Annotated in this window: 48 protein-coding genes and 1 other RNA gene (1 of these 49 cut by a window edge); 7 read left to right on the forward strand and 42 right to left on the reverse strand. The window is 63.3% G+C overall.

From position 1 onward, the window contains the following. The 4 genes in view from infB to rimP are tightly spaced (at most 45 nt apart) and all read right to left on the reverse strand, a layout consistent with a single transcriptional unit that may run on beyond the window. Nucleotides 1-259 carry the beginning of a translation initiation factor IF-2 gene (infB, locus tag NKJ46_RS09355; protein ID WP_352664270.1) on the reverse strand. Its footprint begins 2,309 nt before the window's first position, so 259 of the gene's 2,568 nt are visible here — the first part of the coding sequence; it begins with the start codon at nucleotides 257-259; its stop codon lies beyond the left edge, outside the window. Continuing rightward, a complete protein-coding gene (locus NKJ46_RS09360; RefSeq protein WP_352488163.1) occupies nucleotides 256-906 on the reverse strand; it encodes an RNA-binding protein in 651 nt (216 codons plus the stop codon). The genes infB and NKJ46_RS09360 overlap by 4 nt, the downstream gene beginning before the upstream one ends. Before the next feature lie 38 nt (nucleotides 907-944). Next, a complete protein-coding gene (nusA, locus tag NKJ46_RS09365) occupies nucleotides 945-2,540 on the reverse strand; it encodes a transcription termination factor NusA (protein WP_352566252.1) in 1,596 nt (531 codons plus the stop codon). A gap of 45 nt (nucleotides 2,541-2,585) precedes the next feature. After that, nucleotides 2,586-3,218 carry a ribosome maturation factor RimP gene (gene rimP, locus NKJ46_RS09370; protein WP_352488160.1) on the reverse strand — a complete coding sequence of 211 codons (633 nt, stop codon included), beginning with the start codon at nucleotides 3,216-3,218 and terminating at the stop codon, nucleotides 2,586-2,588. A gap of 283 nt (nucleotides 3,219-3,501) precedes the next feature. Here rimP and NKJ46_RS09375 point away from each other — a divergent pair, with 283 nt between their 5' ends. Further along, entirely contained in the window at nucleotides 3,502-3,666 is a 165-nt protein-coding gene (locus tag NKJ46_RS09375) for a hypothetical protein (RefSeq protein ID WP_352664273.1), read from the forward strand. Nucleotides 3,667-3,726: 60 nt separating this feature from the next. Here NKJ46_RS09375 and trmB read toward each other — a convergent pair whose 3' ends face one another. From trmB to NKJ46_RS09465, 18 genes are all read right to left on the reverse strand, one after another. Beyond that, nucleotides 3,727-4,428, reverse strand: a complete 702-nt coding sequence (trmB, locus tag NKJ46_RS09380; RefSeq protein WP_352664275.1) for a tRNA (guanine(46)-N(7))-methyltransferase TrmB — start codon at nucleotides 4,426-4,428, stop codon at nucleotides 3,727-3,729. An 11-nt stretch (nucleotides 4,429-4,439) separates the two neighbouring features. Beyond that, a complete protein-coding gene (gene metK, locus NKJ46_RS09385; protein ID WP_023719567.1) occupies nucleotides 4,440-5,729 on the reverse strand; it encodes a methionine adenosyltransferase in 1,290 nt (429 codons plus the stop codon). Nucleotides 5,730-6,058: 329 nt separating this feature from the next. Beyond that, complete coding sequence (locus NKJ46_RS09390) at nucleotides 6,059-6,478, reverse strand: helix-turn-helix domain-containing protein (protein WP_352664277.1); 420 nt, start codon at nucleotides 6,476-6,478, stop codon at nucleotides 6,059-6,061. A gap of 138 nt (nucleotides 6,479-6,616) precedes the next feature. After that, nucleotides 6,617-8,203, reverse strand: coding sequence for an apolipoprotein N-acyltransferase (lnt, locus tag NKJ46_RS09395; protein ID WP_352664279.1), 1,587 nt, complete (start codon nucleotides 8,201-8,203; stop codon nucleotides 6,617-6,619). Between the two features lie 87 nt (nucleotides 8,204-8,290). Continuing rightward, nucleotides 8,291-8,761: a VOC family protein gene (locus NKJ46_RS09400; RefSeq protein WP_352664281.1), complete on the reverse strand. Its 471-nt coding sequence runs from the start codon at nucleotides 8,759-8,761 to the stop codon at nucleotides 8,291-8,293. Between the two features lie 17 nt (nucleotides 8,762-8,778). Further along, entirely contained in the window at nucleotides 8,779-9,852 is a 1,074-nt protein-coding gene (locus NKJ46_RS09405) for a hemolysin family protein (RefSeq protein WP_352664283.1), read from the reverse strand. Between the two features lie 28 nt (nucleotides 9,853-9,880). Then, nucleotides 9,881-10,378 (reverse strand): rRNA maturation RNase YbeY, encoded by a 498-nt coding sequence (ybeY, locus tag NKJ46_RS09410; protein WP_352664285.1) that lies wholly within the window; start codon nucleotides 10,376-10,378, stop codon nucleotides 9,881-9,883. A gap of 17 nt (nucleotides 10,379-10,395) precedes the next feature. Continuing rightward, the gene (locus NKJ46_RS09415) at nucleotides 10,396-11,388 is read right to left on the reverse strand and encodes a PhoH family protein (protein WP_473556448.1); all 993 of its coding nucleotides are present in this window, start codon (nucleotides 11,386-11,388) and stop codon (nucleotides 10,396-10,398) included. Nucleotides 11,389-11,471: 83 nt separating this feature from the next. Beyond that, nucleotides 11,472-12,881 (reverse strand): tRNA (N6-isopentenyl adenosine(37)-C2)-methylthiotransferase MiaB, encoded by a 1,410-nt coding sequence (gene miaB, locus NKJ46_RS09420; protein ID WP_352664287.1) that lies wholly within the window; start codon nucleotides 12,879-12,881, stop codon nucleotides 11,472-11,474. A 63-nt stretch (nucleotides 12,882-12,944) separates the two neighbouring features. Beyond that, on the reverse strand, nucleotides 12,945-13,745 hold the full coding sequence (olsA, locus tag NKJ46_RS09425) for a lyso-ornithine lipid O-acyltransferase (protein WP_352664289.1): 801 nt from the start codon (nucleotides 13,743-13,745) through the stop codon (nucleotides 12,945-12,947). Between the two features lie 21 nt (nucleotides 13,746-13,766). After that, a complete protein-coding gene (rimI, locus tag NKJ46_RS09430) occupies nucleotides 13,767-14,261 on the reverse strand; it encodes a ribosomal protein S18-alanine N-acetyltransferase (protein ID WP_352664291.1) in 495 nt (164 codons plus the stop codon). Continuing rightward, nucleotides 14,261-14,953 carry a tRNA (adenosine(37)-N6)-threonylcarbamoyltransferase complex dimerization subunit type 1 TsaB gene (tsaB, locus tag NKJ46_RS09435; protein WP_352664293.1) on the reverse strand — a complete coding sequence of 231 codons (693 nt, stop codon included), beginning with the start codon at nucleotides 14,951-14,953 and terminating at the stop codon, nucleotides 14,261-14,263. Before tsaB ends, rimI begins: the two co-directional genes overlap by 1 nt. A gap of 159 nt (nucleotides 14,954-15,112) precedes the next feature. Next, nucleotides 15,113-16,219 carry a DUF1513 domain-containing protein gene (locus NKJ46_RS09440; protein ID WP_352664295.1) on the reverse strand — a complete coding sequence of 369 codons (1,107 nt, stop codon included), beginning with the start codon at nucleotides 16,217-16,219 and terminating at the stop codon, nucleotides 15,113-15,115. A gap of 2 nt (nucleotides 16,220-16,221) precedes the next feature. Then, a complete protein-coding gene (locus tag NKJ46_RS09445; RefSeq protein WP_352664297.1) occupies nucleotides 16,222-17,295 on the reverse strand; it encodes an imelysin family protein in 1,074 nt (357 codons plus the stop codon). Continuing rightward, a complete protein-coding gene (locus tag NKJ46_RS09450) occupies nucleotides 17,295-18,902 on the reverse strand; it encodes a di-heme oxidoreductase family protein (protein ID WP_352664299.1) in 1,608 nt (535 codons plus the stop codon). The genes NKJ46_RS09445 and NKJ46_RS09450 overlap by 1 nt, the downstream gene beginning before the upstream one ends. A gap of 12 nt (nucleotides 18,903-18,914) precedes the next feature. Then, entirely contained in the window at nucleotides 18,915-19,400 is a 486-nt protein-coding gene (bfr, locus tag NKJ46_RS09455; RefSeq protein WP_023676883.1) for a bacterioferritin, read from the reverse strand. Beyond that, nucleotides 19,366-19,677, reverse strand: a complete 312-nt coding sequence (locus tag NKJ46_RS09460; protein ID WP_023676882.1) for a (2Fe-2S)-binding protein — start codon at nucleotides 19,675-19,677, stop codon at nucleotides 19,366-19,368. Before NKJ46_RS09460 ends, bfr begins: the two co-directional genes overlap by 35 nt. Before the next feature lie 56 nt (nucleotides 19,678-19,733). Beyond that, entirely contained in the window at nucleotides 19,734-21,023 is a 1,290-nt protein-coding gene (locus tag NKJ46_RS09465; protein WP_352664359.1) for an imelysin family protein, read from the reverse strand. A 424-nt stretch (nucleotides 21,024-21,447) separates the two neighbouring features. On the opposite strand from NKJ46_RS09465, the gene NKJ46_RS09470 reads away from it, so the two are divergent. Further along, a complete protein-coding gene (locus NKJ46_RS09470) occupies nucleotides 21,448-22,701 on the forward strand; it encodes an NAD(P)/FAD-dependent oxidoreductase (RefSeq protein WP_352664301.1) in 1,254 nt (417 codons plus the stop codon). A gap of 1 nt (nucleotide 22,702) precedes the next feature. Here the strand turns inward: NKJ46_RS09470 and NKJ46_RS09475 are convergent, their stop codons facing one another. The 12 genes from NKJ46_RS09475 to ffs all read right to left on the reverse strand — a co-directional run bounded on the left by NKJ46_RS09475 (nucleotide 22,703) and on the right by ffs (nucleotide 35,822). Then, the gene (locus tag NKJ46_RS09475) at nucleotides 22,703-23,980 is read right to left on the reverse strand and encodes a 4-aminobutyrate--2-oxoglutarate transaminase (RefSeq protein WP_352664303.1); all 1,278 of its coding nucleotides are present in this window, start codon (nucleotides 23,978-23,980) and stop codon (nucleotides 22,703-22,705) included. 144 nt (nucleotides 23,981-24,124) lie between these two features. After that, entirely contained in the window at nucleotides 24,125-24,874 is a 750-nt protein-coding gene (locus NKJ46_RS09480; RefSeq protein WP_352664305.1) for an ABC transporter ATP-binding protein, read from the reverse strand. Further along, nucleotides 24,871-25,704: an ABC transporter ATP-binding protein gene (locus NKJ46_RS09485; protein WP_352664307.1), complete on the reverse strand. Its 834-nt coding sequence runs from the start codon at nucleotides 25,702-25,704 to the stop codon at nucleotides 24,871-24,873. Before NKJ46_RS09485 ends, NKJ46_RS09480 begins: the two co-directional genes overlap by 4 nt. Beyond that, nucleotides 25,701-26,627 carry a nickel transporter permease gene (gene nikC / locus NKJ46_RS09490; protein WP_352664309.1) on the reverse strand — a complete coding sequence of 309 codons (927 nt, stop codon included), beginning with the start codon at nucleotides 26,625-26,627 and terminating at the stop codon, nucleotides 25,701-25,703. Before nikC ends, NKJ46_RS09485 begins: the two co-directional genes overlap by 4 nt. 196 nt (nucleotides 26,628-26,823) lie before the next feature. Then, nucleotides 26,824-27,891, reverse strand: coding sequence for an ABC transporter permease (locus NKJ46_RS09495; protein ID WP_352664311.1), 1,068 nt, complete (start codon nucleotides 27,889-27,891; stop codon nucleotides 26,824-26,826). Between the two features lie 18 nt (nucleotides 27,892-27,909). Next, nucleotides 27,910-29,553 carry an ABC transporter substrate-binding protein gene (locus tag NKJ46_RS09500; protein WP_352664313.1) on the reverse strand — a complete coding sequence of 548 codons (1,644 nt, stop codon included), beginning with the start codon at nucleotides 29,551-29,553 and terminating at the stop codon, nucleotides 27,910-27,912. Nucleotides 29,554-29,754: 201 nt separating this feature from the next. Beyond that, nucleotides 29,755-31,032, reverse strand: a complete 1,278-nt coding sequence (locus tag NKJ46_RS09505; protein ID WP_352664315.1) for a lytic murein transglycosylase — start codon at nucleotides 31,030-31,032, stop codon at nucleotides 29,755-29,757. 185 nt (nucleotides 31,033-31,217) lie between these two features. Continuing rightward, a complete protein-coding gene (gene recR / locus NKJ46_RS09510) occupies nucleotides 31,218-31,823 on the reverse strand; it encodes a recombination mediator RecR (RefSeq protein WP_352664317.1) in 606 nt (201 codons plus the stop codon). Between the two features lie 387 nt (nucleotides 31,824-32,210). Then, complete coding sequence (locus NKJ46_RS09515) at nucleotides 32,211-33,146, reverse strand: cell wall hydrolase (protein WP_352664319.1); 936 nt, start codon at nucleotides 33,144-33,146, stop codon at nucleotides 32,211-32,213. Between the two features lie 292 nt (nucleotides 33,147-33,438). Then, nucleotides 33,439-33,762: a YbaB/EbfC family nucleoid-associated protein gene (locus tag NKJ46_RS09520; RefSeq protein WP_023719593.1), complete on the reverse strand. Its 324-nt coding sequence runs from the start codon at nucleotides 33,760-33,762 to the stop codon at nucleotides 33,439-33,441. Nucleotides 33,763-33,794: 32 nt separating this feature from the next. Beyond that, nucleotides 33,795-35,621 carry a DNA polymerase III subunit gamma/tau gene (locus tag NKJ46_RS09525; protein WP_352664321.1) on the reverse strand — a complete coding sequence of 609 codons (1,827 nt, stop codon included), beginning with the start codon at nucleotides 35,619-35,621 and terminating at the stop codon, nucleotides 33,795-33,797. A 104-nt stretch (nucleotides 35,622-35,725) separates the two neighbouring features. Further along, nucleotides 35,726-35,822: signal recognition particle sRNA small type (gene ffs, locus NKJ46_RS09530), an RNA gene on the reverse strand. A gap of 358 nt (nucleotides 35,823-36,180) precedes the next feature. Here ffs and NKJ46_RS09535 point away from each other — a divergent pair. From NKJ46_RS09535 to NKJ46_RS09545, 3 genes are read left to right on the forward strand one after another with little or no spacing between them, the layout of a single operon-like run. After that, entirely contained in the window at nucleotides 36,181-36,600 is a 420-nt protein-coding gene (locus NKJ46_RS09535) for an HIT family protein (protein WP_352664323.1), read from the forward strand. A 38-nt stretch (nucleotides 36,601-36,638) separates the two neighbouring features. Continuing rightward, nucleotides 36,639-37,580: an NAD(+) diphosphatase gene (gene nudC / locus NKJ46_RS09540; RefSeq protein ID WP_352664325.1), complete on the forward strand. Its 942-nt coding sequence runs from the start codon at nucleotides 36,639-36,641 to the stop codon at nucleotides 37,578-37,580. A gap of 26 nt (nucleotides 37,581-37,606) precedes the next feature. Then, entirely contained in the window at nucleotides 37,607-37,909 is a 303-nt protein-coding gene (locus tag NKJ46_RS09545) for a Dabb family protein (RefSeq protein ID WP_352664327.1), read from the forward strand. A gap of 25 nt (nucleotides 37,910-37,934) precedes the next feature. Here NKJ46_RS09545 and NKJ46_RS09550 read toward each other — a convergent pair whose 3' ends face one another. The 7 genes from NKJ46_RS09550 to NKJ46_RS09580 form a co-directional block, all read right to left on the reverse strand. Next, the gene (locus NKJ46_RS09550) at nucleotides 37,935-38,876 is read right to left on the reverse strand and encodes a 2-hydroxyacid dehydrogenase (RefSeq protein WP_352664329.1); all 942 of its coding nucleotides are present in this window, start codon (nucleotides 38,874-38,876) and stop codon (nucleotides 37,935-37,937) included. Nucleotides 38,877-38,972: 96 nt separating this feature from the next. Further along, a complete protein-coding gene (locus tag NKJ46_RS09555; protein WP_352664331.1) occupies nucleotides 38,973-40,604 on the reverse strand; it encodes an ABC transporter ATP-binding protein in 1,632 nt (543 codons plus the stop codon). Next, entirely contained in the window at nucleotides 40,601-41,740 is a 1,140-nt protein-coding gene (locus NKJ46_RS09560) for an ABC transporter permease (protein WP_352664333.1), read from the reverse strand. Before NKJ46_RS09560 ends, NKJ46_RS09555 begins: the two co-directional genes overlap by 4 nt. After that, a complete protein-coding gene (locus NKJ46_RS09565) occupies nucleotides 41,740-42,834 on the reverse strand; it encodes a microcin C ABC transporter permease YejB (protein ID WP_352664335.1) in 1,095 nt (364 codons plus the stop codon). The genes NKJ46_RS09560 and NKJ46_RS09565 overlap by 1 nt, the downstream gene beginning before the upstream one ends. A gap of 30 nt (nucleotides 42,835-42,864) precedes the next feature. Then, nucleotides 42,865-44,733 (reverse strand): extracellular solute-binding protein, encoded by a 1,869-nt coding sequence (locus tag NKJ46_RS09570; protein WP_352664337.1) that lies wholly within the window; start codon nucleotides 44,731-44,733, stop codon nucleotides 42,865-42,867. Further along, on the reverse strand, nucleotides 44,733-46,619 hold the full coding sequence (locus NKJ46_RS09575; RefSeq protein ID WP_352664339.1) for an extracellular solute-binding protein: 1,887 nt from the start codon (nucleotides 46,617-46,619) through the stop codon (nucleotides 44,733-44,735). The genes NKJ46_RS09570 and NKJ46_RS09575 overlap by 1 nt, the downstream gene beginning before the upstream one ends. 173 nt (nucleotides 46,620-46,792) lie before the next feature. Beyond that, nucleotides 46,793-47,446: a c-type cytochrome gene (locus NKJ46_RS09580; protein ID WP_352664341.1), complete on the reverse strand. Its 654-nt coding sequence runs from the start codon at nucleotides 47,444-47,446 to the stop codon at nucleotides 46,793-46,795. 190 nt (nucleotides 47,447-47,636) lie between these two features. Here NKJ46_RS09580 and NKJ46_RS09585 point away from each other — a divergent pair, with 190 nt between their 5' ends. Together NKJ46_RS09585 and NKJ46_RS09590 are read left to right on the forward strand one after the other, a co-directional pair. Next, a complete protein-coding gene (locus NKJ46_RS09585) occupies nucleotides 47,637-48,365 on the forward strand; it encodes a 3-deoxy-manno-octulosonate cytidylyltransferase (protein WP_352664343.1) in 729 nt (242 codons plus the stop codon). A 33-nt stretch (nucleotides 48,366-48,398) separates the two neighbouring features. Further along, a complete protein-coding gene (locus tag NKJ46_RS09590; protein WP_292662275.1) occupies nucleotides 48,399-49,262 on the forward strand; it encodes a prephenate dehydratase in 864 nt (287 codons plus the stop codon). Nucleotides 49,263-49,269: 7 nt separating this feature from the next. Here NKJ46_RS09590 and NKJ46_RS09595 read toward each other — a convergent pair whose 3' ends face one another. Then, nucleotides 49,270-49,626 carry a hypothetical protein gene (locus NKJ46_RS09595; protein WP_352664345.1) on the reverse strand — a complete coding sequence of 119 codons (357 nt, stop codon included), beginning with the start codon at nucleotides 49,624-49,626 and terminating at the stop codon, nucleotides 49,270-49,272. Nucleotides 49,627-49,937: the final 311 nt, after the last annotated feature.

Consider the following 49,937-nt stretch of genomic DNA (forward strand, 5'->3'; position numbering starts at 1 on the left):
CCTTGGGAGCTTCCTGCACGGCAGGCGCTGCCGCGACCGGCTTCGGCGTGAAGACGGACACAGGCGCTGCCGCCGGCTCCGGCTTGTCGCCGGGCAGCGAGAACTTGCGCTTCTTGGTCTCGACGACCACCGACTTGGTGCGGCCGTGCGAGAAGTTCTGGCGCACCGTGCCCTGCTCCATGCCGGGGCGCTTCAGCGTCAAGGTCTTCTTCGGCGTAACACTCAGCGTCTTGTCGTCGCCCGATTTCGTATCGCTCATTCCATATCCTCTGCGGCATCATCTTCGTCAGCAACGGCCGCAAGCATTGCCAGATCGTCCGGGGAACCGCCCCGATATCGGTCGAGCGCAACCATGCGCTTCTGGACCGCCCTGCCCGCGTCTCCCGCGAGAACGGCAGCATGTATCACATTTGTACCCCCCAATGCCAAGCTCAACTCGGCCTCGGAAAAAAGTTTGTAAGCGCGGATCGCAGGCCCGCCGAGGTGGACGGTTGCCCGTCGCGCCTGGCTTATCTTGCGGACGCCATCGTCGGAAGCCTCGGTCGCGTGGAGCACGAAAAGTGCAAGTCCGCCGCGCACGGCGCTCTCGACCTTGGTCGCTCCGAGCGCTATGGCGCCCGCCTTGCGGGCCAGGCCAAGCATGCCCAGAGCGGACCTGGAAAGCAGCGCGTCGACCATACCACCAAGATCGGCCGGCACGGTCACCTGCGCCTTAAAGGCACGGGCAAACAGGTTTTTGGCCGCTGCCTTTTCTATATGTAGGCGGTCGGCCGTCACCCAGCAACCGCGGCCGGGCAGGTTTCTCTTGATGTCCGGAACGACGGCCGAATCCGGGCCGACGACGAAACGGATCAGCTCATCCGGTTCGGCTTGCCTGCGGGTGACGATGCAGGTGCGATCGTTCATCTCGTCCAAGGGCGGGTTCGGTGCGATGCGGTTTCACCTCACGCACCGACGGTTTCGTCAGCCGGCGCGCCCTCGGCGGCAAGCTCGTCTTCGGTGATCCAGCCAGCCTTCAGGCGAGCGGCCAAGACCATTTGCTCGGCATCGGCGCGCGACACGCCGTGGTTGGCGAGCACACCCGGGAATACCTTCGTCTCGCCGTCCTTGCGTTCCTTCCAACCGGTCAGGTCGTCGGCGGCGTAGCCGGCGAAATCCTCGATCGTCTTCACGCCGTCCTCGCCGAGCGTCACCATCATGGCGGTGGTGATGCCGGGAATCTCGCGCAATTCGTCCTTGACGCCGAGCGCCTTGCGCTTCTCGTCATGCTCGGCTTCGATCTTTTCCAGATATTCGCGGGCGCGGGTCTGGATTTCCGAAGCCGTGTCCTCGTCGAAGCCGTCGATCGACGCGATTTCACCGGAGTCGACATACGCGACCTCCTCGACGCTGGTGAAGCCTTCGGAAGCGAGCACTTGGCCGACCATCTCGTCGACGTCGAGGGCTTCCATGAACAGCGACGACCGTTCGACGAATTCCTTCTGGCGGCGTTCGCTCTCTTCCTGCTCGGTCAGGATGTCGATGTCCCAGCCGGTGAGCTGCGAGGCAAGACGGACGTTTTGGCCACGGCGGCCGATGGCCAGCGACAGCTGATCGTCGGGGACGACGACCTCGATGCGCTCGGCATCCTCATCGAGCACGACCTTGGCGACTTCCGCCGGCTGCAACGCATTGACGATGAAGGACGCCGCCGAAGGCGACCACGGAATGATGTCGATCTTCTCGCCCTGCAATTCACCGACGACCGCCTGGACGCGGCTGCCGCGCATGCCGACGCAGGCGCCGACCGGATCGATGGAGCTGTCGCGCGAGATGACAGCGATCTTGGCGCGCGAACCCGGATCGCGGGCGACCGACTTGATCTCGATGATGCCGTCGTAGATTTCCGGCACTTCCATGGTGAACAACTTCGCCATGAACTGCGGATGGGTGCGCGACAGGAAGATCTGCGGGCCGCGCTGTTCGCGGCGCACGTCATAGACATAGGCGCGGACGCGATCGCCATATTTGTAGTTCTCGCGCGGGATCAGCTCGTCGCGGCGGATGATCGCTTCGCCACGGCCGAGATCGACGATGACGTTGCCGTATTCGACGCGCTTGACGGTACCGTTGACGATCTCGCCGATACGGTCCTTGTATTCGTCATATTGCCGGTCCCGCTCGGCCTCGCGCACCTTCTGCACGATGACCTGCTTGGCCGATTGGGCGGCGATGCGACCGAAATCCATCGGCGGCAGCTGTTCGGCGATGAAATCGCCGAGCTGGGCGTCCGGATTGCGCTCGCGCGCCGAGGAAATGGCAATCTGCGTCGCGTAGTCATCGACCTTCTCGACCACTTCCATCAGCCGCTGCAGCTTCATCTCGCCGGTGTTGGCGTTGATGTCGGCGCGGATATTGGTTTCCTGGCCGTAGCGCGAGCGCGCGGCCTTCTGGATCGCATCGGCCATGGCGGCGATGACGATCGACTTGTCGATCGACTTTTCACGCGCGACCGCATCGGCGATCTGCAGCAGTTCAAGCCTGTTGGCGCTTACAACCATCTTCTTCTCCCGAGCTTGTTGCCGACCTTACGGCCGGCAGCCCAATCACATTTCCTGTTCGGTTTCGTCTTCCGCACCCTCTGGTGCGTCTTCGGGTTCGCCGCGGCGTTTCCTGGCTTCCTTGCGCGCCCGATTGTCCTTCGAAAGCGCATCGCGGATAAGATCGTCGGTCAGGACCAGCCGCGCTTCGGCAATCGCATCGTAGGGAACGCGCACCGTCGGCTCCTCGCCGTAAGCGGCCTTGTCACGCTCGATCAGCACACCGTCCGCGTCGCTTTCGGCAATCTTGCCCTTGAAGCGCTTGCGGTCGGCGACGAGAACCGACGTTTCCATCTTCACCAGATGGCCGGTCCAGGCTGCAAAGTCCGATTTGCGGACCAGCGGCCGGTCGATGCCCGGCGACGATACTTCGAGATGATAAGCCTTCTCAATCGGATCATCGACATCGAGAGCCGGCGACACCGCCCGGCTGACCTCTTCACAATCCTCGACCGTCATGGTGCCGTCCTCGCGCTCGGCCATGATCTGCAGCGTCAGCCCGTTCTGGCCCGACAGGTGCACACGTACCAAGCGGAAGCCAATGGCGCGCAGTACCGGCTGAACGATCAGCGCGATGCGCGCATCGATGCCGCTTTCGCGGATGATGCGGTCGTCGCCTTCGCTTGACGTCATTGTCATTCGGTCTCTGTCGCTCGATTCCTGTTTGGTCGGCAGGTAATAAAAAAGAGCGGGACCGGGTGGACCCACTCTTCGTCATACCGACCAAGAATTTGAAGCTGATATAGACGATCATGGTCCTCGTTTCAAGCCCGTCCTGCATGACGGCAAGGCTCCGAGTCCGCAGCGCTGCGCCAAATGCATGGCGCCCATGCAGTGATCCCCCTTTGAGCACCGGCCACGCACGACTATCTATGTTGCATTGCACAATTGGAGCGCTCGCTGCGCTCGAAAGGGTACCATCATGAACGATCGTCGATTTTTTTCAGCCATAGGCAATGTCTTTAGCGTGTTCGGCAGCGCCGTAGCAGCGTCGCGGGCTGTGGAAAGCGGTCGCAAGCCGCGTGCGCATGATTTGCGCAATCTCGGCATGGGCCCGGCAGCCTTCGACAAGATCCGTCGCTTCTGAGCCAGGTGAGCGCCGAGGGCCTTCGGCCCGCTCGCCTTGTGCCCAGCTCGGATTTCCCGTTTATTTCCGCACGAAGGTGAGATAGGCGGGCCGTCGGCCTTCGCGAATGGCTTTGGCCTCATAGCGCGTCCCCGGCCAGCCATCATAGGGCCGATGCCAGTCGGCTGCTTCGCTTGCCTGCCACGTGAAGGCGCCGTGCGCCCGGCAATGCAGGAGCGTCCAGTTCACATAGTTGTCGATGTCGGACGCAAAGTGGAACTTTCCGCCGTGCTTCAGGACGCGCGCGAAGCGGTCGAGATTGACCGGGCTGACGAAGCGCCGCTTCCAGTGCTTCTTCTTCGGCCATGGATCCGGATAGAGAAGATCAATGCCATCAAGGGAAGCCTGCGGCAGCCAGTCCAGCAGGCGTGTGGCGTCGTCGTCATAGACACGCAGATTGGCAAGCGGCCGCTCCCGGACCGCCATCATCATCTTGGCCATGCCGTTGACGAAGGGCTCGACGCCGATAAAGCCGGTCGCCTGGCTGGCCGTGGCACGGTGCAGAAGATGTTCGCCGCCGCCAAAACCGATTTCGAGCTGGACAGCCGAAACTTCGGCTTCGAAAAGGCTGCGCAGATCGGCCGGCGGCTCGACCGTCAGATCGAGCCTGTAAACGGCGAAGCCGCTCTCCAGTGCCGCCGCCTGCTGCGGTCGAATGGTCTTGCCGCGCCGGCGACCGAAAAATGCCTCGGTCGCACGGCTCGGCCGGTCCTTCGGGTCCATAGGCGCCGCGGTTAGGCGGCGACTGCTTCGGCGACCGGTTCGGCGAGAGCGTCCTTGAGCGCCTTGGCGAGATCGGTCTTCTCCCAGGAGAAGGATCCGTCGCGGCCGGCCTTGCGGCCAAAATGGCCGTAGGACGACGTCTTGGCATAGATCGGCTTGTTGAGATCGAGGTGGCGGCGGATGCCGGACGGCGACAGGTCCATCACGGTGCGCAGCGCACGCTCGAGCTTTGCCTCGTCGACCTTGCCGGTGCCGTGCAGATCGACATAGATCGACAGCGGCTGGGCAACACCGATTGCATAGGAAAGCTGGATGGTGCAGCGATCGGCGAGCTTTGCGGCAACCACGTTCTTGGCGAGATAGCGCGCCGCATAGGCCGCCGAGCGGTCGACCTTGGTGGTGTCCTTGCCGGAGAAGGCGCCGCCGCCATGGGGCGCAGCCCCACCATAGGTGTCGACGATGATCTTGCGGCCGGTCAGGCCGGCGTCGCCGTCGGGCCCGCCGATGACGAACTTGCCGGTCGGGTTGATGTACCAGTTGCAATTGTCGGCGATCTTCAGGTCGCCCAGTGCTTCGCGAATATAGGGCTCGACGACGTTGCGCACCTTCTTCGAATCCCACGTCTCATCGAGATGCTGGGTCGACAGCACGATCTGCGTCACTTCCGCGGCTTTACCGTCGACATAACGGACGGTGACCTGGCTCTTGGCATCCGGCCCGAGCCTGCCGGCATCACCGCTGCCTTCATGGCGCGCAGCCGCCAGCAATTCGAGGATCTTGTGGCTGTAATAGATCGGCGCCGGCATCAGGTCCGGCGTTTCGCGGCAGGCATAGCCAAACATGATGCCCTGGTCGCCGGCTCCCTCCTCGCCTTGCCGGTCGGAGGCGTTGTCGACGCCTTGGCCGATATCCGGCGACTGGCCGTGCAGCAGGACCTCGATCTTGGCTGTCTTCCAGTGGAAGCCGGCCTGCTCGTAACCGATTTCGCGGATCGCCTTGCGGGCGACCGACTTGAACTTGGCCGGGTTGACAATCGGATGGCCGGCCGCATCCTTCAGGACGTTGCCCTCCTTGTCCTTCTTGAGCAGCGTCTCGGGGACGCGCACCTCGCCGGCGATGACAACGCGATTGGTCGTCGCAAGCGTCTCGCAGGCAACGCGGACCTTCCACGGGTCCATGCCGGTCTTTCTGGCTTCGCGATAGACGAGATCGACAATCTCGTCGGAGATGCGGTCGCAGACCTTGTCGGGATGGCCCTCGGCAACGGATTCCGAGGTGAAGAAATAATTGTGCCGCGTCACGGGTGTCCCCTCTTGAAAAAAATATCGGCAGGCCGCCGATTTTGGCGCGCCAGTTGTTAACGGTGCCGGGCGCCGCTCGTCAAGCCATGCAGCCGTTCTGGCATGAATTTTGACGTTATTATCTTTGCATCCCGAGACGGCGGCAGGGCGGACTGCGATCAGCCCTCGCACCAACAGACTGAGGAAAACGGCTTCGAGGAAGTGTGTCGAGCGAAATCGATCCGCGCTTTAGCGTATCTGCGGAATACACATCCCTCGATACGCGCAGCGGCGAGAAATTACATCCCAGCTACGACGACCTCTTCCTCTTTGAACTCTTCACGGGCCAGTCAATCGACCTCGCCGGCGGAGAGCGACTTCACAAGCTCGATGATCTTGCGGCGCACTTTCACGTCGGCGATCTTGACGAAGGCGCGGTTCAGCTGGAGCCCTTCCGGGCTGCCGCAGAATTCGACGGCGGAGGTCATCGACGCATCCTCGGCAAATCCACGGGTGCCCACGGACTCCTGACCGGGCGCATCCTCGAAGAAGAAGGCGACGGGCACGCCGAGTATGGAGGCGATTGCCTGCAGACGGCTGGCGCCGACGCGATTGGTGCCCTTTTCGTACTTTTGGATCTGCTGGAACGTTATGCCGAGGTTTTCGCCCAGTTTTTCCTGGCTCATTCCCAGCATATTGCGGCGAAGCCGGATGCGGCTTCCGACGTGGATGTCGATCGGATTCGGCTTTTTCTTGTTTTCTTCTGTCATTTTTTCCTCGCCGAATTTTTCCGGCTTTTTCTATTTTGCTGCCCAAACGAAGACGGCGGCCCGTGCCCCAACAGAACGACCTATCGACTTCGATAATTTTTCAGGCGCTTACAGTATGAGTTTCTAATGTGTCGGCTGTCAATTCGCCCGTAGCCTTTGCCTTACGTTCAAAATGCATGCCGCAACGGCAAGCAAAAACATGATCAGCATTCCGTTAATGCGTCGTTGGCTGGAGGAAACGATGGCTTGGTTGGAGATCGGCACACGCACATCGATGGCGCCGCGTGCATCGATTGCCAGCGCGTCGACGATGCGACCGCGCGGGTCGACAACGGCCGAAATGCCGTTATTAGCCGCGCGCAACAGGGGTACCCCATTCTCCACCGCCCGGATCTGCGCCTGCCGGAAGTGCTGGTACGGCCCCGGCGTGTCGCCGAACCAAGCGTCATTGGTGACGTTCACAATAAGCTCGGCTGCCGTTGCGTCAACCGCGACCAGATCGGGAAAGATGACCTCATAGCAAATAAACGGCAGCGCCCGGATACCGCCGGGCAGCGCGATTGGGTGCCGCTCATTGCCGGCCGCGAAGGTCATCGGACCGGCAACAAGCTGCTCAAGCCCGAAGCGGCCGAGCAGATCGGCGAAAGGCAGGTATTCGCCGAAGGGTACCAGGTGGACCTTGTCGACGGCATCGACGATTTCTCCCCTCTCGTCGATCGCCACTACAGAGTTGTAGTAACGGCTGCCGGCCGCCGAGCCGCCTTCCTCGCGAACGACGCCGGCGACCAGCATCTGGCCATCGCCAAGCATCTCTCCGATCGCAGGCAGGGCATCCGGACGTTCGGTGAACAGAAACGGCACGGACGTCTCCGGCCACAGGATCAATTGCGGCCTGTCATGGCCGGGTTCCGGCGCCTTGGCCGAAAGCCCCATCATGGTGGCGAAGATGCGGTCACGCACCGAGGTATCCCATTTTTCCGTAAGGTCGACGGCAGGCTGCACGATACGGACGTCGAGGCTGCGGGCAGCCGGCTTTTCGGGGGCGGCGAGCCGGATATACCCGAAGCCGGCATGGGCGGCGACGAGAACGACAAGCAATGCCGCGCCGAGGCGAAGATGCCGGCGCGCCGCAAGCAGCGCCGGCAGCGCGAAGACGAAGACCGCAAGCGCGTTCATGCCGACCATGCCGGTCACCGAGACGCTCTGCATCAGCAAAGGCACCGGCATCGCCGCATAGCCGACGGCATTCCACGGAAAGCCTGTGAACAGGAAGCCGCGCAGCCATTCCGCCAGCGCAAAGCCGAAGGCCAGCGCGGCGATGCGGCCAATGTCGTTGCTCCACAACAGCCGGGCAACCACGGCAGCGAAACCGTAAAAGAAGGCCAGCGCGAGGGGGATGCCGACCACCGCGAACGGCAAAGCCCAGGCAAAGCTGTCGGCCTCGACCAGAAGCGCCGAGCCGACCCACCAGAGACCGGCAAGAAAGTAGCCGAAACCGAACCACCAGCCGATGGCGAAAGCCGGCCGCAAGCGCCGCAGAAAACCGTCCGAGGCTTCGCTGGTCGCGCCATCGAGGAGCCACACCAGCAGCGGGAACGAAACGAAGCAGACGGCGAAGAAATCGTAAGGCGCCTGGGCAAGAACCGCCAGCGCCCCGGCAAGAAACGCCACCAGCGCGCGCCGCCAGCCCCAAAGCAGAATTATCCGGCCGGCCTGGCGCTCCATCAATGCTTCCGAGTCGTGCGAATCAGGAAGCAAGATTTATCAGGCCGCGGGCTTGGCTCCAAACCGGGCGACCTACTCCGCTCATAGCTATCGATGCCAGCCTTCGATCTTCAGTCCGCCCAGCCGCTCAGCCTCTTCGCGTGGGACAGAGCGGACAGTCTGGGAAAAGGTCCAGACATGGCCTTCAGGATCGCGCGCCCTGTACTGCCGTTCACCGTAAAACTGGTCGGCAGGCTCCTGGACGATCTCGGCTCCCGCTGCCCTTGCACGATCGCAGTGGGCATCTATCCCGTCCTTGAGGCGCACATAGACCGACTGCGTGTTCCTGCCTGCAACAGAAGCCGGGCTGGCTATATGGTCGGCCCATTCGGAATCGACGATGATATAACCATCGCCGAACCGCATCTCGGAATGGACGAGCCTGCCATCGGCATCGCTGACAACCATGCGCGGCTCGAAGCCAAAGGCCTTTTCAAGCCAGGTCAATGCGGCCTGCGGATCCTGGTAGAATACGCCGGAGCCCAAGGTCGAGTGCTTGAACGGGTCCTCAACCGGCATCCGGCGAGCCGCGTCCTTCAAGCCTGTTCGGCGCGGACGGCGCGGCGCCGCCGCTCGCCTTTTAAGGTCTCGACGATGCGCACGCGCTTGACGCGACGCGGATCGGCGTCGAGCACATGGAACTCGAAACCCGGTATGGCCTGCACCACTTCGCCGCGCGCCGGCACCCGGCCAAGCGTGTTGAAGATCATGCCGCCGATCGTGTCGACATATTCGCCGTGCTCGCCGGCGGCGAAATCCTCGCCGATCATCTTGGCGACGTCGTCGATCTCGGCCTTGCCGTCGACGATGAAGACGCCTTCGCCGGCCTGGGTGATCATCGGCTCGTCCTCATCATGCTCGTCCTCGATATCGCCGACCACCATCTCGACGATATCCTCGAGCGAGACGAGACCGTCGGTGCCGCCATATTCGTCGATGACCAGCGCCATCTGGGTGCGCGTCGTCTGCATCCGCCCCATCAGGTCGGAGGCGAGCATCGACGGCGGCACGAACAGCACCGGTCGGATCAGGTTGAGATCGCCGATGGTGCGCGCCAGATCGACCTGGGCGAGATCGAGAACCGTCGCAACCGGGGTTTTCCTGGTCGTCCTGCCCTTTCTGACGCGGGCGACCTTGGTGATGTGCGCCAGCACGTCGCGGATATGAACCATGCCGCGCGGATCGTCGAGCGTCTCCGAATAGACCGGCATGCGGGAGTGTCCGGACTGCTCGAACAGCCCCAGAAGATCGCCGAGCTTCGTCGTGATCTCGACCGCCTCGATGTCGGCGCGCGGCACCATGACGTCCTCGACGCGCACTTCGCGCAGGCGCAGGATGTTGTTGAGCATGGCGCGTTCGCCGGGCGAGAAGGATTCTGCATCGCTCGCCGTTTCGGCAAGCGCACCGGCAATCTCCTCGCGCAGGCTGGTGCCATTGCGGTGCCTGAAAAGCCCGAGCACGCGATCGAACAGGGAAGGACCGGCAGGCGATGCCTCGCTGGCGAAGCTGCCGGTCGTGGTACTCGGACTCGAGCCCTCTTCCGTCGTTTCGGAAGGCTTGATCGCACTGCCGGCGTCGGAGCGGGCGGCAGTCTCTGGTTTGTCGTTCATCATCGTCCGGTCAATTGGTCTTTTGTAATTACGTGTAGGGATCGGGAATGGCAAGCCTCGCAAGTGCTGCGCGCTCTGTCGCTTCCATCAGTTCCGCTTCGGCATCCGTTTCGTGATCATAGCCCAGCAAATGCAGCAGGCCATGGATGACGAGATGGGAGATATGGTCCTCGACGGGCTTGTCTTCCAGTGCCGCTTCGCGCGCGACAGTCTCGGCGGCCAGCACGATGTCGCCGAGCATCGGCGGCAGAGGCCCGCCCCTGGCAAACGGAAAAGCCGGAAAAGACAGGACGTTGGTCGGCTTGTCCTTGCCGCGCCAGCCGGCATTGAGCGTACGGATATGGGCATCGTCGGAAAAGACTATGCTGAGCTCGGAACGGCCGTCCGCACCGGTTTCGGCAAAGGCGGCCGAGACGGCACGGTCGACAAGCTGCATCAGCGCCGCCTCGTCGGGCCAGTCGCCCGCCTCGATCGCGATATCGATTTCGACGGGAAGCAGTCCCCCCGCCTTTTGCTCCTCAGCCATGCGGCCGCATAATCATATCAGCTTTCGACACCCAAGCCCCTGGCCAGCTTGCCGTCACGGTCGTAGGCCTTGACGATCTCGGCGACCAGCGGATGCCTGACGACGTCGCCTTCATTGAAGCGTACGGTCACCATGCCGGTGACGCCGTCGAGGATTCTCAACGCCTCGACCAGGCCGGACTTGGTGTTCGGCGGCAGATCGATCTGGGTCGGATCACCGGTGACGATCATGCGCGAGTTCTCGCCGAGCCGGGTCAGGAACATCTTCATCTGCATCGGCGTGGTGTTCTGCGCCTCGTCGAGGATGACGGCGGCGTGCGCCAGCGTACGGCCGCGCATGAATGCCAGCGGCGCGATCTCGATGACCTCGGCGGCAATCGCCCGCTCGACCTTATCGGCCGGCATCATGTCATAGAGCGCGTCATAGAGCGGCCGCAGATACGGATCGACCTTCTCCTTCATGTCACCCGGCAGAAAGCCAAGCCGTTCACCGGCCTCGACCGCGGGGCGCGACAGCACGATGCGTTCGACCATGCCGCGTTCGAGCAGCATTGCCGCATGCGCCACCGCCAGATAGGTCTTTCCGGTGCCGGCCGGGCCGATGCCGAAGACGAGTTCCGACCGCTCCAGCGCGCGCATATAGGCGTCCTGGTTGAGTGAGCGGGCATAGATGGTCTTCTTGCGCGTCGATATCTGGGCGGCGGACACCTTGCCCTTGCGCTCCAGCGTCGGCAGCGTCAGCTGGTCGTCGGAGGCGATGGCCATGCGTACCGCGCCGTCGACATCGGACTGGCCGATATCGGTGCCTTTCTGCAGAATGCCGTAAAGATTGTCCAAGGCACGGCGCGCCTGCTCAGCGGCCGAAGAAGAGCCCTTGATGGTCAATTGATTGCCGCGCGAGCGGATGTCGACGCCGAGCTTCTGCTCGAGCCTAGCCAGATTCTCGTCGAACTGGCCGTAAAGGGCGCTGGCAAGCTTGTTATTGTCGAAAGTCAGTACGATGTGCGCCATATCCGAGGCCCCGGAGGGTAGATTCTGGGGCAGGTTCTTGACTTCAGCAGCGCTCAACCGTCTCTCCTCATCTGCCGAGGCCTTCAGGCCAATTCGGCGAACAGGCTGTTGTAGCCCGTCTTCGTGATTCGTACCTGGATAATGTCACCGATTTCGCCGGCCTTTTCATCAACAATAACTGGCTGCAGCCAAGGCGAGCGGCCAACCTTCTGGCCGGCCTGGCGGCCGGGCTTTTCGATCAGCGTGTCGATAGTCCTGCCGACCAGGCTTGCGCCGAAATCCTGCTGCTGTTTCAGAAGCAGCGCCTGCAGCCGCTGCAGGCGCTCGTCCTTGACGGCCTCCGGCACGTGGTCGCTCATCTCGGCGCCCGGCGTGCCAGGGCGCGGAGAGTATTTGAACGAGAAGGCCGAGGCATAGTTGACGTCTTCGACCAACTGCATGGTCGCCTCGAAATCGGCTTCCGTCTCACCGGGAAAGCCAACGATAAAATCGCCCGACAGTGCGATGTCGTTCCGTGCGGCACGGATGCGGTCGATCAACGTCAGATAGTCCTTGGCCATATGCCTGCGGTTCATCGCCTTGAGTATGCGGTCGGAGCCGGATTGCACCGGTAAATGTAGATAGGGCATCAGCGTAGGCAAATCACGATGGGCGGCGATCAATTCATCGTCCATGTCGCGCGGATGGCTGGTCGTGTAGCGCAGCCGCGCCAGACCTGGAATCTCTGCAAGCCTGAACAGCAGCCGGCCAAGGCCCCATTCCTCGCCGTCTTCGCCTCTTCCATGCCAGGCGTTGACGTTCTGGCCGAGCAGCGTCACCTCGCGCACGCCGGCATCCGCCAGGCGCTCGGCCTCGGCGACGATCTGTGCCACCGGCCGCGAGACTTCCGAGCCGCGCGTATAGGGCACGACACAGAAGGTGCAGAACTTGTCGCAGCCTTCCTGAACGGTCAAGAACGCCGTCACGCCGCGCCTGATCAGTTCGGCGCGCTTTGGCTGCGGCAGATGCTCGAACTTGTCCTCGACGGCATAGTCGGTCTCGACGATCTTTTCTCCGCTCCGCGCCCTCGCCAGCACACCGGGCAGCCGGTGATAGGTCTGCGGACCGATGACCAGATCGACGGCCGGCGAGCGGCGGATGATCTCGGCACCCTCGGCCTGCGCCACGCAGCCGGCGACGCCGACCAGCATTTCGCGCCCGGCCTTGGCACGTTCCGCCTTCAACTCACGGATGCGCCCAAGTTCGGAATAGACCTTTTCCGCCGCTTTCTCGCGGATGTGGCAGGTGTTGAGCAGCACCAGATCGGCCTCGCCAATGGCGTCGGTCGCGGCATAACCGTCGGCCGCCAGAGCATCGGTCATGCGCTGCGAATCGTAGACGTTCATCTGGCAGCCATAGGTCTTGACGAAGACCTTTCTGGTTGCGGCAGCCGGAACGACTAGGTCTTCGGCGGCAGCGCCGATGTCGTCGCGTTCTATCGTGTTCAATACCATTTCGCGGCTTCTAGCGCCTTTCCCTGACAAAAAACAGACGAATCTGGCCGGAACCTGCGCAGACTACCGGCTTGGGCGCGGTTCGGCGAGCGCCGCCTGCACCATCTCGCGCACCTGGCGTTCCATCTGCTTTGCCGTCTCCTTGCGGCTGGAGCCCTTGGAGAAAGCGATCGCCTCGCCAAAATGCACCTCGACGTCGAGAGCGCCCTCGGCCATGAGCACCTTGAGGTGCGGCATCAGCTCCTCATCGCCGATCCAGGCGGCAACCGGCCGATGCCGGCGGCCGAGCGGCACGCCATGCAGGCGCGTATAGACGATGGCCACCGGCTGGATGAATACCTGTTCGGCCGCCCCTTCCGCAATCGCCATTGTAGCGGCGCCGAACAGCGTACTCTTGAACGGCAGGATCATGTTGCCGTCGCCGGTCGAGCCTTCGGCGAACAGCACCATGGCGTCGCCCTTGGCCATGCGGGCGGCGATCTCGCTTGCCTGGTCGCCCGACGAACGTTTGCGCTCACGCTCGATGAAGACGGTGCGCTGCAGCTTCGACAGCATGCCGATCAGCGGCCAGCCGGCCATGTCGGCCCTGGCGATGAACGTCACGTCGACCATCGACCCCAGCACCATGATGTCGGTCCAGGAGATGTGGTTGGCGGCAACCAGCAATGGGCGCTGGCCGGACAGCGCTCCCTTGACATGGATGCGCAGCCCCAGCGCCCTGACGATCATCCTGTGCCAGATCTTCAGGATGAAGGTCTCGCGCCAGAGCCCGGTCCTCATCGACAGTATCTGCAAAGGCACAAGTACCAATGAGCCGACGACAACCAGCCCCAGCGCCAGGAAAATCCTGATTTTTCCGATCATCCGCACCACCCCGGCGTTTGGCTAGCGAAGATCGCGGCGCATGACAAGCGCGCCGGTTGGGCCGTGTTCCGGCGACTTGTAATAGTTGGCGCGCTTGCCGACCTCGTGGAAGCCGAGCCGCCGATAGAGCGCAATCGCGGCGACATTGGTCTCGTCGACCTCGAGGAAAAGTGCCTCGGCGCGCTGTGCGTGCAGTTCACGCAGCACCGCATCCATCAACTGCCAGCCGAGCCCCCGGCGCCGATGCGAGCGTGCCACCGCGACGGTCAGGATCTCCCCCTCGCCGGCCGCCAGCCGCGCCAGCACGAAGCCGACCGGCGGCTTGGCGCCCTGTCCGGTCTCGCGCGCGGCATAGCCGAACACCGTATCCTGCTCGAGCAGTGCGGCGAATTCATCCTCGGTCCACGGCCGCGCGAAATCCTCGCGATGCAGCACCGACATTGCCGTGCTGTCGGCAATCGTCAGCGGCTCGAGCGCATAGTCCCTGCGGCGCGGCTGGAGGAACGGAATGCGCATCAGTTTTTTTGCCTCGATAAAACAAAGCCGGCCTGCGGCTTGGCGTCGGCGCCGCGCAGATAGAGCGGCTTCGGCTTTTCGCCCTCGGCCTTTTTACCGGCACCTTGGGCCGCGGCCAGCCGGGCATAGACGGCGATGTCGGCGGTGGCCCCGATCGGGCCTGTATCAAAAGCGCGCCCGACCGAGGCCGCAATTTGCGATGTCGCAGTGCCGGCAAGAACCGCGGAGCAGTCAACCGCGATGGCGGCGGCTTGCGAAAGCGTGGTCACCGAGGGACCGTAAATCAAAACGGATGCTTCATCGTAAAGTGCCGCATGGATTTCCTCGCGCCCTGCATCGAGTGCGGCGAGAACGGCGCGGCCGGGAAACGTTACTCTCGCTTGCGCCGCCAGTGCTTCCAGAGTCGTCACGCCGATCGCCGGGATTTTCAGCGCCAGCGCAAGGCCGCGCGCCGCCGAGACGCCGACGCGCAGACCGGTGAAGGAGCCCGGACCGGTGGAAACGGCAATGGCGCCGAGGCCGGTAAATTCCGTTCCGGCCGCCTTCAACGCCCCTTCGATGACACCCATTAGATGCTCGGCATGACCCTTGCTGAGATCGAGCACCGAACGGCTGAGTTCTTTCCCGGCCGCCGCGTCGTAGACGCAGGCGGCGCAGAGATTGGCGGCACAGTCGATGGCAAGCAACTTCATGAAGCGGCCGGTTGAGACAGTTTCGAAAACAGCTTCCCTCTGCCCGCCAGGGCTGATCCTCGCAAGGGAATAATGGATAAATCGTCAGGCGACTTGGCTTCGGCGCGGGTCCAAGAATGTAAGTTTCGACGCACGCAATCGCCACAATAAGTATCGGGACTAGCCGACCTGCTCGATACGCAGCACGTGATTGTCCCAGACATAGTCCGGCTCGGAACGTATCGAGCTATCGGCCTCGACGATTTCGCCGGCGCCGGTCGTCGCCATGAAGCTTTCCCCATCGGGTGCAACGCCGCAGACCTCGACCAGCGCCTTGGTGGCGACGATGCGGCCGCTGGCCGCATCGATCACGGCAAGCGAATTCCCCTCAGGGGAAGACACGGCGATGGTGCCGGCGGCAGGGTTGGCGGCGACCGAGCCGATATAGTTCCTGAAGGCCGAGAGCACGTCCTGCGACATGTCGAGCAGTTCCAGTTCCTTGCCGCGCGGCGCGCGGCCGACCAGCGGGGGACGATCGGTGCCCGGCCCCCTGTACTGACAGCCGAACCAGACGGTACCGAACCGGTCGGCATCCATATGGCGGATCGACAGTTGGTGCAGCGCCGGCGGCAATTCGTGCTTTTCGGTGAGATCACCGGTAAGGCGGTCGACCAGAACATAGGAAGGCTTCATCGTTGCGATGTTGAGCTCGGCGCGGCCATAATCCGGATGCGTCTCGATGCCGCCATTGGCCACAGCAATCGTCCTGCCATCCGAAAGCAGCAAAAGCTCGTGCGGGCCTGTGCCGTAGGTCGGGACCTCGCCGATGCGCTTGAATTTCGCATGCGCGTCATAGATGCCGACGACGCCGGCGGCATTGTCGAAATCGTTCTCGGTGGCGTAGAGCAGCGCACCGTCGGCCGAGAACACGCCATGGCCGAAGAAATGCCGGCCGGCAACGCTGGCAATGGTGTGCGGTTCATCGCGGCCGGTATGGTCGAAGACGACAGCAAAGGTGCCCGGCTGCCTGGCAAACACCACCGAACGCTTAGACACCGGGTCGAAGGTAACGTCGTGGCCCCGATCGGGCAGATCGATCGTGTGCAACAACTTGCCGGCCTCGGACAGGACGGCCGCGCCATAGCTGCCGTCGCGCTTGACGAAAGCGGTGGCGAACACCGCCTCGGCGTCGAGTGTCTTTGCCCAGGCCGATGGCGCCATCGCCGCGACGAAACCAGCGCCTGCCGCCCTCAGGAAATCGCGCCGATCGATCAGCGGCATCCTCATGATCAGTCGCCATCCAGTGACGAGAACCCGACGGTCAGGCCGAATTCGGCGGTCAGCCTGGTGCCGATCAGGGTCGTCAGGCTGGATGTCACCAGCGAGAAATAGTCGAGCTCCTGGCGCAGCGCCGGATCGGCAAGTGCCTTGTCGATCGGACCCCTGATCGCCTTGGCCGCCTCAATCCCGTTGGTGAGCTGGATGTGGACCGATTCCGCCATCCAGCGCGCATCGGGCGGCAGCGCGTCGCCAAGCTGCGAGGCCTGGAACAGCGCGTCCATGCCCGCCAGATTCCCGGTCAGCGAGCGGGCGGTGTTTTGCGAGCGCCAATAGATCGCCTGTTTCGGTTTGTCGGCCTCCGGCTTGGCGCCCAGGAAGCCTTTCAAGCGTACATCGCGCACCATTTCCAGCTCGTTGATGAAGACGCCGACCAGTTCGGTCACCGCTTCAGTGCCGTTGTGGTAGAGCGCGTTCTGCGGACCCGGATTGGCCCAGAGCGCGGCAAAGCCGTCGGGCTTGGTCCAGGCATCGGCGACCTCGCCGGCGATCGTCTCGATATTGCCGGCAATGGCCGCGCCATAGGCGCAGCGATAGGCGTCGTCCCTGCCGGCCAATTGACCGGCGCCGTCGCCATGGAGCACGAATTCCAGTGCGCCGAGCCCTTGCATGGCGACGCTCTTTGTCGCCAGCTGGGCCGGATCGGCGGCTGTCGGATCCTTGCCGGCAAGTGCTGCCTGCACCTGCTTCAGGCCGATGCTCTTGCGGTCCGGCCAAAACAGCATGCGCTCAAGCCGGTTGTTTTCCGCGATCGGCCCGAAACGGATGATTTCCACCACCGACCAGGCATCCACGACACCGGAGAATTCGGCGCGCGCCGCATCGAGATTGTCTTGCGAGGGCGCCTGGCAAAGCGTGTGCATTGCCTCGGTCAAGCTGTCCGCATGGTCATGCAGCCTGGCATAGGCCGGGCGGACGAAGCCGTCGATCGCCCGCTGGATCACATCCGAAGCCTTCACCGCCGCGGATGCCGGCAGCGCACCGGCGAGGACCAGCATCAGAGCGAGTGCAAGACGCTTCCGCATCAGAGCGACTCCAGAAACTTGATCAGCGCGGCGCGATCGGCCGCATCGGCAGCGGCAAAGCGGTCACGCGCCTTCTGGCCCTCGCCGCCATGCCACAGAATCGCCTCGGCCAGGCTGCGTGCGCGCCCGTCATGCAGGAAGAAGGTGCTGCCGCTGACGGTCTGGGTGAGTCCGATGCCCCACAGCGGCGGCGTGCGCCATTCGCTTCCCGTGGCCTCGCCCACCGCCTGTCCGTCGGCAAGGGCGGGTCCCATGTCATGCAGCAGGAAATCGGAATAAGGCCAGATCAGCTGGAAGGCCTGCGCCTTGTTCGGGGTGCCGCGACGGGTGACGAATTTCGGCGTATGGCAGGAGATGCAGCCCATATCGTAGAACAGTTTTTTGCCGGCGAGCACGTCCGGTCTGTCGAGATCGCGCCGGGCCGGCACGGCAAGGTTTTGCGAATAGAAGGTCACGAGGTCCATGACCGGCGGTGGAGCTTCGACCGGACCGAGGCGCTCCTGCACACCGTTGGGTAGGGCACGGCAGGTCTTTTCTGCGGCGCTGCAATCGCCCCAGTGCTTCGGCACTTCGGGCGTCGAAATGCCGATATCGCCGGCAAAAGCGTCCGCCGATTGCTGACGGATCGACGCCGCCTGCGCCTTCCAGCCGAAACGGCCGAGCGTCAGTTCACCGCTGCTGCCGTCGCGTATTATGTTGGGCCTGCCGGAAATCCCGTCACCGTCGCGGTCGGTCGCATCAGCACGCGCAAGGATGTCGGCAGGAGCGATCTGCTCGACCAGGCCGAGGCCGATCATCGGCGGAGTCATGCGCGGCGACAGCGTGGTGTGTGGACCGAGCGGCCCGTAGGCGAGACCGTCGACCGAATAGCTCGGCTTGCGCAGCGACACCGTGCTGCCGTCCGCCAGTTTTACTTTTTGCTCCTGATAATTGACATGCATCCTGCCTTCGCCCTGCAGGCCGGGAACGGCCAATTCCTGCAATTGCGTGCCGTAGACCGGGTCGGGGAAGTTGAGCACCTTGTGATCGGCGAGCGCGGCTTTCTCCTCCTCGGTACTGGCTTCCCTTGCCAGACGCAGGAACATCGACGTGGTGCCGCTGTCGCCTTCAGGTGGATGGCCGCGGCCGTCCTTCAGATGACAGTTCTGGCAGGCGCGCTCGTTGAACAGCGGACCGAGCCCATCAGAGGCCTGTGTCGAGGATGGCGAGGATACCCAGTTCTTGCGGAAAATGGCGTTGCCGAGCTTGAAGGTACCCTCTTCCTCGAAGCTGATGTTGGCAGAGGATTGCGAGAAGGCGTCCTTGTTGACGTCCTTCTTCGAGGTGCCGGCGCCACCCTGCATCAGCTCGAATTGCTCGGGCTTGGAGAAATCGCTGGCCGGCCTGGTGATGGCGACGACGCGCGCCAGATCCTTCGGCGTCAGATCCGTGCGGCTGGTGGCAAGCCCCGCCGGTTGCGGCGCCCCGGCCAGCGCCGAGGCTGTGAGCGTCGCCACCACGGCAAGAAAGGCGCCGCGAAGGATACCGTATCGCGGCTTCTTCTGAGGCGGCAGGCCGCAACCTTCGGCCGGCCGCAAGCGGCGCATGAAATCTAGGGGGCGCCGCATTCCCGCATATCCTTATTCCGCCTCGTCGGCCGACGCCGCGTTGAGCTGGCCGTACTTTTCCTCGCCGATCGAGGCGAGCAGGTCGAGTTGCGTTTCGAGGAAGTCGATATGACCTTCCTCGTCAGCTAGCAATTCCTCGAACAGCTTCATCGTCACGTAGTCGCCTGCTTCGTTACAAACCTCGCGCGAACGCTTGTAGGCGGTGCGCGCGTCATATTCGCCGGCAAGATCGGATTCGAGCACTTCCTTGACATTCTGCCCGATGCGCAGCGGCGCCACGGACTGCAGGTTTGGATGGCCCTCGAGGAAGATGATGCGCGCCACGAGCCGGTCGGCATGGTGCATTTCCTCGATCGATTCAGCGCGTTCCTTCTTCGCCAGCTTGGCGTATCCCCAGTCTTCCAGCAGCCGGAAATGCACCCAGTATTGATTGACTGCCCCAAGTTCCAGAAACAGAGCCTCGTTAAGCCGCTCTATGATCTGCTGTTCGCCTTTCATGGGTTCTGCTCCCGTATTGGACGCGCAGGCCTCTGACGCGATCCAGGTGTGAAACGATGTCCACGCCACTCGCCGCCGAGCGGGCGTGGTAATTTTCGGTGACCCGAATGATCGTTTCGACCACATTTGGGAAGCAGCCGCAACAGCGACCGCGCTTGTGCATGGCATGATAGACCTTCGCCGGCACGATCAGCTGCCAGGGGTCCTCATCCAGCAGTCCGACGATCGTCTGCTCTATCTCCTTTTCGGTGATGATGTTGCAATGGCAGATCAGCATTTGTCGCCCTGGCTAACGGCGCTTCGTTGCGCCGCGTGGCTGGTGGTTTCGATAGTTTACTGGAACACCTTGTCCGGTGAATCGAGGCTGTCCGAGCCCTCGAAGGCGATGGCATTGAGCTTCAGGGTACCGACGCCGCGTTCGATCGACTTGGTCTGATCGACCAGTGCGTCGATCGCCGCCTGCACGGTGGCGTTGCCTTCCGTGTTGCCTTCTCCGATCTGCTGGTCGTAGGCCTCGCCGGCAAGCGCCTGCGCCTTGATGGCCTCCATCTTGGCGATGGTGACGTCCAGCTTAGCCGACAATTCCTTGTCGATCGCCGGATCGGCTTGCCTGACCATGTCGGCCACCGACGGCCCCTCGACGACCGTGCCGTCAAGCCGCGTGTAGCTGCCGTGATAGGCGGCACGGATGCCGATCGCGTCATAAAGATGGGAGTTGTAGGTGTTGTCGGAGAAGCAATCGTGCTCCTCTTCCGGATCGTGCAGCAAGAGGCCGAGCTTCATCCGCTCGCCAGCGAGCTCGCCATAGGACAGCGACCCCATGCCGGTGAAGATGATCGAAATGGCGGCGTTCGGCTCGCCATCGACAAGGTTCTTGCGGGCGGCGCCGCCTTCCTTCCAGTCGTCGACCATATCCTTTAGATCGGAAACCAGAAGGTCGCTCGCCGATTTCAGGTACTGCGCCCGGCGGTCGCAATTGCCGCCGGTGCAATTGGTGAGGTCGTAATCGGTGTAGGGCCGCTCGCCGGCGCCCGGACCGGTGCCGTGCAGGTCTTGCCCCCAAAGCAGGAATTCGATGGCGTGATAGCCGGTCGCCACGTTGGCCTCGATGCCGCCCGCCTCCTGCAGTGTGCCGGAGAGGAACTCCGGCGTCAGGTTGGTGGCGTCGACCTTCTTGCCGTTGATCTCGATCGACTTGTTGGCGATCACATTGGCGGTGTAGAGCGCGTTGGCGTCCGATTCGGTGCCGTAGCTCTTGGCGACATAGTCGATCAAGCCCTCGTCGAGCGGCCAGGAGTTCACCTTGCCTTCCCAGTCGTCGACGATGGCATTACCGAAGCGATAGACCTCGGTCTGCTGATAGGGAACGCGCGATGCCTTCCACGCCTCGCGGGCGGCGTTCAGCGTTTCGGCAGATGGCTTGGCGAGCAGTGCATCGACAGCCTTGTCGAGCGCCTCGGCCGTGATCAGCGAATCCTCGTATTTGGCGAGCGCGATGTCGGAATAAGTCTTGATGACCGCCTTGGCATCGGTTTGCGCCTTGGCCGGCAGCACGAACACCGCCGCCGTCAGCATGGCGGTGGAGCTGATCGCCGCAAGCCTGCCGCCATACCGCGCGGTCATCATCGTTCTCATGATTGTCTCTCCTCGGGAATCAATGAAATGCCGGTGCCGCGGCGGGCAATTGCCAGCGGGCAAAGAAGGGTCGCGCCATCGCGCGGTTCGCGGAAGAAAGACACCGAAATGCCTCCAATCGAAAGGGTTCAAGGCCCAGACATCAAAGGGATGCGCTGACGCGCGAGCTTCCATAAAACGGCGAAGACACCGCATGTCAACTGGGGGCGTAGAAAAAATTCAATTGAAACAACAGTTTAGAATTATTCTAAACTAGAACTGTCAACTTTAACGCCGATGTATAGGGTATGCCGGCGCATGACTCGGTTGACAGGCGGCCGTTCCGGGTGCGACCCGGATCGGCGCTCTTGCGAGGGCCGGACAATCGCCACCTGGCGGGACGTCCTAGATTTGGATGAGGAATCGGGCTGTTATGAAGAACGGGGTCGTCATTGTCGGTGCGGGTCATGCGGGCGTGCAAGCGGCCGCCAGCCTGCGCGAAGAAGGCTATGACGGCCCGGTGATCCTGATCGGCGACGAAAACGAATTGCCCTACCACAAGCCGCCGCTGTCGAAGACCTTCATCAAGGATCAGCAAGCAAAGCCGCAGCCGTTGCGTGGCGAAGCTTTTTATACCGGCAGCACCATCGACTTCCGGCCAGGCATCCGGATCGAGCGCATCGACGCAGGCGGCCACAGGCTGGAGATATCAGGCGGTGGCGTGCTGCCGTTCGACCGGCTGATCCTCGCCACCGGTGCGCGGCCGCGCCTGCTGCCGCTGCCGGGTTCGGAGCTTTCCGGCGTTGTGTCGCTGCGCTCGCTCGGCGATGCCCGCCTGATCCGCGAATTGAGCGCGCAAAGCGAGGAGGTCGTCATCCTCGGCGGCGGCTTCATCGGCCTGGAGATTGCCGCGACGCTCACCGCGGCCGGCCGCAAGGTTGCGGTGGTCGAAGCGGTCGACCGGCTGCTCGGCCGCGCCGTGGCGCCGGTCATCGCCGGCCATGTGCGCCAGCGGCTGGAAGCCACCGGTGTGCGCATCCTTACCGGCACCACCATCGAACGGCTGGAGGGTGAGAACGGCCGTATTTCGGCTGCTATCACCTCATCCGGCGAAAGATTGCCGGCGCAGATGGTCGTCATCGGCATCGGCGTCGTGCCGAATGTCGAATTGGCCGAAGCCGCCGGCATTGCCATCGCCAACGGCATCCGCGTCGACAAGCAGATGCGCACGTCGGTGCCGGAAATCCTCGCCATCGGCGACGCCGCCTCCTACCGGCACTGGTTCACCGGCGGCGATGTGCGGCTGGAATCGGTACAGAACGCCACTGACCAGGCGCGGCTTGCCGCGCGCACCGTCGTCGGCCACGCCGACAATTACTCGGCGGTGCCGTGGTTCTGGTCCGATATCGGCGACATGAAGCTGCAGATGGTCGGCCTGATTGCGGGCGGCGACAGCCATGTCGTGCTGGGCGACGTAGCCGAGAACAAATTCTCGATCTACCACTACGCCGGAAGCCGGCTGCTCGGCATCGAATCGGTCAATCGGCCAGGCGACCATATGCTTGGCCGCAAGATGCTCGGCGCCGGCTTTTCGCCGTCGCCGCAGATTGTCGCGACCGGGCCCGACGGGCTGAAGGCGGCGCTCGTCGCCTTCCAGCAGGCAGAGCCCGCAAGAGCGGCCGGATAGCTCAGGCGGCGCGGGCCTCGCGGATCGAACTTTCCAGGATGTCGAGCGCCTCGTTCATGACGCCATCCTGGATGGTGATCGGCGCGAGGAAGCGGATGACGTTGCCGTAGACGCCGCAGGTCAGCAGGATCAGGCCCTTGTCGAGCGCCTTCACCCGGACCGCATTGGCGAGTTCCGGCGACGGCAGGCCCTTCTTCACGTCGTTGAACTCGACCGCGTTCATGAAGCCGGGGCCTCTGATATCGACGATCTCCGGCGTCTCGTCGCGGATCGATTGCAGACGCTGCTTCAGACGGTTGCCCAGCGTGTTGGCACGGTCGCAGAGCTTCTCCTCGTCGATGACGTCGAGCACGGCATGCGCCGCGGCAACGCCGATCGGGCTGCCACCATAGGTGCCGCCGAGCCCGCCGGGGTTCGGCGCATCCATGATCTCGGCACGCCCGGTGACCGCCGCCAGCGGGAAGCCGCCGGCCAGGCTCTTGGCCATGGTGGTGATGTCGGCTGCCACCTCGTGGTGGTCCATGGCGAACATCTTGCCGGTGCGGGCAAAGCCGGTCTGCACTTCGTCGGCGACCAACAGCATGCCGTGCTGGTCGCAGATCTTGCGCAATGCGGTCATGAAATCGCGCGGCGCCTCGTAGAAGCCGCCCTCGCCCTGCACCGGCTCGACGATGATCGCGGCGACGCGGGCCGGATCGACATCGGCCTTGAACAGCCGGTCGAGCGCAGCCAGCGAATCGGCGACCGACACGCCGTGCAGCGCCACCGGGAACGGCGCATGGAAGACATCCGCCGGCATGGCGCCGAAGCCGACCTTATAGGGCACGACCTTGCCGGTCAGCGCCATGCCCATGAAGGTGCGGCCGTGAAAGCCGCCGGAAAAAGCGATGACCGCCGGCCTGCCGGTGGCGTTGCGGGCAATCTTGATGGCATTCTCCACCGCCTCGGCGCCGGTGGTGACGAAGATCGTCTTCTTGTCGAACTTGCCGGGCAGCATGCCGTTGAGCCGTTCGGCCAGCCTGACATAGCTCTCATAGGGCACGACCTGGTAGCAGGTGTGGGTGAAGCGGTCGAGCTGCGCCTTGACCGCTTCGATCACCTTCGGATGACGGTGGCCGGTGTTGACGACAGCGATGCCGGACGAGAAATCGATATAGCGCCGGCCTTCGACGTCCCAGATCTCCGAGTTTTCGGCGCGATCGGCATAGATCTGCGTGGTCATGCCGACGCCGCGCGAAATCGACTGGCTCTTGCGTTCGGAAATGGCTGAATTTGTCATCGTATCCCTCACCGGGCCAGCGCCCGCTCTCGTTTGATGGCTGTTGAGACTCTTCTGGGCTTATTTCAGGTTTTCCTCAAGTTGGCAGCATCGCCGGGCGATTGGGCCTGCCGATGCCGGTGTCGGCAGCCGAACGCCCGCCGCTCATGCCGTCCTGACAAACCCTTCGCTCGCCCGAAGCAGATTGCGCGTGTAGTCCTCGGTGACGCGGCGCTCGACGAGATCGCCGGCGGTGAGGTGCTCGACCGCTTCGCCGTTCTGCATCACCATCAGCCGCTCGCACATGTGGGTGATGATGGCGAGGTCGTGGCTGACCATCAGGAAGGTCAGCTTGCGGCGGCGCCGGATCTCCTCCAGCAGGTTCAGCACCTCGGCCTGCACCGAAGCGTCGAGCGCCGAGGTCGGCTCGTCGAGCAGCAGGATCGATGGTTCCAGGATCAGGGCGCGCGCGATCGCCACGCGCTGGCGCTGGCCGCCGGACAATTGATGCGAATAGCGAAAACGGAAACCGGTGCCCAGGCCGACCTCGTCCAGCGCCCGCTGGATGCGCTTTTCGCCGTCGGCGAAGCCGTGGATGGCGAGTGGCTCCTGCAGCAGGCGGTCGACGGTCTGGCGCGGGTGCAGCGAGCCGTACGGGTCCTGGAACACCATCTGTACCTCGCGATAAAACGCCTTGTCGCGGCGCGCGCCGAGCGTTTTGCCGTTGACGGTAATGGTGCCCGATGCGGCAGGCGCCAGGCCGGCGATTGCCCTGAGCAACGTCGACTTGCCGGAGCCGGACTCGCCGACGAGGCCGAACGATTCACCGGATTGCACCTCGAGGCTGACGCCTTTCAGCGCGCGGAAGCGGTCGAACATCACCTCCAGCCTGTCGACGGAAAGGGCTGCCGTCATGCCGCCCACTCCGGCTTGCGGTCGAGCACCGGCAGCGGGTGGCGGTCGGCGCCGATCTTCGGCATGCAGTTGAGCAGGCCGCGCGTATAGGGATGCTGGGCGCGGCCGAGTTCCGAGGCCTTGAGCTGTTCGACCACCTTACCGGCATACATGACGATGACACGATCGCAGAAGGACGAGACCAGGCGTAGATCGTGCGAGATGAAGATCAGCCCCATGCCGCGCTCGCTGACCAGCCGGTCGAGGATGCCGAGCACGTCGAGCTGCACGGTGACGTCAAGTGCCGAGGTCGGCTCGTCGGCGATCATCATTTCCGGCCCGGCGATCAGCATCATGGCGATCATGGCGCGCTGGCCCATGCCGCCGGAAACCTCGTGCGGATGCAGGTCGAAGACACGGGCCGGATCGCGGATCTGCACAGCCTCCAGCATGGCCAGCGCGCGGTCGCGGGCTTCGGCCCTGGAGACTTTCTCATGCGTACGCAGCGTCTCGACTATCTGGCGGCCGATACTCATCACCGGGTCGAGCGAATATTTCGGATCCTGCAGGATCATGGCGATACGCTTGCCGCGCAGCGCTCGCCGCTCGCGCGGCGAGGCGGCCAGCAGGTCGATGCCGTCGAAAGCAAGCGTCTTCGCGGTCACCTCGGCCTGCGGCGGGGTGACGCCCATGATGGCGCGGCCGGTCTGCGACTTGCCCGAACCGCTCTCGCCGACGATGCCGAGCCGCTCGCGGCCGAGCGAGAAGGAGACGCCGCGCACTGCCTCGATCAGGCCGGTGCGCGTCGGGAAGGTGACGCGCAGGTCGTCGACTTCGAGAAGCGTGCTCATTGGTCACCGCTTCGGGGATCGAGCGCGTCGCGCAGGCCGTCGCCGAGCAGGTTGAAGCCGAGGCTGACGATGAGGATGGCAAAGCCCGGCGCGCCCGCCACCCACCACTGGTCGAGCACGAAGCGGCGGCCCGACGCGATCATCGCGCCCCATTCCGGCAGCGGCGGCTGCGCGCCGAGGCCGAGGAAGCCGAGACCGGCGGCGGTCAGGATGATGCCGGCCATGTCGAGCGTCACCCTGATGATCAGCGAGGAGATGCAGAGCGGCATTATGTGGCGAAGCACGATGCGGAACGGCGAGGCGCCCATCAGCTGCACCGCCTTGATATAATCGGAATTGCGCACGGTCAGCGTTTCGGCGCGCGCGATGCGGGCATAGGGCGGCCACGAGGTGATGGCGATGGCAAGCACGGCGTTTTCGATGCCGGGGCCGAGCGCGGCAACAAAGGCCAGCGCCAGGATCAGCTTCGGAAAGGCGAGAAAGATGTCGGTGATGCGCATCAGGATCGCATCGGTCCAGCCGCCGGAGTAACCGGCGACGGTGCCAACCAGCAAGCCGATGGGCGCGGCGATGATGGCAACCAGAACAACGACGTACAGTGTCCAGCGCGAGCCGAAGATGATGCGCGAATAGATATCGCGGCCGAGATCGTCGGTGCCGAACCAGTGCGCCGCACTTGGCGCCAGCAGCCGCGAGCCCTTGAGGTCGCCGAATGTCGGCGAATAGGGCGCCAGCACATCGGCGAAGGCTGCGACCAACAACAGGGCGATGATGATGAGCAGGCCGAGAAACGCCAGCCGGTTGGCGGAGAAGCGCCGCCAGGCCACATAGGCGCGGCCGAGCCTTGCCTGCACGCGCGACGCCGGCCGCTCGCTGAGCAGCCAGTCGCGGCGGGAGAGGGCCCCGGCGTGGGAGGCGGTCATGACGATGCCTCTTGAAGCTGTCGACCCCTACTCCGGTCTGCTTCGCAGACCACCTCTCCCCCGTTCGACGGGGGAGAGGAAAGGCGCCACGCGTGCGACCAGCTTTTCCTCTCCCCCGGGCAGGCGGAGAGGTGGCCCGAAGGGCCGGAGTGGGGGTGATTGGCCGCAGCAAAGCGCGAAAGTGCGATACCTCTGCTCATGCTGCCTTGGTCCTTGGGTCGAGCACCCGGTAGAGCAGGTCGGAGAATAGGTTGATGGCGATGAAGACCGAGCCGATGATGATGGTGCCGCCGAGCACGGCATTCATGTCGGCATTCTGCAGCGAGTTGGTGATGTAGAGGCCGATGCCCGGCCACGAAAACACCGTCTCGGTCAGCACCGAGCCTTCGAGCAGCCCGGCATAGGACAGAGCGATCACCGTAACCATCGGCACCGCGGCGTTGCGCAGCGCATGACCCCAGATGATGCGCGTTTCCGACAGGCCCTTGGCGCGCGCCGCGACGATGTATTCCTGGGTGAGTTCGTTCAGCATGAAGGAGCGCGTCATGCGGCTGATGTAGGCGAGCGAGAAATAGCCGAGCAGCGAGGCAGGCAGGATGATGTGGCGGAAGGCATCGGCAAATACGTCCCACTGCCGTTGCCAGAGTGCATCCAGCAGGTAAAAGCCGGTAATCGGCGTGAACGTGTATTCGTAGACGACATCGAGGCGGCCGGGAAAGGCGACCCACTGCAACTTGGCATAGAACAGCACCAGCGCCAGCAGCCCCAGCCAGAAGATCGGCACGGAATAGCCGACAAGGCCGATGATGCGCACGACCTGGTCGATGATGCTGCCGCGCCGCACCGCGGCCAGCACGCCGAGCGGCACGCCGATCACCGAACCGATCAGTGTCCCCAGTGTCGCCAGTTCGAGCGTCGCGGGAAAGGCGCGGCGAATATCGGTCATCACCGGATTGGTGGTCAGCACCGAGGTGCCGAAATCACCGTTCAGCGCATGTTTGACATAGATGTAGAACTGCTCGACCAGCGGCAGGTCGAGGCCCATTTCGCGGCGCGTGCGTTCGACGACATTGGCCGGCGCTCGGTCGCCGAGCACCGCCAGCACCGGGTCGATCGGGATCACGCGGCCGATGAAGAAGGTCACGGCGAGCAGACCGAGATAGGTCGTTATCGCGATGACCAGGAACCGGGCGATTGATGAGGCCACGGCAACGGCGCGGGCGCCGCCGCGCCCTGCCGTCACTTCGCTTTCAGCCACACTCATACGGCGCGTCCGCCGGCGTCACTCCTTCGAGACGGGGCCGACGAAGTTGGTGTCGAAGCTCGGGCCGAGTGCAAAGCCCTTGAGGTTCTTGCGCAGGCCGGCCACTTCCAGCTGCTGGTGGATGATGACGAAGGGGCTGGTGTCGAGGATCTCCTTCTGAAGATCCTGGTACATTGCGGCGCGCTTTGCCGCGTCCTTCTCGAGCAGGGCCGCTTCCGTCTGCTTGGTCAGGTCCGGAATGTCCCAGGCGTTGCGCCAGGCCAGCGTCTTGGTCTTGCCTTCATCCGAATTGTCGGGGTTGCTGGCGAAGGTCTGGGCGTTGGAGTTCGGGTCGAAATAGTCCTGGCCCCACTGGCCGATATAGATGTCGTGGTTGCGGGCGCGGTATTTGGTCAGCGTCTGCTTGCCGTCGCCGGGGATGATCTCCAGCTTGATGCCGGCCTGTCCCAGCGTCTGCTGGATTGATTCCGCCATGCCCGTCGTCGGCTGCCCGGTGCGCACGTCCATGGTAACGCTGAAGCCGTCGGCGAGGCCCGCCTTGGCAAGCAGTTCCTTGGCCTTGGCCACGTCGAGCTTGAACGGGTTTTCGTCCAGTTCGCCGAGCACGCCCTTGGGCAGGAAGGTCTGATGGATCTCGCCGATGCCCTTGAGGATGGTCGAGCTCAAGGCGTCGTAGTCGACCAGATATTTGAAGGCCTGGCGAACCTCGGGCTTGGCGAGATTCGGGTTCTTCTGATTGAGGCTGATGTAAAAGACCGTGCCCTTCGGCGCTGAGGTGGTGGTGAGGTCGGCGTTCTTGGCAATCGCGTCGAGATCGTTCGGTTCGAGATTGCGGGCAACGTCGATGTCGCCGGCCTCCAGCGCCAGACGCTGGCCGGAGCTTTCCTTCATGTTGCGATAGATGATCCGCGCAAGCTTTGCCTTTTCACCGTTGTAATTGTCGTTGCGCTCGAGGACGACGGCCTCGTTGGCGCGCCATTCGCGCAGCTTGAAGGCACCGGAGCCGGCATAGCCGGTCTTCAGCCAGGCATTGCCGAAATCATTGTCCCATTTGTAGTCGGCGCTCGGCGTGACCGCGGCGACATGCTCCTTGACCAGCTTGGCGTCGACGACCGAGGCGACCGTCGCCGACAGGCAGTTCAGCACGAAGCTCGGCGCATAGGCCTTGTCGACGGTGAACTGGAACGTCGTATCATCAACGGCCTTGGCCTTCTCGGTGACGTTGCCGCCATCGATGCCGAACTGGCCGATGATGAAGGCCGGGCTCTTGTCGAGCTTGATGGCGCGCTCGAACGAATAGGCGACGTCCGCCGCCGTGATCGGATTGCCGGAAGCGAATTTGAGGCCGGGCTTGAGCTTGAACGTGTAGGTCAGGCCGTCGTCGGAGACGCTCCAGCTTTCGGCGAGATCGCCTTTGACCTTCGAGGTGTCGCTGAGGTCGAGGCGCACCAGGAGATCGTAGGTGTTGCCGGTGATCTCGGCGGTCGACAATTCGAATGCCTCGCCCGGATCCATGGAGATGATGTCGTCGATGGCGAAACCCTCGACCAGCGTGTCGGCGGGCGTGACCGCGAAGGCAGGCGCACCGGCCAGAAGCAGCGCGGACATGGCCGCGCCCGCGAGCAAGAAGCGGGAGCGTAGAGCAAACTTTTCCATCATCATTTTAACTGTTCCCTGTTTTTGTTGACCTGAGTTCCCGGCTCAGGGTTGTGGCATTTCTTGCCGCGTCGAACGGTGATCCCCGGACCGTTGTCTTGGCAATTTTTTGTGCGGTTCCGGTTCACCATATCCGGCGGTTTCGAGCGCGGCAACGAGCATTTGCAGAACGGTCGATTGGGCCAGACCGGCGGTGCGAAAATCCGGCTATTTCAGCGCGGTAACCAGGTCGGCGTCGGGAAAGCAGGTAGCGGAACGGCCGTTGCTGGCCTGCCATTTGCCGATCGAGCGGCGCGTCTTGAAGCCGGGCAGGCCGTCGGCGCTGCCGACATCGTAGCCCTTGGCTTCCAACGCCCGCTGCAGGGCGGCGATGTCGGAGCGGTAGAGCCCGCCGACCGCGCCCCAATTGCCCGAGAAATTGCTGTCGCCATGGGCGATGCGATCGGCGCCATGGCCGATGAACAGGGCATAGAGATCGCTGGTGTTATACTGCTTCAGCACATAGAAATTGGGAGTGACGATGAAGGCCGGGCCGCTACGCCCGGCCGGCATCAAAAGAAAGCCCTCGGCTTTCAGTTCGCTCGCCGGGAACGGTTTACCCGACACACGCCTGATGCCCATATCAGCCCATTGCGAAATCTTCTTGCCCTGGTCGGGACCTTCGAGCGAACACGACACGCTCTCCGGCACCGTCACCTCGAAGCCCCAGCCACGGCCCCTGACCCAGCCATAATGCACGAGATAATTGGCGATCGATGCCAGTATGTCGGGCGTCGAATTCCAGATGTCGGTGCGGCCGTCGCCGTCGAAATCGACGGCATGCTTGAGGAACGAAGTCGGCATGAACTGCGGCTGGCCGAGCGCCCCTGCCCAGGACGATTTCATCGCGCCGACTGGGGCAAGCCCGCGCTCGACGATCTCCAGCGCCGCCAGCAACTCGGTGCGGAAGAATTCCTTCTTGGTCGACATGAACGCCTTGGTGCCCAGCACCTCGAAGGCGTCATAGGGCAGCTTCGCTGCGCCGAAGCCGCTCTCGCGGCCCCAGATCGCCAGCAGCACTTCGCCGGGCACGCCGTAGCGTTTCTCGATCGCGGCCAGCGTGCTCGCATTGGCTGCCTCGCGGGTGCGTCCGCCGGCGGTCACCGCACGGACTATCTTTTCGGCGAAATAGGCTCCGGGCGAACCGAACTCGGCCTGATGCTGCTTCTGCGGCGTCGTCGCCTTCTCGCCCGGCTTCACCAGGTCGGGCAGCTGGAGGTTCGGCTTGACGCCGTCGAAGGCGGCATCGAAGGTCCTCTTGGAGATGCCTTTGGCCTTGGCTTCGGGCCAGAGGTCGTTGCCAAGCCAGGCGCGGAACTGGTCGTCGATCTTTGCCGCGGAGGCCGGGGTGGCGAGGAGGAAGGCGGCAAGGGCTGCGAGAAGAAACGCGACGGCTATTTTGTGAAAGCAGCGATCCGTCCCACCCCCCTCTGTCCTGCCGGACATCTCCCCCGCAAGGGGGGAGATTGGCTGTCGCCTCTGCTTCCGCCAATTTTCGACGTTGAAAAATTGGCGGCGAGATTGACGCTGCCGATCTCCCCCCTTGCGGGGGAGATGTCCGCCAGGACAGAGGGGGGTGGGACGGAGTGCCAAGTTTGCAGTCATGATCCGCACCTTCCCCGCAACTCGCCTCAAAACACCGTCCGCGAGCGCAGTGCGGCGGCCAGCGTGCCTTCGTCGAGATAATCGAGTTCGCCGCCGACCGGAACGCCGTGCGCCAGGCGCGTCACCTTGATATCGAAGCCGGAAAGCTGGTCCGTGAGGTAGTGCGCTGTGGTCTGGCCCTCGACCGTGGCGTTGACGGCGAGGATCACTTCCTTGACCTCGCCGCCGGCGACGCGATCGACCAGCGAACGGATGTTGAGCTCATCAGGACCAATGCCGTCGAGCGGCGACAGCGTACCGCCGAGCACATGGTAACGCACGTTCATGGCGGTCGCCCGCTCCAGCGCCCAAAGGTCGGCCACGTCCTCGACGACGATGAGCGTGGTGGGGTCGCGGCGCGGGTCAGTGCAGATCATGCATGGATCCGAGGTATCGACATTGCCGCAGGTCGAGCAGATGCGCACCTTGTCGACCGCCTCGCCCATGGCGGCAGCGAGCGGCGCCAGCAGCTGTTCCTTCTTCTTGATGAGGTGCAGCGCGGCGCGCCGTGCCGAACGCGGACCGAGCCCCGGCACCTTGGCCAGCAGCTGGACCAGGCGTTCGATCTCGGGACCGGCGATTCGCTTCGACATCGCACCGGTTTAGACCATGATCCCGAAAAGTGGAAACCGGTTTTCGGAAAAGATCATGGTCAAACAAGACGATAGAGCCCATTCCGATCTATCGGAATGGATCAGGCTCTAGATTTTTCAACGTGTTTTGGAACACTGCTGAGGCGCGTGTTGTTCGACGCGCAAAAGAGGCAATCGCGTCGGCTTTGCGCCGCGCCTCATTGCCCTGCCGGGCATTTCTCCCCGTATAGTGACGGGGAGAAAGGGCCGGCCGCGACCCTCGGCCCCTTGTTGCGACGCCGGAAATTGGCGAAATCCTTGGCCACAGCGTCCTTCTCCCCGTCACTATACGGGGAGAAGATGGCGGCAGCCAGATGAGGGGCGGCGGCGCCTCAACAATCGACCGCCTCAGTTTTCTTCCAGCGGCCGGGTCTGGCCGGCGATCATAGCGCCGATGGCGTCGGTGTTCTCGGGCGTCGCCTCGAACGACATTGTCGGCTCTGCCGGCGCGGCCTGGAAGGAGGTGACAGGCCGCTCGCTCACGGTTCCGCCAAAGCGGGCCGCATCCGGCTCCTGCATTGGTTCTTGCAGCGCCACAAGTATCGGCTTCTCCGCCGTCGCCCTCTCCGGGGTCGCCATTCCGGCAGTCACCCTTGTCTGCTTTGCCGGCCGCGATGCAGCGGCCACATAGGTCGCCTTGGCGAATGTCGGCTTGGCCTCGCGTGCCGGCTCCGCCGAGGCGACAAGTATGGCCCGAGCGGCAGGCGCTTGCGGCTTGGCCTGGGCCACGGCGACCACCGGTTCGTCCGGCAGCGGCTGCCAGTTGCGGCCGCGCTTTTCATAGAAGGCATTGCCGCCGGCGACCATGGTGTAGTGCATGTTCTTGTAGGGGAAACGCAGGCCGGCGGTGTGGAAATACATGGTATTCTTCAGCTTGGCTTTGCGCTCGCCCTTGAGCACCGCCTCGGCGGCTTCCTCGACGTCGGGCATCGCCTTCGAATTCATGGGCCGTGTCATGACGCCCGGCGCGAACTGGCCGCGCTCGCCAACCACTTCGCAGATGGTGCTGCCGTGCTTGCCCGACCGCAGCCGGTTCATCACCACCGTGCCGACCGCAATCATGCCGTCACGGCTCGACCGGTTGGACTCGAAGAACATCGCCCGCTCCAGGCATTCCTTCTCCTTGGGCGTGGAATTGTAGGAGCGCGAGCTCAGGAAACTCGGCGTAATGGCATCGGTCAGGCTGGACATGCCGTGCGAGGCGGTCTGACTGCAAGCGGCCAAAAACAGCGGCGAGATAACGACGCCGAGCCGCAACGGCGTCTTCCATCGGGTAGAGATCAAACAGGCGTCCCCTCATTCTGCTGCCAGCCCGCCCCTGGTTGCGGCAAGAATGAGACACTTTCAGGCAAAAAGATGGCTAAAGCGTTATTAAGTGTGGGGCGTTGCCCAATAGACACGGCTGGCTGGTCAGCAAGCGTTGGGCCGCTGAAGGCTTCGGCCACTGTAACGGCATCCCGATTGACTAATAGCGCGTCGCGTTCGACCGGCCTCATGCGACGCGTTTTAGGTTCTTGTTTTGATGCATGTCGTTATCGCAAAACCCCTGCACACTTTTGCGCGACATGCATTAGCCTTAGAACGGCAGCTTCATTCCCGGCGGGATCGGCAGTCCCGCGGTCAGCGCCTTGGTCTTCTCCTGCATGGTCTGCTCGACCTTGGTCCTGGCGTCATTGTGGGCAGCGAGGAGCAGGTCCTCGAGAATCTCGACCTCGTCCTCCTTGAACAGCGACGGGTCGATCTTCAGCGACTTCATCTCGAATTTGCCGGTCAGCGTCACGCTGACCAGGCCGCCGCCGGCTTGGCCAGTGGCTTCCAGCGTGGCAATCTCATCCTGCATGGCCTGGAACTTGGCCTGCATTTCCTTTGCCTTGCCCATCAGGCCGAGAAGATCTTTCATCGCACGGTCCTTTGCAGTTGGTGCTGGTTGTTTCAGGTTTCGTCGTCGTCGGCCGGCGGCTCGACCGGCACTTCGGCTTCGGCCGCATCGGCTTCCGGCGCGTCGGGAATGCGTACGTCGATGATCTTGGCGCCGGGAAAGCGCGCCAGGATGGCGGCGACCGTCGGGTCGCTCTTGGCATCGAGGAAGGCGTTTTCGCGCTTCGTCGATTCCATCTCGGCCAGCGTCTGGCCGCCCTCCTCCTTCGACAGCGACACCAGCCAGTTGCGGCCGGTCCAGGCGCGCAGCTTGGCGGTCAAATCATTGAGCAGCATCTTCGGCGCGTCGTCGGTCAGGCTGACGTCGATACGGCCGGGCTCGATGCGCACCAGGCGCACGCAACGCTTCACCAGCACCTTGAAAGCCATGTCGCGCTGCGCGTCGGCAAGGGCGACAATGTCGGCCAGCGATTTCACCGGCATCGGCGGCGCCTCGACCACCGGCTCCGGCGGAGGAACGAAATTGGTCGGCACCGGCTCGGCCTCGACCAGGCGCATCGTCTGCGCGCCGCCATTGGCCGTCGGCATCCGCGTCTGCGCCACGGCGCCGGCACCACCGCTTGCAGGCGCATGGTTTGCCGGGCCGGGGCTTGCCGGCGTGCCATTCACGCGCGGCGCGGCGCCCGGCAGGGTACCGCCGTTCTCCAGCGATTTCAGTGCCTCGTCCAGCGTCGGCAGGTCGGCGGCATGGGCCAGCCGGATCAGCACCATCTCGGCGGCGCTGACCGGGCGGTTGGAGGTCTGCACCTCGGGAATGCCTTTCAAGAGCATCTGCCATGTCCGCGACAGCACCTTGACCGACAGCGTGCTGGCGAAATCGGCGCCGCGCCGGCGCTCGTCCTCGGACAGCGAGGCGTCGTCGATGGCAGCCGGCACGAAACGCAGACGGGTGACCAGATGGTTGAACTCGGCAAGGTCGGTCAGCACAGCGGCAGGATCGGCGCCGGTATCGTACTGGGTACGGAATTCGGCAAGTGCCGCGGCGACGTCGCCCTTCATGACATGTTCGAACAGGTCGACGATGCGGGCACGGTCGGCGAGGCCGAGCATGGCCCGCACCGCTTCGGCGCTGACCGCGCCGCCGCCATGGGCGATCGCCTGGTCGAGGATCGACTGCGCGTCGCGCATCGAGCCTTCGGCCGCGCGCGCGATCATCGCCAGCGCATCGTCTTCGACTTCGATGCCCTCCAGACCGGCTATCCTGGCAAGGTCGGCCTTGATCATCGCCGCATCGATGCGCCTGAGGTCGAAACGCTGGCAGCGCGACAGGACGGTGATCGGCACCTTGCGGATTTCGGTGGTGGCGAAGATGAACTTGACGTGCGGCGGCGGCTCTTCCAGCGTCTTCAGCAAGCCGTTGAAGGCCTGGTTGGAAAGCATGTGCACTTCGTCGATGATGTAGACCTTGTAGCGCGCCGACACCGGGGCGTAGCGCACGCGCTCGATGATGTCCCTGATGTCGTCGATGCCGGTATGGGAGGCGGCGTCCATCTCGATGACGTCGACATGCCGGCCTTCCATGATCGCCTGGCAATGCTCGCCGAGCACGGCAAGCTCGACGGAAGGCTGGTCGACGGTCGGTGTTTTGTAGTTCAGCGCCCGCGCGAGTATGCGCGCGGTCGTCGTCTTGCCGACGCCGCGCACGCCGGTCAGCATCCAGGCCTGGGCGATGCGGCCGGTGGCAAAGGCATTGGTCAACGTGCGGACCATCGGCTCCTGGCCGATCAGCTCGGAGAAATTCGACGGCCGGTATTTGCGCGCTAGCACGCGATAGGCGGCAGGCTTGTCCAATTTCCCGGCCTCGTTTCCGGCTTCGCTCATTCGCCCGTTAAGCTCCAAGGGCTGCCACTGGAGGCGGCCGATTCCTGCGCATAGTTTCGCCCGCACGGCTTGGCGCCGTCAATGTCGGGGCAAAAGGCGAAGAGGCGGGAGGCTGGAACAATGACCCGTTCCGGGCTCGTTAGGGCTGCTTCCTTCCGGACCTGACCCGGTTGGCGAGTGGACCGTCCACCACCAACCTCCCAGCCTCCATATCGGCAATCCGGCGATGAAATGCAAGTGCGGACGATGGGGGTCTTAAGCGACGGCGACAGCTGAAACCAAAAACCCGCCTCGGCGGGCGGGTCGTTGGGGCGAATAATCACCATACCGAGGTTAGTAGCATAGCTGCCGGCACAAAGCAAGAACAAAATGTGGCTGCGGTCAAAATTGTCGACCTCGGCGGGGCAGCGCCAACCCTGCAATTTTGCCCGGGCCCTCACTTCTTCGCGAACAATCAGCGCCACGACGGCCAATGTTGCTTGCTGCCCCTTGCGGCCCTTCGGAAGCCGCTCTAGCGTCGATGGAGTTCAAAAAACGTCAAAAAGTGAGAGAAACGCCGATGCTGCCGGGCCTCAAGGCCGGATTCACGCTTGACGCCCAGCTGGAGGCCGACAGCGAACAGCTGATGTGGCTCGGCCTGTGCGAATTGCGCGTCATGAACGACCGACGCTGGCCGTGGCTTCTGCTGGTGCCGCAGCGGCCGGGCATCGAGGAAATCCACGACATGACGCCGCTGGACCAGGCGATGCTGACCTTCGAGACCAACATGGTGGCGCTGGCACTCAAGCGCGTGACCGGCTGCACCAAGATCAACACCGGCGCACTCGGCAACATCGTGCGCCAGTTGCATATACACGTCATTGCGCGCTCGGAAGGGGATCCCGGCTGGCCCGGCCCGGTTTGGGGGCACGGCCTGCGCGAGCCCTATCAGCGCTCCGACCTTCGCAAGTTTGCGGAAAAGATCAAGGCAGCGCTATAAGCCTCTCCCGTGTCCACCTTGAACCTTCCCGAGTCTGCATGAGCTTTCGCCTGTTTGACGCGCCCTTGCGCGAGCCGAGCCAGTTCGTCGGCTTCGCCGGCAACATTATCGACCGGCAGTCCGAAAACCGCGCCGACGATTCCGTCGAAAAGGCACTCGCCGATCCCTCGGCGCGGCTTTTGCTGATGCGTGGCGGCCGGCTCTATCTGAAGCTTGCGCAAGGCGCATTCGACCCCTGGTTCGGCGCGGCCGAAAGCCGGCCGCTCGAGGCATCGCTCGAAAACGGCGTCCTGCTCGGCCTTTCCGAAAGCGGCCCGGTGCTGGCGGTGCCGGCCGGGGTCGAGCCCGAGCAGCTTCCCGAGACGATCAAGGCCATCGACTATCGCTCGGTCTATATGCAGGGGCTGATCGACGAAGCGGCGGCCGGCGCGCTGGCGCAAGGGGCGGCGCTGCTCGCCTGGCATGCCAGCCATCGCTTTTGCAGCAAATGCGGCACCAAAGCCGAGATGCGGGCCGGCGGTTACAAGCGGCATTGCCCGGCCTGCGGCACAGAGCACTTTCCGCGCACCGACCCGGTGGCGATCATGCTGACGGCGACGCGCGAAAAATGCCTGCTCGGCCGCGGCCGGCATTTCGGGCCCGGCATGTATTCGGCGCTCGCCGGTTTCATGGAGCCGGGCGAGACGATCGAGGCGGCGGTGCGCCGCGAAACGCTGGAGGAAGCCGGCATCAGGCTCGGCCGGGTCGTCTATCACGCCAGCCAGCCCTGGCCGTTCCCCTATTCGCTGATGATCGGCTGCTTCGGCGAACCGCTCAACGACGACATCTATCCCGACCTCAACGAGCTGGAAGATTGCCGCTGGTTCTTTCGCGACGAGGTGCTCTCGATGCTGGCCAGGGAGCATCCGGGCGGCCTGGTGACGCCGCCGAAAGGGGCGATCGCCTATAACCTGATCCGCGCCTGGGCCGACAGCGCATAGCAGGATCGACATCGCAGGAGCAGAAAATGATCCGTCACACCGTCGTGTTCACGCTGAAACACCCGCTGCATTCGCTCGAGGAAAAAAGGTTCCTCGCCGACGCCAAGAGGATCCTCACGGCGATAAAGGGCGTCACGCATTTCGAGCAGTTGCGGCAGGTCAGCCCCAAGAACGACTACCGCTTCGGCTTCTCGATGGAGTTCGCCGATCAGCGGGCCTATTCCGGCTACAACGACCATCCCGACCACGTCGCCTTCGTCCGCGACCGCTGGATCCCGGAGGTCGAGGCGTTTATGGAGATCGACTACGTGCCGCTCGGCTGGGGCTGAGACTGGGAAGCGGCGCTCTAAAAAATCAATACCCCGCGTTGCGGTCCACCACATTTTCCAGCGCTTCGCCGCGCTCGAAGGCGTCCATCTGGCGCAGCATGATCGGCGCCAGGTGGACCGGATCGGAGGTTGCCGCGGCGTGCGGCGTCACGAACACTTTCGGGTGGCTCCATAGCGGGCTGGTCTTCGGCAGCGGCTCGACCTCGAACACGTCGAGGCTGGCTTCCTTCAGCGTGCCGTCGTCCAGTGCGCGCAAAATGTCGGCGTCCTTCTGCAGCCTGCCACGCCCGGCATTGATCAGCACCGAGCCGCCGAGCCCGTTGCGCTTGCGCAGCTCCTTCAGCACGCCGTAATTGATGATGCCGTGCGTCTGCGGCGTCAGCGGCAGCAGCACCACCAGGATGTCGGTGGCGTTGAGGAACGGGATCAGGCCGGCCTCGCCCGCGTAAGTCGAGACACCTTGCATCGGCCGATCGCTGCGCGACCAGCCATTAACGGGAAAGCCGAGCGACAACAGCACCGATGCCGCCGCGCGGCCAAGCGTGCCGAGCCCCATAATGCCGACCGAGATGTCGTTGGCCGGCCGCTGCTGCGGTTCGTGCCAGATCTTCTTCTGCTGCTGGGCGCGGTAGAGCATGCCCTGGCGATGGTGGTCGAGCACCCGCCAGACGACGTATTCGGTCATGTACTGGGTCAGGTTGTCGGCGACCACCTTGACGACCGGTACGTCGGGCAAGGTGGGATCGGCGAAAATGTGGTCGACGCCGGCGCCGATCGAGAAGATGGCCCGCAGATTGGGCAGCGACGACAACAGGTTCGGCCGCTGTTTCCACACCACCGCATAGGTGATCGAGGGATCGCCGGCGCCATTCGGCTCGAGCACCACTTCGCGCTCCGCCGACAGCAGTTCGCGCCAACGCAGCGGATGAATACCGGTGAGGGCAAGCAGGATGCGGCCTTTTTCCATTGCGGATCGTTTTTCCCTTTTTACCAACAGCGTTCGCGTCCCGACGCGCAAGGGCGCGGCAGCGTTTTGATTTTGTGCATGATCTCTGGCGAAAATCTACTCGCTGACGATGCCGACCGGCGCCGTTTCGATCTTGAAGGCGGCCGAGATCAACGCCTTTGTGTAGTCGGTCCGCGGGTTGCTGAAAATCTGTTCGGAAGGACCGGCCTCGACGATCCTGCCGTTGCGCATGACGATGACTTCGTTGGCGAGCGCGCGGATTACCCTCAGATCGTGGCTGATGAAGAGGTAGGCGAGGTCGTGCTTGGCCTGCAGGCTGCGCAAGAGGTCGACGACCTGCGCCTGCACGCTCATGTCGAGCGCCGAGGTCGGCTCGTCAAGCATGACGAAACGCGGGTTGAGCACCATGGCGCGCGCGATGGCGACGCGCTGGCGCTGGCCGCCGGAGAATTCGTGCGGATAGCGGTTGCGCGTCGCCGGATCGAGGCCGACTTCCTTCAGCACGTCGACGACACGCTCGTCGCGCGCATCGGGAGACAGTTTCGGCTCGTGGATCTTCAACCCTTCCTCGATGATCTCGGCGACCGACATGCGCGGACTGAGCGAACCGAACGGATCCTGGAAGACGATCTGCAGCTCGCGCCGCAGCGGCCGCATTTCGTTGAAGGACAGCTGATCGATGCCGCGTCCGTTGAACTGGATGGTCCCGGTCGACGAGATCATCCTGGCCAGCGCCAGGCCGAGCGTCGTCTTGCCCGAGCCGGATTCGCCGACGACGCCGAGCGTCTGACCGGCCCGCACGGTGACGTCGATGCCGTCGACTGCCTTCACATTGTCGACGGTGCGCCGGAAGAAGCCCTTCTTGATCGGAAACCAGACCTTAACGTCCTTGCCGACCATCACCGGCTTGGCGGCCTGATTGGCCGCCGGCGGCTTGCCTTTCGGCTCGGCGGCAAGCAGATGCCGCGTATAGGCGTGCTGCGGATTTGCGAATATCGCCTTGGTCGGGCCGGTCTCGACGATCTTGCCCTTGGTCATCACGCAGACCCGGTCGGCGATCTTCCTGACGATGCCGAGATCGTGGGTGATGAACAGCATCGACATGTTCTTGCGGCTTTTCAGGCCGGCCAGCAATTCGAGGATCTGCGCCTGGACGGTGACATCGAGCGCTGTCGTCGGCTCGTCGGCGATCAACAGTTCAGGCTCGTTGGCGAGCGCCATGGCGATCATGACGCGCTGGCGCTGGCCACCGGAAAGCTGGTGCGGATAGGCGTCGAGCCGTTTCTCCGGTTCGCGGATGCCGACCTCGTGCAGAAGTTCCAGCGTGCGCGCCTTGGCGTTGCGATCGCCCAGGCCCTGGTGCAGCTTCAGCACCTCGACGATCTGCTGCTCGATCGTGTGCAGCGGGTTGAGCGAGGTCATCGGCTCCTGGAAGATCATGGTGATCTTGTTGCCGCGCACGCGGCGCAGGTCTCTCTCGTCCGCGGCAAGCAGGTCGGCGCCGAGGAACAGGATCTTTCCCGACGGGTGGCTGGCGGTCGGATAGGGCAGCAGCTTCAGCACCGACAGCGCGGTGACCGACTTGCCGGAGCCGGATTCGCCGACCAGCGCCACCGTCTCGCCCTTGGCGAGGTCGAAGGAAATATGGTCGACGGCGATCGACTGGTCGCCGCCTTGCGTGAAGGCGACGCTGAGGTCTTGGACCGAGAGCAGCGGGGTGTCGCTCATCTGAACGTCTTGCGCGGATCGAAGGCGTCGCGCGTCGCCTCGCCGACGAAGACCAGCAGCGACAGCATCAGCGAGATGACGACGAAGCCGGAAATGCCGAGCCAGGGGGCGTTGAGGTTGCGCTGCGCCTGCTTCAGCAGCTCGCCGAGCGAGGCGGAGCCCGGCGGCAGGCCGAAGCCGAGATAGTCGAGCGAGGTCAGCGTCGAGATCGAGCCGCTGAGCAGGAACGGCAGGAAGGTCAGCGTCGCCACCATGGCGTTGGGCAGCAGATGCCGGAACATGATGGTGATGTTGGACACGCCGAGCGCGCGCGCCGCATTGACGTATTCGAAATTCCGGGCGCGCAGGAACTCGGCCCGCACCACGCCGACCAGTGCCACCCACGAAAACAGCAGCATCAATCCGAGCAGGATGAAGAAGCCGGGCGGCAGGATGGCGGCGACGATCAGGAGCAGATACAGCACCGGTATGGCCGACCAGATCTCGATGAAGCGCTGGAACAGAAGGTCGGTCCAGCCGCCGAAATAGCCCTGCAGGGCGCCGGCCGCCACGCCGATCAGCGCCGAGCCGGCAGTCAGGATCAGGCCAAACAGCACCGATATCCTGAAGCCGTAGATGACGCGCGCCAGCACGTCGCGGGCCTGGTCATCGGTGCCCAGCCAGTTCCAGTTGCCGACGTTGCAATTGGGGTCTGCCTCGCCTTTCGGATACTGGTTGCAGCGCGTCTTCTTGTCGTAGAGCCAGGACGGCTTGGTGGGTGCTGCTTCGGGAATAGCGTTGTTGACGGTCTGGTAGGAGTAGCGCACCGGCGGCCAGACCATCCAGCCATTGGCATTGATCTCGTCCTGGATGACCGGGTCGCGGTAGTCGGTGACCGCATAGAAGCCGCCGAACTTCTCCTCGGGATAGGCGACCAGGACCGGGAACAGGATCTCGCCCTTGTAGGAGGCGATGATCGGCTTGTCGTTAGCGACCAGTTCCGAACCCAGCGACAGCACGAACAGGAACAGGAAGATCCACAACGACCAGTAGCCGCGCCGGTTGGACTTGAAGTTCTGCAGGCGCCGCTGGTTGAGCGGCGACAGGAAGGGCCGCGCGATCCGCGCCGGCGCCGTTTCGGCTGCGGCCTGCGCCATCAGACGTCTCTCCGCTCGAAGTCGATGCGCGGGTCGACCCAGGTGTAGATCAGGTCGGACAGCAGCCCGACGAACAGGCCAAGCAGCGAGAAGATGTAGAGATTGGCGAAGACCACCGGATAATCGCGCTGCACCACCGAGTTGAAGCCGAGCAGGCCGAGGCCGTCGAGCGAAAATATGTTCTCGATCAGCAGCGAACCGGTGAAGAAGGCCGATATGAAGGCACCGGGGAAGCCGGCGATGACGATCAGCATGGCGTTGCGAAAGACGTGGCCGTAGAGCACCCGCCGTTCCGACAGGCCCTTGGCGCGGGCGGTGACCACATATTGCTTGCGGATTTCCTCGAGGAAGGAATTCTTGGTCAAAAGCGTCGTCGTGGCGAAGGCCGACAGCACCAGCGCCGTCAACGGCAAGGTCATATGCCAGAAATAGTCGACGATCCGCGCCGGCCATGACAATTGGTCCCAATTGTCCGAGGTGATTCCGCGCAACGGGAACCAGTCCCAGAACGAGCCGCCGGCAAACAGCACCATCAGCAATATGCCGAACAGGAAACCCGGAATGGCGTAACCGACGATGACGACGCCGCTGGTCCAGACGTCGAAAGTGGAGCCGTCCTTGACCGCCTTGCGGATGCCGAGCGGGATCGAGATCAGATACGACAAGAGCGTAATCCACAGCCCGATCGAGATCGACACCGGCATCTTTTCCAGGATCAGGTCGAGCACCGAGATGTCGCGGAAATAGCTGTCGCCGAAATCGAAGCGGAGATAGTTCCACAGCATCATGCCGAAGCGCTCGAGCGGCGGCTTGTCGAAGCCGAACTGCTTCTCCAGCTTCTTGATGAATTCCGGATCGAGCCCTTGCGCGCCGCGGTATTTCGAGCCGACGTCGCCGGCGACATCGAAATTGGCGCCGCCGGCATCACCCCCGCCGCCGCCCAGGCGATCGCTACCGCCCTGGTTGGTCAGCCTGGCGATGACCTGCTCGACCGGCCCGCCCGGCGCGAACTGGATGACGGCGAAGGATACCGCCATGATGCCGAACAGGGTCGGGATCATCAGCAGGATACGGCGCAGTATATAGGCGCCCATCAGGCTCCCTGCCTCGCTTGTGGGAAAATGTCAGGCTTTGCCAATCTTTGCCGCCTTGTCTTTGTCGAACCACCACGACGTCTCGACCGGGAAGTCGTAATCCGGCTTTTGAGCGGGAAAGCCGAACATGTCCCAGAACGCCGCTCGGTGATTCGCCAGATGGTATGTTGGAATCCAGTCTAGCCGCGCGCGCAAGACCCGATCGAGGGCATTGAGCGCGGTGACGAGTTCGATGCGGCTCTGCGCCTTACCGGCTGCCTCGATCAGCGCGTCGATGGCTTTGCTTTCCGTACCCGGATAGTTGCGCATCCCCGGCGTTTTCGCCATCCGGGAAGCGTAGAGGATCTCCAAGCCGTCGGCAGTAGGCGTCGCTCCGATCGACCATGCGAGCATGTTGAAGTCGAAATCGTAGTTGCTCTGCCGCGCTTCGAATTGCGTCGAGTCGACCTGCCGGATCGAAGCGTCGATGCCGATCGCCTTCATATTCTCGGACCACGGCGCGAAAATGCGAACCAACCCCTCGTCCTCGGCCAGCATTTCCACCTGCAGTCGCTCGCCCTTGTCGTTGACGACGAAATTGCCGACTCGCTTCCAGCCGGCTTCGGCGAGCAGCCTCGAAGCCTCGCGCAGCAGCTTGCGGTCGTGTCCAGAACCGTCGGAGACGGGTTGCATCACCGGTTCGCCGAAGGTCTCCGGCGGCAACTCGGCTCGAAACGGCTCCAACAGTTTCAGTTCCTGGGGTGAGGGCAGGCCTTTGGCCTTGTAATCCGATCGCTCGAAGTTCGATTGCGAACGCTCGTAAGAGTCGAAAAACAACACCCGCTTGGTCCATTCGAAGTCGAAGCAATAGGCGATTGCCCGTCTCACGCGTACGTCGCGGAATTGTGGACGGCGCTGGTTGAGCGCGACAGCCTGCATGGAGGGCGTTTTCTCGCCGGGAAATTCGCGTTTGAGGACCCTGCCATCCTTCAGCGCCGGAAAATCGTAGCCGGTCGCCCATACCCGCGCGGTGAACTCCTCGCGAAAATGCGTATCCCCTTTCTTGAACGCTTCAAAGGCTGCCTGGCGATCGAGATAGAAATCGATACGGATGCGGTCGAAATTATTAAGCCCGCGGTTCACGGCCAGATCGCGGCCCCAATAATCGGCGACGCGTTCATATTCGACTGTCTGTCCGGCCACGACCCGCCCCATTCGGTATGGCCCGGAGCTGAGCGGAGGGGTCATCGTCGAGGCGTCGAAATCATTGGCCGTGTAGAAGGCTTTGGACACGATCGGCATTGCGACGACGGCGAGGATATTCTGCGCGGACTGCTGGCCGTTGAAGGTAAGGTTGACCGTAAGCGGATCGACTGCGACCGCATCCGTCATATGCCGCAGTGCTTGGGAAAGGTTCGGATGTCCCCGGTCTTTGTAGAGGTTCAAGGCGAAGGCAATGTCTTCGGCGGTCAGCGGCGAGCCATCATGGAAACGCGCTTGTGGCCGCAGGCTGAAGCGGTAGCCATTGCGGTCCTGCGACAAGGTAACGGAGTCGGCAAGCAGACCGTAGACCGCATCCGGCTCATCGACTGCCCTTGCCATCAGCGAATCGAAGCAGAGCTCGGTACGCGGCGGCGAGTCCCCCTTCAGCACCAGCGAGTTCAACGTGTTGAAAGTCAGGAAACTCTGATTGAGGGTGGAGTTCGGCGGAGCGAAATTCATCCGGCCGCCCTTGGGAGCGTCCGGATTGACATAGTCGAAATGCGCAAAATTCGGTCCGTATTTGAGATCGCCGAAGGCCGACAGGCCGTGCAGCTTCACGCCGGTCGGGATGGTGGCGAAAGCCCGGCCGGGCAGCAGCGCTGCGGCCGCGGCGGCACCGCCCAGGGCGAGGAAGTCGCGACGGGGCAGCGCCGCCATCAATTGCCACTCTTGTATTTGGCCGCCAGCGCCTTTTCCTTGTCAGGATCGATCCACCACGAGGATATGTCGACGCCTTGGTAGCTTGGCTGTTTTGCTGGTATGCCGAACTTGCTCCAGTAAGCGATCCGAACTTTTCCCAGGTGCCACTGTGGGATCATGTAGTAGTTCCAGAGCAACACCCGATCCAGCGCATGGGTGGCCGCTATAAGATCATCCCGATCGGTGGCGAAGATCACTCGGTCGATAAGCGCGTCGACGACCGGGTTCTTGATCCCCGCCAAATTACGTGATCCGGAGGTGTCGGCTGCAGTGGAACTGAAAAAATCCCGCTGTTCGTTGCCCGGCGAGTTGGATTGCTGGAAGCCCGCCAGCGCCAGCATATCGAAGTCGAAGGCGCGGGTCCGGTTTGTATACTGGCTGTCGTCAACGATACGCAGCGTGGCGTCGATGCCTAGACGTTTGAGATTGTCGATCAAGGGCGAGGCGACGCGTTCGTCAACTGGATCGTTGCCCAGAAACTCTATCCTGAACGGGTCGCCAGTCTTCTCATTGACCAGCCTGCCGCCTCGATTGACCCATCCCGCTTGCTTCAAAAGCTCATAGGCTTTCCGAAGATTTTCACGCCCTGACTGCGGCGTATTGTAGACCGGTAGCTTAAACTCCTGGGTGAATAGTTCAGGCGGCAGCTTGTCGCGATATTGTTGCAGGATTTCCAATTCCTTCCCCTGCGGCAAGCCGCTTGACGCCAAATCACCACCTTCGAAGTAACTGTCCGTGCGCGTATAGGCGCCGAAAAAGATGGTGCGGTTCATGCTCTCGAAATCATAGGCGTAGGTCAGAGCCTGCCGCACGCGCACGTCCTGAAAAAGCGGCCGGCGCGTATTCATAACGTAGGCCTGCATTGGTTCCGGGGACGTCGTAGGATATTCCGCCTTTGTGACGTCCCCCGCCTTGATGGCCGGAAAAGTATACTCGACGGCCCATCGCTGGGCACGTGACTCAAAGCGAATATCCTGAAATCCGCCCTTGGTGAAGGCCTGCCACGAGGCATTGTCGTCGAGAAAATAGGAGAAGCGCTGCCTGTCGAAATTCTCGCGGCCGATCTTCACGGGCAGTTTAGCGCCCCAGTAATCGGGGACGCGCTGCCAGATGATTTCCGAACCCGGCTTGAAGCTGGCGATCTTGTAGGCGGCCGAGCCGAGCGGCGGCTCCTGCGTCGACCTGGTGATGTCGCGCTTCTTGCCTTTGGCGTCGGTGCCTTCCCACCAGTGCTTGGGCAATACGACGAGGTCTCCGAGGATCTTCGGCAGCTCCCGGTTGCCCTTCTGGCTGAAATGGAACTCGACCTCGCGATCGGAGATCGCGATGGCGTCGGTGACGTTTTCGAAATAGCGGCTGTACATAGGGCTGCTGGCCTTCAGCACCTTGAACGACCAGATCACATCGTCCGTGGTGATCGGCTGGCCGTCATGCCATTTCGCCCGCGGATCGAGCCGATAGGTCGCCGAGGAATAGTCGGCCGGATATTTATAGGCATCGGCGATCAGCGGATGGCTGGTGCTGCCCTCGTCAGTCGCCTGCTCCATCAGCGTGTCGTAGAGCAGGCCGCCGCCAAACTGCGCGAAGCCGGCGGCCGGCGAACCCTGCACGATGTAGGGATTGAAGCTGTCGAACGTGCCGAGCACCACCGAATTCAGCGTGCCGCCCTTCGGTGCATCCGGATTGACGTAATCGTAGTGCTGGAAGTTGTCGCCATATTTGGATTCGCCGATCAGCGACGAGGTCGTGCGCCATTCGTCCGCTAAGGCCGCCTGCAGGCCGCCGGCAAAAGCAGCCAGCATCAGCACCGATTTCAGAAGCGTCCGCGCTCGGCCAACCGTCATGCGTTCTCCTCTTCGCGATATAGCGCCGTCACCATAGCGTCTGGGCCCAATCTAGATCATTTGGCGGCGCTGAAAACCGCAACGGACCGGCTTTGTCGTCGCATATGCATTTTTCCTAACGAAAAAGCCGGGCTGAACCCGGCTTTTTCAAGGATTATATCATTACAGTTTTGTTATTTTGCGGGGGCGGCCGGAGCTGCCGGCGCCGCGCCTTCTGCCGGCTTGGCAGGGGCTGCACCTTCGGCCGGCTTGGCGGGCGCGTTTTCGGCCGAGGCGCCGGGTGCCGGCAGCGGCTTCGGATTGTCCGACAGCGTGCGCAGATAGGCGATGACGTTGGCGCGGTCCTCGTCCTTCGGCAGGCCGGCGAAGCCCATCGCCGTGCCCTTCACGAACTTCTTCGGCGAGGTGATGAAGTGGTTCAGGTTGTCGTAGGTCCACTTCTCGCTGCCGCCCTTGGAGAACTCCTTCATGCCGGCCGAATAGGCAAAGCCCTCATGCTCGGCGACCGGACGGTCGACGATGTCCCACAGATCAGGGCCGACCTTGTTGGGGCCGCCTTTTTCGCCGGAGTGGCAGGCCTGGCATTTCTTGAAGATGGCGGCGCCCGCTTCGGCGTTGGCGGTGGCCAGCAGTTCGGCAATCGGCTTGGCCTCCGCGGCGGGAGCGGCCGGGCCGCCTTCGGCGGGCTCGGTTGCCTCGATGGCGAAGCCGGGCTTTTCCGGCGCCGGCGAGGCAAACAGGGCGTCGGACACGATGCCAACGGAAAAGACGATGAACACCGTGCCGAGGAAACCGGCGAGCAGCTTGTTGACTTCGTTGGAATCCATACGCCCCAGGCTCCCTTTTCCGGCGGACCGATCCGTCCACTCCGTCCGTCGGTATCGTGAACCACCCTGCGAGGCGGTCAAATCGCGCGGAAACTAGGTCTTTTGCTCGGGCGTTGCAACACCTATAAGGGCGCTGCCAGTGAGACCTTTTGCCACTTTTGTCCCCTCTTTTTCGAGCCCTGCCCGCCTCATGTCCACGCTCATCCTGATCCCGGCCCGCATGGCCTCGACCCGCCTGCCGGGCAAGCCGCTGGCCGACATTGCCGGCACTCCAATGATCGTCCACGTCGCCCGCCGCGCCGCCGAGGCCGGGCTCGGCCGGGTGGTCGTCGCCACCGATACGCAAGGCGTTGCGGAGGGGGTGCGTGCGTATGGTTTCGAGGCGGTGATGACGCGGGCGGACCACGAAACCGGTTCCGACCGCATCTTCGAAGCGCTGTCCATTCTCGACGCTGGCAAGACGGTCGAGACGATCGTCAATGTGCAGGGCGATCTGCCGACCATCGACCCCCTTATTATCGGCGCCGCGCTGAAGCCTTTCGAGAACGCAGCGGTCGACATCGCCACGCTCTGCGTCGAGATCGTCCGCGCCGAGGAAAAGACCAATCCTAACGTCGTCAAGCTGGTCGGCTCGCCACTCTCGGCGACACGGCTCAGGGCGCTCTATTTCACCCGCGCCACCGCCCCCTGGGGCGAAGGCCCGCTCTACCACCATATCGGCCTCTATGCCTATCGCCGCGCCGCACTCGAGCGCTTCGTTGCGCTGAGGCCGTCGCCGCTGGAGCGCCGCGAGCGGCTGGAGCAGTTGCGGGCGCTGGAGGCCGGCATGCGCATCGATGCGGAGATCGTGCAGTCGGTGCCGCTTGGCGTCGATACGCCGGACGATCTCGAACGCGCCAGGGCGCTGCTTTCCAACTAAGAAGTTCTTCCCCCAATCCCCGAGACTCTGCGCATGCCTGAAAAGACCAACAAAATATCCTTCCAGGGCGAGCCGGGCGCCAATTCCGACACCGCCTGCCGCAACATGTTCCCGTCGATGGAGCCGTTGCCGTGCCCGACCTTCGAGGACGCCTTCAACGCGGTCGAGACCGGCAAGGCCGATCTGGCGATGATCCCGATCGAGAACACCATTGCCGGCCGCGTCGCCGACATCCATCACCTCTTGCCGGAATCGAAGCTGCACATCATCGGCGAATATTTCCTGCCGATCCACTTCCAGCTCATGGTGCTGCCCGGCGTCAGCCGCGACGAGATCAGGACCGTGCACAGCCACATCCACGCGCTCGGCCAATGCCGTAAATACATCCGCAAGAACGGCTGGAAGGCGACGGTGGCCGGCGACACCGCGGGCGCCGCCAAGATGGTCGCCGCAATGAAGGACCGCACCATGGCCGCGCTGGCGCCGGCGCTGGCTTCGACGCTCTACGGGCTCGACATCATCGAGGAGAATGTCGAGGACACCGACAGCAACGTCACCCGCTTCGTCGTGCTGACCAAGAACAAGCAATGGGCCGAGCGTCCCTCGGCCGACGCCAGGATGATGACGACCTTCATCTTCCGCGTCCGCAACGTGCCGGCGGCGCTCTACAAGGCGATGGGCGGCTTCGCCACCAACGGCATCAACATGACCAAGCTGGAAAGCTACCAGCTCGGCGCGTTTACGGCGACGCTGTTCTACGCCGACATAGAGGGCCATCCCGACGATCCGCTGGTGAAGCTGGCGCTCGACGAGTTGCGCTTTTTCTCGCGCGAAATGCGCATCCTCGGCGTCTATCCGGCCAGCGCCTCGCGCGAGCAATGGAAGGTGGCGGATTAGGATCCGGTCAGGTCAGGCCGAGCTTTTTCTGCTTGGGCGGCTTGCCGCATTCGCGGCGGCTGATCGATCGGTTCATGGCATCGATCTTGCCGCTTGCCTGGTCGGCGTCACGCTTGGCTTTTGAGCGCATATCCGGCGTGAACGGGCCAAAGCCCGTCGCCGGGTTGGAGAAGGACGGCTTGGCGTCCACCGGCAAATGATATTGCTGCGCCAGGCCGTTTCGTTGCGCCAGCAATTGATCGCAAGGCACCTTGTCGTATAGCAGCGAGGACTGGACGTTTTCGTCCTGCCGTTCGGACATCGAATTGCCGACGCAGCCGGCCATCGCCAGGCAAGACGCCAAGACCATCATGTTCCAGCGCATGAACGTGCTCCTTGTCGAAACCCGCATGATCCGGACATGCGATTCGGGCTTTTTCGCAGCAAACATTACACCGAGGTCGGCGGGACAGTACCCCCCTCTGTCCTGCCGGACATCTCCCCCGCAAGGAGGGAGATTGGATGTCATTTCCGCTTTCGCAAACCTTCAGCGTCGCAAGAAAGGCGCCGTCGGCGAAGCTGCCGATCTCCCCACTTGCGGGGGAGATGTCCGGCAGGACAGAGGGGGGTGGGAAGGATCGCCGCCTTGGTCATGATTGTGAATGCTTCAAGCGGCGTTTCTCCGCCACGACGGCC

The organism is Mesorhizobium sp. M0166 (assembly GCF_040322255.1).
Taxonomy (GTDB): Bacteria; Pseudomonadota; Alphaproteobacteria; order Rhizobiales; family Rhizobiaceae; genus Mesorhizobium.

Excerpts from the sequence above, each read along its gene's own strand:
- NKJ46_RS09575 (WP_352664339.1), bottom strand. The coding sequence starts at position 46,619 with ATGACGGTTGGCCGAGCGCGGACGCTTCTGAAATCGGTGCTGATGCTG.
- NKJ46_RS09375 (WP_352664273.1), top strand. The coding sequence starts at position 3,502 with ATGAACGATCGTCGATTTTTTTCAGCCATAGGCAATGTCTTTAGCGTG.
- NKJ46_RS09570 (WP_352664337.1), bottom strand. The coding sequence starts at position 44,733 with ATGGCGGCGCTGCCCCGTCGCGACTTCCTCGCCCTGGGCGGTGCCGCC.
- rimI (WP_352664291.1), bottom strand. The coding sequence starts at position 14,261 with ATGCGCATTCCGTTCCTCCAGCCGCGCCGCAGGGACTATGCGCTCGAG.
- nudC (WP_352664325.1), top strand. The coding sequence starts at position 36,639 with ATGAGCTTTCGCCTGTTTGACGCGCCCTTGCGCGAGCCGAGCCAGTTC.
- ybeY (WP_352664285.1), bottom strand. The coding sequence starts at position 10,378 with ATGGCTGAGGAGCAAAAGGCGGGGGGACTGCTTCCCGTCGAAATCGAT.
- nikC (WP_352664309.1), bottom strand. The coding sequence starts at position 26,627 with ATGACCGCCTCCCACGCCGGGGCCCTCTCCCGCCGCGACTGGCTGCTC.
- NKJ46_RS09595 (WP_352664345.1), bottom strand. The coding sequence starts at position 49,626 with ATGCGCTGGAACATGATGGTCTTGGCGTCTTGCCTGGCGATGGCCGGC.
- NKJ46_RS09535 (WP_352664323.1), top strand. The coding sequence starts at position 36,181 with ATGCTGCCGGGCCTCAAGGCCGGATTCACGCTTGACGCCCAGCTGGAG.
- NKJ46_RS09500 (WP_352664313.1), bottom strand. The coding sequence starts at position 29,553 with ATGATGATGGAAAAGTTTGCTCTACGCTCCCGCTTCTTGCTCGCGGGC.
- NKJ46_RS09445 (WP_352664297.1), bottom strand. The coding sequence starts at position 17,295 with ATGCGGAAGCGTCTTGCACTCGCTCTGATGCTGGTCCTCGCCGGTGCG.
- NKJ46_RS09520 (WP_023719593.1), bottom strand. The coding sequence starts at position 33,762 with ATGAAAGATCTTCTCGGCCTGATGGGCAAGGCAAAGGAAATGCAGGCC.
- NKJ46_RS09505 (WP_352664315.1), bottom strand. The coding sequence starts at position 31,032 with ATGTCCGGCAGGACAGAGGGGGGTGGGACGGATCGCTGCTTTCACAAA.
- miaB (WP_352664287.1), bottom strand. The coding sequence starts at position 12,881 with ATGGTATTGAACACGATAGAACGCGACGACATCGGCGCTGCCGCCGAA.
- NKJ46_RS09450 (WP_352664299.1), bottom strand. The coding sequence starts at position 18,902 with ATGCGGCGCCCCCTAGATTTCATGCGCCGCTTGCGGCCGGCCGAAGGT.
- tsaB (WP_352664293.1), bottom strand. The coding sequence starts at position 14,953 with ATGAAGTTGCTTGCCATCGACTGTGCCGCCAATCTCTGCGCCGCCTGC.
- NKJ46_RS09590 (WP_292662275.1), top strand. The coding sequence starts at position 48,399 with ATGCCTGAAAAGACCAACAAAATATCCTTCCAGGGCGAGCCGGGCGCC.
- bfr (WP_023676883.1), bottom strand. The coding sequence starts at position 19,400 with ATGAAAGGCGAACAGCAGATCATAGAGCGGCTTAACGAGGCTCTGTTT.
- rimP (WP_352488160.1), bottom strand. The coding sequence starts at position 3,218 with ATGACAATGACGTCAAGCGAAGGCGACGACCGCATCATCCGCGAAAGC.
- NKJ46_RS09440 (WP_352664295.1), bottom strand. The coding sequence starts at position 16,219 with ATGAGGATGCCGCTGATCGATCGGCGCGATTTCCTGAGGGCGGCAGGC.
- NKJ46_RS09545 (WP_352664327.1), top strand. The coding sequence starts at position 37,607 with ATGATCCGTCACACCGTCGTGTTCACGCTGAAACACCCGCTGCATTCG.
- NKJ46_RS09390 (WP_352664277.1), bottom strand. The coding sequence starts at position 6,478 with ATGACAGAAGAAAACAAGAAAAAGCCGAATCCGATCGACATCCACGTC.
- NKJ46_RS09585 (WP_352664343.1), top strand. The coding sequence starts at position 47,637 with ATGTCCACGCTCATCCTGATCCCGGCCCGCATGGCCTCGACCCGCCTG.
- NKJ46_RS09460 (WP_023676882.1), bottom strand. The coding sequence starts at position 19,677 with ATGCTGATCTGCCATTGCAACATCATCACCGAAAAGGAGATAGAGCAG.
- NKJ46_RS09560 (WP_352664333.1), bottom strand. The coding sequence starts at position 41,740 with ATGGCGCAGGCCGCAGCCGAAACGGCGCCGGCGCGGATCGCGCGGCCC.
- NKJ46_RS09405 (WP_352664283.1), bottom strand. The coding sequence starts at position 9,852 with ATGAACGACAAACCAGAGACTGCCGCCCGCTCCGACGCCGGCAGTGCG.
- NKJ46_RS09475 (WP_352664303.1), bottom strand. The coding sequence starts at position 23,980 with ATGACAAATTCAGCCATTTCCGAACGCAAGAGCCAGTCGATTTCGCGC.
- trmB (WP_352664275.1), bottom strand. The coding sequence starts at position 4,428 with ATGGACCCGAAGGACCGGCCGAGCCGTGCGACCGAGGCATTTTTCGGT.
- NKJ46_RS09400 (WP_352664281.1), bottom strand. The coding sequence starts at position 8,761 with ATGCCGGTTGAGGACCCGTTCAAGCACTCGACCTTGGGCTCCGGCGTA.
- NKJ46_RS09470 (WP_352664301.1), top strand. The coding sequence starts at position 21,448 with ATGAAGAACGGGGTCGTCATTGTCGGTGCGGGTCATGCGGGCGTGCAA.
- NKJ46_RS09480 (WP_352664305.1), bottom strand. The coding sequence starts at position 24,874 with ATGACGGCAGCCCTTTCCGTCGACAGGCTGGAGGTGATGTTCGACCGC.
- NKJ46_RS09525 (WP_352664321.1), bottom strand. The coding sequence starts at position 35,621 with ATGAGCGAAGCCGGAAACGAGGCCGGGAAATTGGACAAGCCTGCCGCC.
- recR (WP_352664317.1), bottom strand. The coding sequence starts at position 31,823 with ATGTCGAAGCGAATCGCCGGTCCCGAGATCGAACGCCTGGTCCAGCTG.
- lnt (WP_352664279.1), bottom strand. The coding sequence starts at position 8,203 with ATGGAGCGCCAGGCCGGCCGGATAATTCTGCTTTGGGGCTGGCGGCGC.
- NKJ46_RS09415 (WP_473556448.1), bottom strand. The coding sequence starts at position 11,388 with ATGGCGCACATCGTACTGACTTTCGACAATAACAAGCTTGCCAGCGCC.
- NKJ46_RS09550 (WP_352664329.1), bottom strand. The coding sequence starts at position 38,876 with ATGGAAAAAGGCCGCATCCTGCTTGCCCTCACCGGTATTCATCCGCTG.
- olsA (WP_352664289.1), bottom strand. The coding sequence starts at position 13,745 with ATGATCGGAAAAATCAGGATTTTCCTGGCGCTGGGGCTGGTTGTCGTC.
- NKJ46_RS09580 (WP_352664341.1), bottom strand. The coding sequence starts at position 47,446 with ATGGATTCCAACGAAGTCAACAAGCTGCTCGCCGGTTTCCTCGGCACG.
- NKJ46_RS09555 (WP_352664331.1), bottom strand. The coding sequence starts at position 40,604 with ATGAGCGACACCCCGCTGCTCTCGGTCCAAGACCTCAGCGTCGCCTTC.
- nusA (WP_352566252.1), bottom strand. The coding sequence starts at position 2,540 with ATGGTTGTAAGCGCCAACAGGCTTGAACTGCTGCAGATCGCCGATGCG.
- NKJ46_RS09485 (WP_352664307.1), bottom strand. The coding sequence starts at position 25,704 with ATGAGCACGCTTCTCGAAGTCGACGACCTGCGCGTCACCTTCCCGACG.
- NKJ46_RS09360 (WP_352488163.1), bottom strand. The coding sequence starts at position 906 with ATGAACGATCGCACCTGCATCGTCACCCGCAGGCAAGCCGAACCGGAT.
- NKJ46_RS09495 (WP_352664311.1), bottom strand. The coding sequence starts at position 27,891 with ATGAGTGTGGCTGAAAGCGAAGTGACGGCAGGGCGCGGCGGCGCCCGC.
- NKJ46_RS09565 (WP_352664335.1), bottom strand. The coding sequence starts at position 42,834 with ATGGGCGCCTATATACTGCGCCGTATCCTGCTGATGATCCCGACCCTG.
- NKJ46_RS09465 (WP_352664359.1), bottom strand. The coding sequence starts at position 21,023 with ATGACCGCGCGGTATGGCGGCAGGCTTGCGGCGATCAGCTCCACCGCC.